The organism is Acutalibacter intestini, from assembly GCF_034334985.1.
In the GTDB taxonomy this organism is placed as follows: Bacteria; Bacillota; Clostridia; order Oscillospirales; family Acutalibacteraceae; genus Acutalibacter; species Acutalibacter intestini.
This window is the reverse complement of the sequence record NZ_JAWXXL010000001.1, coordinates 340,732-398,402: the sequence shown is the minus strand read 5'-3', so window position 1 is coordinate 398,402 and position 57,671 is coordinate 340,732. Positions and strand designations below refer to the sequence as shown.

Genomic DNA, 57,671 nt, shown 5'->3' with positions numbered 1-57,671 from the left:
TGCCCGTTATTTTTCAGCAAAATTTCCGCCCCTCCGGCCGAGTACAGCCGTACCTCGCCCTCTTCCAGGGTGGGGTCCGGGGCGCTGGCCAGCCCCGCGCAGTAGCCATTCAGCATCACCGCCGGGCGGCCGCTCTGGGCGGCGCTGGCAAAACCATAGGGAAACAGCTGCTCTGGGGCCCGGTGCTCGCTGTCGCTCCGCACCGCAAAGCCCCCCTCGCTCTCCACCAGCCCACTGCGCAGCCGCACGTTATCTCCGGGCTTAAGCCTCTCTGTCAGCCACACGCTCATCCTCTCCTTTCTCCAGGGTCAGCCGAGTGCGCACTCCGCTGCCATCCATCCACACCACCGCCTTTTTTACCGGGCATCCCACAAATCGTCCCACCCGGGGCAGGGCCACCCGGGCGGTGCAGTCTCCCTGGGGCCACCAGGCCCCCGCACAGGTTACTGTCAGCAAAAAGCTCGCCTGCCGGGCCTCTTTCAGCAGCTGCCGGGGGTTTTGGCCGCTTTGGGCGCTAATGTACCTACGCCTGGGAACAGCCGCCTCCGGGTCGGTAAACCGGGTATCATAGCCCCCGCGGTATCCCTGCTTGTATAGGGCACTCAGCCGTTTACAGGGCAGGCGGCACAGTTTGGCCTCCATCACTCGGTCCAGCTCCAGTTCCCCGGGCCCGGCCCCCTCGCAGTGCAGGACTCCCTCAAAGTCCACATAGGGCCGGGTGCCCAGGTAGTCCTGGCAGAATTCTGCCAGCACCTGCCAGCAAGACCGCCCCTTCTCCACCAAAAGCTCCCCAGGAAAGCGTCCGTCCTCTCCTGTCACCTGGTCAAAGCCCAGGGGCTCCAGCAGCCTGCGCCGGATAGCGCCCAAAGAAGGGTTCCCAAAAGCTCTGGGCTCCGCCTCGTTGTCCAGCAGCAGGGCTTCCCGGCTTCTGCACACCAACTCCACTAGCAGCCCCTTGGGGCCCATGGCGGTGTTCTGCTCATCTACCATCCCCCGAAACAGCCCCCGGCCGCCTTCGTATACCCGCACCTCTTCCAGGTCCTCCCAGATCCGCTCTGCGGGAAATATCGCTTTCAGCTGGCAGGCCGGGGCCTCCCTGTCATAAGACAGCACCGCCTCCTTGGGGGCGCCCAGCAGCATCTGCCCGCCCCCGGCTAAAGTTCCCCAAAAAGTCATGGGGCATGCACCTCCTCTCCCTCTTTCAGGTCCGCGATGTCCCGTATATGGGGGTTGGCCGCCCGCAGGGCTTCTATGTCCCAGCCAAAGCGCCCGGCATAGTCCCACAGGCTCTCCCCAGCGGCCGCGTAGCGCACCCCCAGGTACCGAGCCCCGGCCTTATACTCGGTAAATGCAAAGCTGTACTTTACCAGCCCCCCGCCTGCCTCTCCCAGCAGCTTTAGGTTGTCCAGCACCGCCAAAAAAGGCGCCTGCCCAGGCAGCTGCAAATATCCCGGCCCGCCTTCGGCCAGCAGCGCTTCCAGGCGCCGCCACTGTCCGGCACAGTCCTCCCCGGTAAAATACCCCACGCCGCTGACCCGCCGCTTTTTGGGCCCCAGGTCCACGGCCTCCCCGCCCTGGAAGGGCAGCAGGGTCTCCTTCAGGTTCCGGGCGCATTCCACATACAGCTGGGTAGGATTTATCCGCCAGGTAAAGTCTTTAAAACGCATGGTCATCAGGTTCACTCTTTCGCCCCCTTTCACAGCTGCGCCGGATAGCGGCGGCTATCCCGTTCCAGCTCCCGGCTCAGTTCCTCAGCCCGTTCCAGCTCCTCCATCCTTCCACCTCCGTCCTTTTTTCCGATACCAGTACCCCGCCCTCAGCAGAGAGGCTCTTCCACCGGCAGCCCTCAAAACGCCAATTCTCCACCTGAAGGGCAACGCTTCCTTCCAGGGCCAGTCCCAGGCCGCCAAGCCCTTTCAGCTCCACGGTATATACGGTTCTGCCCATACAGGCAAAGGGCTCGTCCTCGCCCACGGCCACCAGCTCTTCCACACTGCCCCCCACCGAAACTTTCCACCCAGTTACCGCATACTTCTTCCCGTCCAGCCAGACCGAATAGGTCTTTTTGCCAGCAGCGCTTCCCACCGCTCCAAAGCGAAAGACTACCGCCAGGGCCAGCAGCCCGGTATTCTTGTCCACACAGACCGCCCCTCGTTCCATCCCCGTAGGGGCTGCTTGTCCGGTTTCTGCCGTGGCGGTAATGGCCGCCATAATTTCTTCCGCCCAGTCCGCCTGGGCATTCCTGGGCAGCCATACCGTAAACCCCAGGCTGGCCTCCCAGCCCCCTCCAGCCCGGACCTCCTTTTCCACCTGCCCGGTAACCACCGGCCGGGTGGGCAGCCGTCCGGCCGGCAGCTGCCGCCACCCCAAGCGAAAATCCGCCTCTGGCACAGCCAGGGCAAAGCGTTCCAGCAGATCTATTAATAGCTCATGGGCTCTCATCCGCGCCCACCTCCTTTTCCAGCAGAACCCGCAGGCATATTTTTGTCCCGCCAATGGCCAGCTCCTCTGCCAAAAGCACCCGGTACGTCTGCCCGGCCTGTTCCAGGGCGTCCCCCGGCCGCACCCCTTCCAGCCAGCCTGTAAACACGTACAGCGGACTGCATAAAAGGCCTATCTCCGCCGCCAGCCGGGGGCCAAACATACCAGCCTGTCCTTTCAACCGCGCCACGGCCCCCCGGCCCAGGGTCCGGGAGCCATCTCCTTTTATCAATACCGCTACCGGCGCGCGCCGGTAGATGTTCCGCGATAAGTCCCCCATCCGCGCCTCCTTACACCTGTCCAAAATAGAACCTGTCCCAGCCCAGCAGCCCGGCGCAGGCCCGGTACTTTTCCTCACAAAGCTCCCAGGCGTGCCGGGCCCGGTCTCCCAGTTCCACCTTTAGCTCTGGCGAAGCCACAGCCATAGGCCCCGTGGCCTGGTCCAGCAGGGTCAGCTGATAAAAGGCCCTGGCAGCGGCCCAGCTCTCGGCCTCCCCGGCCCGGCCCTCTTCTGCTCCGGGCAGCAGCCGCCGCCCCACCCAGCCCGCGCACTCCCGGCACAGCTCCCCGCAAAGCTTGTCCCGCCGAGGGTCCTGCCCGTCCATGGGTTCGCCGCTGTACAGTATAAATTTTTCTTGCACGTTCTCCAAGCTGATTTCCATAAAACCCCCTTCGTCCTCCCGCCCGCCCGGCAACTCCTATGGTTAACCCTGCTTACGCCTTTGCGGCTTCCGTAATCTCTAGCCCTATGGCCGCGCCTTCAAAAATTCTGGCAAAGCCGCAGGTCACGCTAATGGCGGCCCGCTCCAGCTGCCGGTCGATCAGCTTGTCGCAGTCTGTAACTACCCCGCCAGACTGCACCATCTCCAGGGCCGCGTTCTTGTCCAGGGCAATGATCTTGTGATTCTCCATGCCCGGCACATGGATGAGCTTCGCGCCCAGGGGTGTACACAGCTTGCCCGTGCCCTGGAAGTTCATGCCAGCCTGGGCGTCCTTAAACTCCTCCACCTGCAAAAGCTTCTGCATGGCGTCGGTCCCTGCCACCACAGTGTTCAGCTTAAAGGGCGCCAGCGCGGCCCACGCGCCAATAAAATCCCCATAATTGGGGGTGGCTCCTGAGAGAAAGGCCACGCCGTCCTTACTCCCATCTCCTCTGATCAGCACCCCCACCGCGTCGTTTAGCTGCTCGGTGGCAATGTACGCCCCAATCTGCCGCAGGGCCACGGTAAACAGGTCCAGCTTTTGAAAACGCAGGGCCTCGTAAGAGCTCACCAGCATCCGTCCATGCTTTTTCATAGGTACCAAACTCTGGTTGGCGCGGATATTGGTAACTGGCAGCGCGGCGCCCTCTAGCTCCAGCGGGGTGGTGCTGGTCTCGGCGGCCTGGGTGCCGGCCTCCTCTTTGGCGGCAATGGTGCGGTAGTCTATCCCGTCAATTTTGGTCACCGTGGCCACCAGGTCGTTAATCTTCGTCACGCTGTCCATGCCCTGGCGCACGGCTCGGGCCACATATTCCGGGAATAGCGCGGCGCTGGCGCCGCTCTGGAAGAACTGTTCCACTGTGCCGGAGTCCGGCCCGCTCACCTTAATGGCAAAGCGCTTCAGCTGGCGCTGGTAGGCGTCTAGGCCCTCCAGGGCTGTGCCCCGGTAATTTTCCGAGCGGTCCAGCTCTTCCAGCACCTGGGTAAAGCTCTTGCCCGGGGTGTGGTACATGCCTTTTTCCAACCCAATATTCTCGTAATAAGCCATAAGTTCATTCTCCTTTAAAAAATTATAATTTTTAGGTGTTCTCATCACGATAAAGCCGTAAAGATTTTCAATTGCCCTGGAACGCCCGCTCTGCGCTGGTATTGCGCCCTATGGAGCGACCAGGCTTCTCACGCTGGTAAATGCGTGGGGCACAGTGTCTCGCCGGCCGGCCTGAGACCCGCGTAACCCCTTTGCGCGTCAGCTCTTTGCCGCTGGCGGCTTTCCCCGCGCCTTCACCTCGTCATGTTCCATTTTTGCCACTTCCTTTCTAAAAGGAAAGGTCCTCACTTATATCCGAAACTCCCCGTTGCCCTCTTCCCGGTCTCCGGGCTCTGGGGCCAGCTGGGGCCGCAGGGGCAGGGCTCTCTCCGCCATCCGGCCATAGGTCTTTTCCATGGCGGCCAGCTCCTCTATGCCCAGCGCCTTTACCGTGGCCTCCATCACCTCCCGGGGCATTTCCGGCTGTACTATGGCGCTGTACTTCAGCACCCCCCTTTCCAGCTCCCGGCGATAGCGCTGGCCCCAGCGGGCCTTTTCCGCCAGGGCCCGGAATCTACGGCCAATCTCCCCGGCCTGGGCTTTTGAAATCACCACTGCCTCCGCCTGGGCCTGGCCTAGCAGCTTGTCCACCGCTTCTTCCCCGGCAAAATGTTTGGTCACCCCCGCGCCCCGCTGGGCAGGCACTGCCACAAAGGAGCACTCATAGGCGTCCGTAGGCTCCAAGAGCAGGTGGTGGGCCACCTGGCCCCCATATTCCCGGCCCGGCACATGCGCGCATTGCTCCTGGCCGCAGACGCTGCATACCCGGCGCTTTACGCTACAGCTAACGCTCACCTCCTTCAAAATTCCCCCGTCAATCAGGGCAATGGTCTCCTCGTTGCCCTTGGTTCTGGGCAGGTATGCCTGGGCGGTAAGCTGCGCCAGGGGTTCGCCGGTTTTGGTCCGCTGGTCCTCACAAATCCGCATCCCTGTGCTGAAAATCCTGGCGGTCTGGTTGGCGCTTTTGCACTCGTGGTCTAAAATGCAGGTCTTGCCTAAAAACAGCTCCTTCAGCCGCTCCAGGCTCTCCTTGGGAAAGCGCTCCAGATCCCGGTCCACCTGGTTGTCGCACAGCACAAGGGAAAACACATATACCTCCTGGGGTTCATAGGCCCGGCGTGTGTAGCGGTTGATCGCCCCCATCTCCTCTTGGCTCAGCTCCTGGGCGGCTTTCACCACTCGTCCCTCTTTCAAATTCATAGGCATCCTCCTTCGTATTCATTCTTTGCGTTATTGGTTCACGCGGTGCAAAAGAGGCAAAATCCTTCAAGCGCATTCACCCTTTTGAACCAGCGGACCAGCCGCTTGCTAAAAAAACCGGTCTTTACCGACTTCCAAGTGCGTTTACAATATATTGGGGCCCTAGGGCTTGTTTGAAAAATCGAAAACGTCGTCTTTTTTGCCAGAAGAGGCCACTTTCTACGTCGAAAATCCTCGTCAATCGCCAGATTGCCGTAGTTAGCGCAGCTAACTACGGCGGTTCTTCTCCTTGAAATTGTCCCCTTCTGGCCCAAAATTCGTCATTTCCTCTATTTTCAAACAAGCCCTAGGCCGTCTGGCGGAAAACTACCCGTCTATTCCTCCAGCTCTCGCTCCAGCTTCCTGGCCCTGGCCAGCAGATACCGGGCGTTGGCGTGGTCCACCTCGTCCTGCATGGTAATCTCTTCCCACTCTATCTCGCACTCTTGGGGGTAGCCCTCCAGGGCCAGCCAGGTTCGGCAGATCTTTCGTATCACTGGGGTCAGTACCCGCCGGTATGCCTCCAGTTCGCTGGTCAGCACGTCCGCCTGCTGGCTGGACATCCTTTCTGTGGAGGACCAGCTAAGCCCCAGCAAAAAGGGCGGCAGGCCCAGCTTGGCCACAATCTGCTCCAGCATCTGCCGCACCGGTACCTGGCTGTCCATCATCTGGTGGTCCGCGCCAATAGCCTTAATACTCACGTTTCCCACTGCCACAAAATCCCTGGGCTCCCGGCTGCTCATGGCAGCTTTCCACTCCTGGGCCATCTGCCTGGCCCGCTCTCCGGCTCCTGTTAGGGGGCCCTCCGGCTGGCAGGTCACCGCAAAGCGTACGTTGCCCATGCGTTCCCAGTTCACCCCCAGGGTGCGGTAGATATTCATCAGCACCCCGCTAACAAAGGGCAGCCCCCGCAGCAGCGACACCCCCCAGGGGGACCCCGCCGCCGGGTTCAGGGCCGAAACCAGCAGCAGTTCTGGGTGGGGGCAGGGGCGCTTTTCCCCCTCCTCCAGTACCGAGACCTTCACCCCCAGGGGCCCGTCCTCTTCCAGCTCCAGGTTTCGCAGCCCCGCATTATACAAGGCCGCCACCTGCCCGCCAGAGAGCACCATCTCGCCCACCGCCGTGCCATAGGTCACCAGCTCTTCCAGGTAAACGCCCAGGAATTCATGAATACCGCTGCCCGCAGCGTTCACCTGTATCCCCTCTAAAAACTCCTTCAGCCTCTTCTCCGCCCGCTCCTGAGGGCAGGACACCTGAAAGCCGCCGATGAGCCGGCGCAGCTTGTAAATAGACGCGTCAATAATGGGCACCCCTTCCCGCAGGCTGCGGTACAGCTCCCGCTCCCCCGCGCCCGCTGGCAGCAGCACGCCCCCTTCCGCTGGCCGGCTCTGTACGCTGGTGGCCAGCGCCCCGCACTCGTCAAAGGCCCCGCCGGCCCGCCGGTTCTTCTTTTTTAGACCCAGCACTTGTTCAAGCTCCTTTCCTGTTGATTGTTTTGATAAATCCGGTCCCTCCTCTTCCTCCGCTTTTTTCGGTCCCGCTAAAACCTCCTTTCATATACCCCTTAAAAAAGCACAAAAGTTGTTCTCTAAAAGACAACTTTTCCCGAAAAAATAAAAATATTTTCGAATTTTTTTCAAAACTCCCGCCAAAAGGCTTTCTACAAATTAAGAATCCCTTACTTTTGCCCCCGCCCTATTGCTTTCCCAAAGGGTTTCGTGCTAAGATAAGGACACAAAGACGGCGCCCCAGGGCCCCCCTCTCACCACCAGCCTGGCAGGCCCGCCGAAAACGCAAAGAGGTGTATCACTATGGCAGACTATAACCACGGAAACTACCAGCCCCAGGGCCAGCCCATGTATAACCCGCCCCAGTACCAGCCTCAGGCAGGCATCGACCCTCCTCCCGGCTATACCCAGCGCAGCCGGGTGGCGGCAGGCATTTTGGCCATCCTGCTGGGGGTGTATGGTGTCCACAGCTTCTACCTGGGCAACACGTCCCGGGGCCTTATGCAGCTGCTCATCTCCCTTTTAACCTGCGGCGTGGGGGCCATTGTGGTGGAGATATGGAGCATCCTGGACGGCGTTAAGCTGCTGGATGGCCGCATTAGCACGGACGCCAACGGCGTATTTCTTAAAGACTAACCCAGGAGGTGCCCTATGAGCGATTTTGAAAATAAGGACCTAAACCAAGAGCCGGCCACCCCGGCGCAGCCCGCGCCCGCCGCCTCTGAACCCCAGCCCCCAGAACCTGCCCCGGCCCCTGCCGCTGTGGAGCCTGCCGCTCCCGCAGGCGAAGGGGACCCCCCTGTGCCCGCTGCCCCTGTGGATGAAAAGCCCGTGCCCCAGCTCACCTTGGAGCCAGATCCCGCTCCGCCCACCATCACCTTCCCAGAGCCTCCCCGCGCTCCGGAGCCCCCCCCCCAGCCAGTGGTGCAGCAGGCTCCCCAGTACAATAACCAGTATAACTATGGCGGCCAGCCCCAGCAGGGCTATCAACCGCCCCAGTACACCCAGTCTCAGGCCTACCACGGCTATCAAGCCCCCAATTACACGGCCCAAAGCTACCAGCAGCCCCAGGCGCCGGTTCAGCCCCAATATACCGAGCCCCCCGCTGGGTACCAGCAGCGCAGCCGTTTGGCCGCTGGGCTTTTGGCCATTATATTTGGATGCTTTGGCATTCACAATTTCTATATGGGCTTCAACACCCGGGGCACCATCCAGCTGGTTTTGTGCCTGGCGGGCGGCCTCATCACCTGCGGGGTTGCCTCTGTGGCGGCCGTCATCTGGGGCTTTATCGAAGGCGTCATGCTTCTTTCCGCCAACGGCCCCAAATTTGATGGAAACAACGTTATCCTTCGTCCCTAACACAAGCGGCAGCCTAACGTCGCCGCTCCTTCGCGGAGCCGGGCGCAGCCCCGCCCTCCCTGGGTGCTGTCCGCCGGCATAGCCAGCGCGCTCTTCGGATGCTCCCAAACACTTTGGGTCCGCCAATACGCTCCCCGCCAGGCGGGCCCCCTCACCTTTGCCGGCCTCCACCTTGCCCCCAAGTTAACGCGTGAACCGGCCTGGTGGAAGCCACTAATAAAGAAGGGCCAACGAGAGTTCGTCTCTTCTTAAAAACCAGGAGATGCCTCAAGGGAGGACACGGACCACCGGCTACTTAGCGTAATCAAATAATACGTCGTCCCCAGCCGGTCCAGTCCAGCCGCTTTCATCCGCAAACAAGATCGATAGAGACCCCCTCTTTCCTCCACACGATCCCCGCAAGGAATCACTACAAATGAAAGCCCGTGGTGCCTAAGAGCTTGTTTCATATCTGGGCGCGCATCCATTGCAATGTTAGATTTTTCGCCAGAGTGCCCAAATGGAGCGCCGCCAATCAGACCATTTCATTTATGGTTAGACCATTTATGGTTAGACCACTTATGGTCTTAGGATCCGGCAAGCGAAAGTTGGGTGCTATGGCGGAAAATATGCTAGGAGTCTATTTGAAAGCCAGAGAAACGCGGAATTTTGGGCCAGGAAACGGGGATTTCAAGGAAGAACCCCAAGAAATGCTGGCCGCCTTTCCAGGATTTTTGGCACTGAAAGCGCCCTTTCTGGTCAAAACAGACTGTTTCGGCGGCTGAAAATAGACTCTAGCTTAGCAAGCCATGCGCGAACCGATGTTAAACAGGCTCTAAGCGCAGAAAAGGATGACCAAGCCCCAAAACACCGGCTCTTATCCACAGAAAAGAAACTGTATACGGGCCTGTATCCGCAAAACAACATTTCCGCTAAAACAAAGAGCCGCCCCTTTGCGTGCGGCTCTTTGCGCTATGCATCACTAAAAAAGGAGCACATTCTATGCAAGAATATACCGCCTACCACGTGGTCACCGAACGCCCCATGTGCCCGGGCCAGCGTCTGCGTTTTGACCGCACCCATCACAACGGCGTATATGCTCGGGTTACTGCCCAGCAGGATATTGTGAAGGAAATTTATGCCAACCCCCAGCGCTATCTCGGGACCCCCCTGGAACACCATACCGCCGTGGCCCTGCGGGAGCTGGCTATGGAGCAAGTCCGCCAGCAAGAATTCCCCCAGTATCCCTCTCGCATGGCCTGCCTGTATGTGTCTGAAACCTTGGAGGAGGCCCAACGCTGGGCCGAGTTCTTCGCCGGTCCTTGTCAGCGCCCCACCTACCACATCGTCCGTCTGCACGTTCTGGGCAGCCTCTTCGCGGGCAATGCCTGCAACTGCTTCGACGGCGTCCCAGACCAGGCCCAAAACCTGGCCCGGGCCCGAAATTACTGGCGTAACGGCCCCAGCCCAGAAGGACCCCCGGTAAAGGAGCTGCTGGCCGCTGGCGACATCCACGTGCTGGAAATTCTCCAGGAGATCAACCAAAATCTGCCCTAAACCACTCCCGCTTTTTCTCTGCCAATGGAAAAACTTTTATTGACTTTGCACACCTGGCACATTATAATAAGCCTTGGCATCCTTGTGATTCTATGATTTCATAACAGTAATAAAAACTATTGTGGAGAAAGCGAAGTGAATGAATTTGGAAAGCATCAAAGCCGCCATCTGTGACGTGTGTCACAAAATGTGGCAGCTGGGCTGGGTGGCCGCAAATGATGGAAACGTTAGCGCCCGCTTGCCGGACGGCCGCGTTCTTGCCACCCCCACAGGCATCAGCAAGTCCTTTATCACCTCGGACAAGCTGGTGCTTTTAGACAGCCAGGGTAATGTTTTAGAGGCCCGCGGAGACTACCGCCCTTCCAGCGAGATCAAAATGCACCTGCGCTGCTATGAAAAGCGCCCGGATGTGCAAAGCGTGATCCACGCCCACCCGCCAGGGGCCACCGGATTTGCGGTGGCGCACAAGGCCATGGACATGTACAATATGATTGAGGACGTAGCGGTGATGGGCTCTGTGCCCCTCACTCCCTATGGTACCCCCTCCACCCAGGAGGTGCCCGATGCCATTGAGCCCTTTCTGGAGGAGCATGACGTAATGTTGCTGGAAAACCACGGGGCCCTGGCTGTGGGCAGCGACGTGCTAACAGCCTTTTACCGTATGGAAAGCCTGGAGCTCTGGGCAAAGATCACCATTAACGCGGTCATTCTGGGCGGCAGCTTTGATATTAGCCGGGAGAACATACAAAAACTCATCGATCTGCGGGGATACTACCGGGTGACCGGGCGTCATCCAGGTTATAAGACCTTTCAGCCAGAGGACCCGCTGCTGCATAAGAAGTAGGGGCCAAAGAGAGGCCGCCCAATCCTTCTGCTTCATTCAGCATTTCGCCGGCTTCCACTTTATGTAAACTATAATCTGTTTCCGTCAACCAACCGCAAAGGAGGTTCTTCATCATGCAATACCCAAAAATCGGCATCCGTCCCGTCATTGACGGCCGCTGGGGCGGCGTCCGCGAGGCCCTGGAAACCCAGACGATGGGCATGGCCACTATGGCGGCGGCCCTGATCAGCTCTACCCTTAAGTACCCCGACGGTACCCCCGTCCAGTGCGTCATCAACCAAGGAACCATCGGCGGCGGCGCCGAGGCCGCCCAGTGCGCCCAGTTCTTCGCTACGCAAAATGTTGTGGCCACCCTTAGCGTTACCCCTTGCTGGTGCTATGGATCTGAGACTTTCGACATGGACCCCAACACCATCAAGGCCGTGTGGGGCTTCAACGGCACCGAGCGCCCCGGGGCCGTGTACTTGGCCGCCGTGATGGCCGCCTACGCCCAAAAGGGCCTGCCCGCTTTCTCTATCTATGGCCATGATGTCCAGGACCTGGGCGACAGCTCTATTCCTGCCGACGTGGCGGAAAAAATCCTCAAGTTTGCCCGGGGCGCGGTGGCCGTGGGCTGGATGAAGAACAAATCTTATGTCAATCTTGGCGGCGTGGCCATGGGCATTGCGGGCAGCTACTGCAATGCGGATATGTTCCAGAAATACTTCGGCATTCGGGCCGAGTGGGTGGACATGACCGAAATTTTGCGCCGCGTCACTCTGGAAATCTACGACAAAGAGGAATACCACAAGGCCCTGGGCTGGATCAAAGCAAACTGTCCCGAAGGCTTTGACCTAAACCGCGGCAAAAACCTGCCGGAAATCATCACCCGGTCTAAGGTCGTTCCCCCGGACCAGGATTGGGAGTTCATTGCCAAAATGTCCATCATTGTCCGGGACATCCTTTTTGGTAACCCCAAACTGGCAGAGCTGGGCTGGCACGAAGAGGCCCTGGGCAAAAACGCGGTGGCCGGGGGCTTCCAGGGCCAGCGCCAGTGGACCGACTGGCTGCCCAACGCGGACTTTACCGAGGCCATTATGGCCTCTACCTTTGACTGGAACGGCCCCAAGACTCCCACACCCTTTGCCACAGAAAATGATACCCTTAACGGCGTGGCCATGATGCTGGGGTCCCTGATCAGCAACACGGCCCCCTGCTTCCATGACGTGCGCACCTACTGGAGCCCAGAGGCCTGCCAGCGGGTCACCGGGCGAAAGCCGGAGGGCGTGGCAAAAAACGGCTTTATTCATCTCATCAACTCCGGCGCTACCGCCCTGGATGGCTCGGGCGCGGCCAAAAACTCCCAGGGACTTGGCTGCATGAAGCCCTTCTGGGACATGACAGAGGAGGATGTGACCGCGTGCCTGGCGGCCACAGACTGGTGCCGGGCCAACTATGAGTACTTCCGGGGAGGCGGGTTCTCCAGCCACTTTAGATGCCACGCGGAAATGCCTGTGACCATGCTGCGGGTCAACGTAGTGGACGGCATCGGCCCGGTCTTGCAGCTGGCCGAGGGCTGGACCGCGGACCTGCCGGACGAAATTCACGCGGTCATTGACAAGCGCACAGACCCCAGCTGGCCCACCACCTGGTTTGTGCCCCGGCTTACGGGCCAGGGGGCTTTTGCCGATGTGTACAGCGTTATGGCCAATTGGGGCGCTAACCACGGGGTTACGGTGTACGGCCACGTGGGGGCCGAGCTAATTACATTGGCTTCCATGCTGCGCATTCCGGTAAATATGCATAATGTGGAGGCGGAAAAGCTGTTCCGGCCCCATGCCTGGGCCGCCTTTGGCACAGAGGACGCCCAAAGCGCCGACTACCGGGCCTGCCAGATCTACGGCCCGCTGTACCAGTAAAACAGAATCCTGCCGCGCCGCCTTTTTAGGTCAAGACCGTGGGACGTCGTCCCACCCCCCGCCGGGGGCAGCAAGTTTCCCCCAGGCCCCCTCTTCCGCTTGGCATTTTCTCTTTTCTATCATCTTCTCGTTCTATTATCTTTTTAAGGAGGTCCTGCCCTATGAAAATAGCCGCCATTGGTGCTTGGCACGTACATACTATGGAGTATGCCCAGGCCATCCAGAAAAACCCCAAAGCTCAACTCTGCTGCCTTTGGGACGACGACCCCGCCCGGGGCCAGGAAACCGCCCAAAAACTGGGCATTCCCTTTCAGCCCGACCTGGAAGCCATCTGGGCCGATCCCAGTATTGAGGGCATCCAGGTTACCACAGCCACCAGCCAGCATACCTCTGTGCTGCTGGCCGCCGCCAAAGCCAAAAAGCACATTTTCACCGAGAAGGTTCTGGCTTTCTCCAACGAGGAGGCCGAAGAAATCGCCGCTGCCGTTCGGGCCAGCGGGGTAAAATTTACCATTTCCTATCCTCACAAGACCTGGCCCGCCCTAAAAGCCGCCAAAACCCTGGCCCAAAGCGGCCAGCTGGGGCAGATCACCTATGCCCGGGTGCGCAATGTCCACAACGGAAGCAGCGCCGACTGGCTGCCCCCCCACTTCTACGACGCGGCCCAAACCGGCGGCGGGGCTATGATGGATCTGGGTGCCCACCCCATGTACACCCTGCACTGGCTAATGGGCGAGCCCAAATCCATCGTTTCCATGTTCACCCAGGTCACCGGCAAGCCCGTAGAGGACAACGCCGTCTCCGTGCTGGAGTTTGCCAGCGGGGCCATCGGCGTGTCCGAAACCGGCTTTGTCTCCGAGGGCAATAACTACGTGCTGGAGGTCAGCGGCACCCAGGGTTCGCTGATGGTACACAATGGCGCGTTGGAATACAGCAGCCGGGAAACCAAGGGCCAGGTGGTGGAGCAAAAGGACCTGCCCGCCCCGGATCCCATGCCCATTGACGCGTGGATAGACGCGGTCACAGAGGGCGGCGAGGCCCCCAATGGCTTGGACGACGCCCTAGCTCTAACCCGGCTGATGGTGGGCGCGTACCAGTCCTGCCGCACGGGCGAAAAGTACCAGTTCTAAGAAAAAAAGAACAGCGTCCCGGGGGGCCAGGCCCTTCGGGACGCTTCTATGTAAAGCAGAGCCAAAAATATGCGGGAGCAGGCAGCGTCGCATTCCGCAGCTTCGTACTCCTCTTCCCTGCCTCATCTTTTGTGAAAGAAGGTATTTTCATGAACGACCAGCTGGCCTACGAAATCCTCTCCATTGTCGCCGAAATCCCTTCCGGCCAAGTGGCCACCTACGGCCAGGTCGCCGCTCTCTCCGGCCACCCTCGGGGGGGCCGGCTGGTGGGCCGGGTGCTGCGCCACGCTATGCTCTACGGCGACTTCCCCTGCCACCGGGTAGTGGACCACAGCGGCCGCCTGGCCCCCGGCTGGACAGAGCAGGCCGCGCTTTTAGCAGCAGAGGGTGTTCCCATGAAGGATTCCGCCCACGTGAACCTAAAGCTCTGCCGCTGGGCGCCCTAACGCTTCCCCATCCCGCCGCAAAAACCACAGCAGCCCGGTGTACCGCCGGGTCTTTTTATTATTGGCAATCATCTCGTCCAGCACTGCCGGCTCACCGGTAAGAATCAGCAGCTTTTTGGCCCTGGTCACCCCAGTATACAGCAGGTTTCGGTACCGCAGCTGCCCTGGTACCTTCAAAAGGGGCATCACCACTGCCGTAAACTCATTGCCCTGGCTCTTGTGCACCGTCACCGCATAGGCGGGCTCCAGCTCCTGGGCGGCGTGTTCCAGGTCATAAAGGACATTTTTGTCGTCAATGCGCACTGTCAGCGCCCCGCCCGGCTTGTCAATGGAGGTAACCACCCCCATATCCCCGTTAAAAACCCCCTGGCCCTCTGTCTCGTCATCCCGGGACCAGGGCAGGTTATAGTCATTGCGCACCTGCATCACCTTGTCTCCCAGCCGGAACAGCTGCCCCCCCACCTTCACCTGGGGCTTGTCCGGGGCCGGGGGATTAATCGCCTCCCGCAGCAGCTTGTTCAGCTCCACGGTGCCCAGTTCCCCTTTCCGGCTGGGACACAGGACCTGGATGTCCTCCACCGGAGAGTATCCATAGCTTTTGGGCAGCCGCCTGCTGCATAGGTCTGTTACCAATTCCTGGGCGGCCGTGGGCTCCGCGCCCCGCAAGAAGAAAAAGTCGCTGTTGTGCCGGTTCAGCTCAGGCCGCCGGCCCTCCACAATCCTGTGGGCGCTGGTAACAATTAGACTTTCCATCGACTGGCGGAAAATCTCCCGCAGCTGCACTGTGGGGAACATCCCGGAGGCAATCAGGTCCCCCAGCACATTGCCCGCCCCCACCGAGGGCAGCTGGTCGCTGTCTCCCACCAAAATCAGCCGGCAGCCCAGGGGCAGGGCCCGCAGCACACTCTCGAATAGGTAGGCGTCCACCATGGACATTTCGTCAATCACCAGGCATTCGCACTCCAGGGGATTGCGCTCATTACGGTTGAACACCGGGTTATCCAGCTCGTCCCACTCCACTTGCAGCATCCTGTGAATGGTCTTTGCCTCCTGGCCGGTCAGTTCGCTCATGCGCTTGGCGGCACGGCCCGTGGGCGCAGCCAAAAGCACCCGCTCCCCCGCCAGCTTTAGAATGTGAATCATCGCGTTCAGGGTAGTGGTCTTGCCTGTGCCCGGGCCCCCGGTAAGGATGAGAATCCCCTGTTCCATGGCTGCCTGAATGGCCGCCCGCTGCTTGTCCGCGTAGCGGATTCCCTGGCGCTCCTCAATCAGGCCGATCTGCACGCTGGCCCCAGGCAGACGCACCGCCGGCGAGGCCAGCATAGCCCGCATCCGCCCGGCAATGTACTCTTCGCAAATATGCTGCTGCTGAAGAAAGCAGGTCCGCTTGCCCCCCATTTCCTCTTCCATCAGCTGAAAATTGCCCAAAAGGTTGTCCACCGCCTCTTCCACCAGCTCCTGGTGTACCCCCAGCATCTTAGCCGCAGTAACAAAAAGCCGGTCTTTGGGCAGGCAGGTGTGGCCGTTGTCCAGGTTGTGCCTTAGCACATAGAGAACCCCGGCCATTACCCGGCCTATGTCGTCCGGGGGGCACTCCATAGACTGGGCCACCGAGTCCGCTATCCCAAAGCTTAGGCCAATCTCCGGGGCGCACAGCAGGTAGGGCTCTTCCTGCACACAGCCAATGGACTCCTCTCCATACTGCTTCCAAACCAGCAGGGCGCTTTCTGGGGCCACGCCAAACTCCCCCAGGTACGCCATCAGCTCCCGCACCCCGTTGACCCGCCGGAGCTCTTCGCTAATTTCCAGGGCCTTTTGCTGGGTAATGCCTTTTACCTGGGCCAGGCGCTCCGGGTCCTCCTCAATAACCTCCAAAGCGTTTACCCCAAAGGCCTCCACAATACGGGCGGCCAGCGCCGGGCCCACCCCCCGAATAGCCCCGGAGGCCAGGTACTTCAGCATGGCCCCAGTGGTGGCGGGCCGGTCCCGCTGAAATGCCTCGGCCCGGAACTGAGGCCCGTATGCCGCGTGGGACTCCCACCTTCCATACACCCGCAGTTCTTCCCCGGCGCCCACCATGGGAAAAGAGCCCACCACAGTGACCATATCGTCCCCACTAAGCATTTGCAGCACAGTATATTGATTATTCTCATTGCGGTACACCACCTGCTCCACTTCGCCGTACAGCTCCAAAAGGCCTTCCACAGTGTCTCCCTCCCCTCCCAAAAAAACCGTGTGCGCAGTATGGGTTCACACACTATACTTACTTCTCCGGGTCCAGCAGGACCTCTGCCAAACGGTCTGGGGTGCAGCGCTCCAGGCCGGGCATATCCCAGCTAAGCCGGTCCAGCACTTCCCTGGTCTGCGGAAACTCCAGGCAAACCAGGCGGCAGGGGGGCCGCAGGGACATCCAGTTCACCCGCTCCGCGGCCACCCGCACCATGGCCTCGCAGTCCTCCTCGCCATCCGGCAATACCAGCAGGACCAGCCGCCCCTCCTTTTTGCTTCCCCCGGGCCCGCCGGGCCTGTGCCACCAAAAAACCAAAGTGCGAATTAGCTCCACCGCACCCAGTACCATCAGTGCCATACCCGCCACATAAAACACTACATTCACGTACACCACCTCGCTCTTTCCATGCTATGCGGCAAAAGCGTGTAAGGTGAATGGCTGTGGGGGTTTGGGGCTGGCGCTTAGTTCTCGCTTAAAATTACTGTCACATCCCGGTGCAGCTGCAAAACCGAGGCGGGCACTTCCGGGGCTACCGGCCCATAAAAGGCCTTTTCCACAATCTCCTTCTTGTCCGCCCCGGCAATAAGCAGCACCCGCTTAGCTTTCATAATGGTGCCAATGCCCATGGTCACCGCCTGGGTGGGCACATCCTCTTTCCGGTCAAACAGCCGGGAATTGGCCGCTATGGTGCTCTCTGTCAGCTGGACGGTGTGCACCCGGGGGGCAAAGGCGCTGTCCGGCTCATTAAAGCCAATGTGCCCGTTGTGCCCAATGCCCAGCAGCTGCAAGTCCGGCCAGCCCAGGCCCTCTACCAGGGCCTCGTACCGGGCGCACTCCGCCTCCATATCCGCCGCCGTACCGTTTGGCAAAAAAGTGTTCTCTGGGTTCACATTCACCTGGCCAAAGAGATTGCTATCCATAAAATACCGGTAACTCTGGGGGTTGACAGCGTCCAAGCCGCAGTACTCGTCCAGGTTTACAGTGCGCACCTGGGAAAAATCCAGCCGTCCCTCCCGGCAGGCCGCAGCCAGCCTCTGGTAGGTCCCAATAGGCGAAGAGCCTGTGGCAAGGCCTAGCACGCAGCGGGGCTTTAGCAGCACCTGCGCGCCGATGATGTCTGCCGCCAGGGCGCTCATTTTGTCGTAGCTGTCCACCTTGATGATTCTCATGATCTTTTCCTTTCTATTAGGAGATATTTATTTTGCAGGCGCGAAACAGCCGCGCCCCACATAGCAAAAAAGCGTAAGCATACGGGGCTCCGCCAGGGGGCCCTTTCACCCGCCGCCCGGTCGGTTCAGAACATCCGCCAGCAGCGGCCTTTATCCTTCCCTCTCACTGGCCTTCTTTAGGGCCCAGCTCACTTTTGGGTTCCCTCTGTCCGCCTATCTGGGCCAGAACTACTCCCGCAAATACCAGCCCACAGCCCAGCAGTTCCCGGCCTGAAAGGGGCTGGCCCAGCACCAGCCACCCGGAAACCGCCGCGAACACGGACTCCAGGCTCATAATGAGGGAGGCCACCGTGGGCTCCACCCGCTTCTGCCCCACAATCTGCAAGGTGTACGCCACCCCGCTGGACAGCACGCCTGTATACAGCAGGGGCCCCCAGCTGGCCAACAGATCTTGCCAATAGAAGCTGCCGCTCTCCAGCGCTATGGCCAGCACAGCAGAGAGCAGCCCCGCCACAAAAAACTGGATGCAAGAGAGCTTTACACAGTCCACCCGGGGGGAAAAGCGGTCAATCACCAAAATATGGAAGGAGAAGAACACCGCACTGGCCAGCACCAGGGCGTCTCCCAGGCCCATTCCCCAGGCCCCTTCGTTTCCGGCCACACTAAGAAAGTACGCTCCTGCCAAGGCCAGAGCCACCGCCAGCCAGACCTTTCCCCCAGCCCTGCGGCCCAAGAAGATGCCCAGCACCGGCACCAGCACAATGTACAGAGAGGTCAAAAATCCAGCTTTCCCCGCCCCGGTAGACTGCAAGCCCGCCTGCTGCAAAAGACTGGCCACTCCCAAAAACAGCCCACACAGCACACCCCCTGTCAACAGCACCGGATTTCTCCAGGCAAAGGAGGCGGCCGAAGGGGCCTTTGCCCCGCTTTTTTCCAGGGCTCCGGTCCTGCGGCGGCCGCTCACAAAAATCACTGGCAGCAGGGCAGCGCAGCCAATAAAGTTTCGGGCAGCGTTAAAGGCGCAGGGGCCCACATGGTCCATGCCCATGCTCTGGGCCACAAAAGCCGTACCCCAAATCAGCGCCGTCAGAACCAGCAGCCCGGCTCCCAGACCCTTAGCCCTGCTCATGGGCAGGCTCCGTTTCCCGGGTCAGGTTCTTCATCCAATTGTAGCGGTTAATCTTTACCACAGCCACAAAACACTTCAATATCTGGTCACACTTTAGGCACGCGAACACTATCCATGGGGCTGCACCCAGCCACCAGGCCACTAGGGCCGAGGGAATTACCACCAGGAACACGAAGATGGTATCGTTTTTGAACACAAAGGAGATGTCTCCCCCGGACTTCACCAGACCAAACAGACATGCCGCCTGGTAGCAGGTGCCCACAATCGTGACGGAGATTACGTTGATAAACTGGTACGAGTAGCCTCTGGCCTCTGGGGTAGCGTTGTACAGGCCAATAAAGCCGTCCCGGAACAGCAGTATCAGCCCCCCGGAAACCAGCCCCACCACCAGGAAGATGGCCTGCACGGTCTTGGCATACTCCTTCATTTTTTCATACTGGCCAGCCCCCACCGTTTTTCCTGTGATAATCCCCACCGCAGAGGACAGGCCGTTCATCCATACATAAATCAGGTTGTGCAGCATTCCGGTAATGCTTACGGCGGCCATAACCCCGGCGCTGTAAAAGCCCATAATCTTGGTATTTGCCAGCATATTAAACGACCACACCACCTGCCCGCCAATCACCGGCAGGCCATAGCGCAAAAAGTCCTTTAGCAGCTGGCGGTCTGTGCCCAACAGGTCCCGAAAGGAGAAGCGCAGCTTCTTATCTACCCACAGCACATACCCCAGGCTGACGGACATTTCCAGTATCCGGGAGATCAGCGTGGCCACCGCCGCACCCCGCACCCCCAGGGCGGGCAGGCCCAGCTTACCAAAAATTAGCACATAGTTCAGGCCCACATTTACCACCAGGGCCATAATGGAGATGTACAGGCCGATTTTAGCGGTCTCCACACTGCGCATAGCGGCAATCATCACCTGGGAGACGCTGAAAAACAGATAAGTAAAGCCCACAATTTGTAGGTAGGCCGCGCCTTCTTGCAGCACGCCGGGGTCTTTGGTAAAAATGCCGATAATGGCCCCGGGAAACAGCCCCCCCGCCAGGGTAAAGGCCAGGCCCACCACAAAGGCCGCCCGCACCCCAATAGAGACTACTTTGCGGATACTGTCACTGTCCTTTTTGCCCCAGTACTGGGCCGAAAGGATGAGAATGGCCCCCTCAATGCCGCCAATGAACATTTGCACCACAGTCTGAAGCTGGTTGCCCACATACACGCCGGAAATAGCGTCGTCTCCCAGCCGTCCGATCATCAGATTATCGGCAAACCCCACCGCGAAGGTAATGAGATTTTGTAAAGAAATCGGGATGGCCAAAGCCACAAGGGTCCTGTAAAAGGACTTGTCCTTGGTAAAAATTGCCATAATATGTCTCCTCATAGATATACCGTGTCTCAAGGCCGGTACATTGCCCGGGGAAAGAGCGATAAAAGGGGCGGTAAAGTACAGGTCCGCGCCGTCTTATCCCAGCGCTTTCCAGCCAAACTAGAGCAGGGGCCGCTTCCCCTGAACGTCTTTTGCCCCGCCGTCCTACTCGCCCTCATCCTCCGAGCTACCGCTATCTTGGCTTCCGTCTTCCTCACTGCTCCCGCTGGCGTCCCCGCTGGGCTTGGCCTTGGCCGAGTCGGCAAACAGCGCCCGCTGGGTGGCAGGGTCCGCCACACCGGTGGCTTCCAGACCGTTTTCCCGCTGAAAGTCCCGTAGGCAGCTGGCAGTATACTCTCCAAAATGTCCGTCATAGTCTGTGTCCAGATACCCCAGCCGGTCCAGGCGGCTCTGCATAGCCAGCACCTGGTCCCCCTGATCTCCCTCTTCCAGGGTCTCATATTGAGGGTCATCCTCTGGCTGCGGGCTGGCCAAGGCCGAGCTCACCGCCGAATCAATGCTCTCCGTGGGGTCTGTCACCTTCATAGAATTCTCCTCCAGCAGCTCTGGAAAGGCTTTGCCGCATATCTCCAGGGCGCACTCCACAATCGTACGGCCCTGCCACTCCATCAGCCTGGGCTCCAGCTCCACCACGTTGCCCTCCCGCACGGCCTGAAAAGCGGAAAAGCGGCTGTCACTCTCCAGCTCGGCCTTAATCCCTGGGGCGCAGAAAATGAAGTCTGGGTTGGAGACCCGCAGGGAGTCGTAGTCATACTGGCCGCCGGTCAGGCTCTTAAAGGCGTTGGTCACGCCAGAATAGGTCATAATGGTGCTCCCCAGCATATCACCGGTAACGCCCTGGCCGTTTAGGTCGTATAAATAACAGGCCGTGGTCACCCGGTCCCCGGGCACCAGGCGGTTAATGTCGTCCAGGGTGGTAAAAACATTTTGTGCCGCCGCAATCCCCTGGTCATAGCCAGGTCCACCGCCGTTCAGGGCTGTAGAGACCTGGGCGAACAGCCGCTCGTAGTCTCTGCGGTCCACCGCGGGGGCCACATTCAGCACCACGCAGCCCGCGTCCCGCAGGGCCTGTTCCGCTCCGGCGCTGGAAGGGTCCAGCAGCACCAGGTCCGGGTTTAGACCCGCGACCGCCTGGGCGTCGGCAGGGTCCACCTTTTGCATGTCCCGAAGCTCCTGCTGGGTGCAGTCCTGGGCCCCGCCGGCCAGCTGGGTCTCACAGCCCAAGGCCAGCACCACGTCCGCCAAGCTGGGGGAGAGCACTGCCACCCGCTGAGGCTTGGCATGAATGGTCACCCCGTCCACCTCCACGGGAAACTCTCCGGCGGCCACGCCGGAAACCAGGTCGTTCACCTGGGAGCAGGCCCCCAGGGACCCGCAGACCAGGCACAGCGCCAGGGCCGCTGCCAGGGCACGAAGGATTAGCACATATTTTCTCATAAAATAAATCGCTCGCTTTCTGTAGTTCTCGCCAAAAACCGCCCCATAAGGGCGCGTTCGCAAATACTTTTTTATTATAACAAACCCATGGATAGAATGCAAGGGATTTGGCGAAAAAGGGCGGGCCCGCCAGGATGGCCCGGCTGTTTATCCCACCATTTCAAGAAGCTAATTATTTTCTGAAAAAACCAGCGCCCACCCGCAAAATGCAGATAGGCGCAAAAAACTGATGCACGGTACTTCAGCCCGTATTATGACAGGGCCGGGCCACAGCCCCAGACGCTCCCTTATAGTAAACGCACTTAAAAATCAGTACATGCCGATTTTTAAGCTGGGCAGCAAAGCTGCCCGGTTCAAAAGAGGTGAAATACCTCTTTTGAACCGGGTTAGGGCTTGTTTGAAAAATCGAAAACACTGTCTTTTTGCCCAGAAGGGGTCATCTTCTGGGTCGAAAATCCTCGTAATACGCAAGGATTCCTTGCGGTTTTTTCCTTGAAGCTGGCCGATTCTGGACAAAAATCCGTCATTTCCTCTATTTTCAAACAAGCCCTAGCTATACAGCAGTTTTTCCCCGTCAAAAGCCAGCACGCCCAGGGCACTGCCGGTTTTTCCCCCGGCCAGCACGTGGGACCGGAACGCCCGCTGCATCCGGGTTTCTTGGGGCCAGTGTTCTGCGGGCCCCTCCCCGGACGCACCAAACACCCGCCACGCGTCATCCATCGGGCTGTCCTCTACCTTTAGAATGTGGAAATCCTCCATAAAGCTTAGGATATTGGACCCCTCCGGCAGCACATTCCGGTACTCGGGGTATAAAAGCCAGGAATGGCACATGCACACCAATGGCCCGCCCGCCAACTCTTCTTGAAAGAATTGATAGGCTTTCCGGTAAGATTCCAGCCGGGCCCGCTGGTCAAAGGGCTCCCCACTGGAGGGAATATGGATGCTCTTCACCCGGTCCCCAGGCATTAGCGAAAAACCTTTCCCCTGAAAAGCCGGCCCGTTGTACACGCGGGTTTCATATTCCAAGCGGCCCAGCTTTACAATATCGCAGGTGTAGAAAATAGGGTACCAAAAAGCCACAAAATTCCCCCATACCCCCTTCACCCGCTTGCACTCCAGGGCCTTGTAGCGCAGGTCGCAGAAAGTATCGTAGAAGATCTCTTCGCTGGTGCCCCGCTCCAGGTAAGCGGTCCGGGCGGTCTCTGCGGCAAAAATCAGCGCCAGCTCCCATAAGGTGTAGGGGGAAAGGCCAGTGTTTTGGGCCAGATCGTCAATAAGCGGCTGGGTCGTTGCCACAGAGAAACCGTTTTCATAAAAGAATTCCACCACCCCGTCCATGGCCTCCTCCCAGCCGCCCCGGCGCAGCTGGCCCCCGGCCTGCATAAAGACCTCCGCAGCCTCTGGGGGAAAGTCCGTACGCTCCATAAAGCTCTCCAAAAAGTTTAGGTTCATAGTATTTTTCCTTTCTTAAAGGGAATCCCCCTGCCTCCAGGCCCAGCATGCGCCAGCCTATAGCTTGTCCGTATCCAATATTAGGGTCACCGGCCCGTCGTTCTCCACCCGTACCCGCATCTCCGCGCCAAATTCCCCAGTCACCACCGTGGCCCCCAGGGCCTGGGCCCGGGCCACAAAATCTTCATAAAGGGGCTCTGCCTGGTCCGGGGGCGCGGCCTGGTCAAAGGAGGGCCGCCGCCCCTTTTTGCAGTCTGTGCCCAAGGTGAAATTGGAAATCACCATCAGCGAACCCCCTGTCTGATCCACAGAGAGGTTCATCTTGCCCTCCTCATCGGAAAACACCCGCAGGCTCCAGATCTTTTCCGCCATGCGCCGGACCTCTTCCAGGCCGTCGCCCTTCATCACACCCAAAAACACCACCAGACCCGGGCCCATCTGCCGGGGCTGGCCTCCGTTAATACTTACCGCCGCCCAGGCGGCCCGCTGCACCACCGCGCGCATGGGAAGCCTCCTTATGCTTGGGGAACCAGCCTCTGCCGGCACTCCAGGTACTTTTCCCGGGTCTTCGCCGCCACTTCGGCAGGAATTTCGGGCCCAGGGTCCTGGCCCGCAAAGCCCTTTTCGGTCAGCCAGTCCCGCAAGAACTGCTTGTCGAAGCTTTTAGGGGATGTACCCACCTGATAGGCCTCCCGGCTCCAGAAGCGGCTGGAGTCCGGGGTAAACACCTCGTCGGCCAGCACCAGCCGGCCCTCTTGGTCCAGGCCGAACTCTACTTTCGTGTCCGCGATGATAATGCCCCGCTCATAGGCGTAGTCAAAGCAGCGCTGGTAAAGAGCCATAGCGGTCTCCTCCAGCTTTTTGGCCATTTCGGCCCCCAGCTTTTCGGCCATGTACTCCACCGAAACATTCACGTCATGACCTTCGGCCGCCTTGATAGAGGGGGTTAAGATGGGCTTTTCCAACTGCTGGGCCTGCTGCATCCCGTCGGGCAGGGGCGTGCCGCAGAAAGCCCCCTCCTTCTGGTAGGCCTTCCACATAGAGCCGAACAGGTATCCCCGCACAATGAACTCAAAGGGCAGCATCTTCAGCTTTTTCACCAGGATAGTGCGCCCCTGGAACTCCTCCCCCCGCAGCTGGGGGGGCATGTCCTCCGGGTTTTCGGAGATTATATGGTTGGGCACAATGTCCTGGGTGTAGCGGAACCAGAAGGAGGACAGGTCGTTGAGGACCCGGCCCTTGTCCGTAATGGGGGTGGGAAGAATCACGTCAAAGGCCGAGACCCGGTCGGTAGTAACAATAGCCAGCTGGTCTGGTGCCACCTGGTAGACCTCCCGAACCTTGCCGCTGATAAGCTTTTCCATAAAAATAGCCGCCCTTTCTGTATGTGGGATTTTTTAACTAGTATAACGTATCCCGCCATTTTTTGCAAGGGGGCTTTCGCCCGGGGAGTGCCCAAAACGAGGAGATAAAAAACAAGCTCCCGGCGAGCGCCATGAAAAGTTTCGTCGTCTCCGCTGCCGCTTCGGTCGGCTCAGGACGAGAGTTGATGCAAAGCATCCACTCTTTGCCACATGGCGACCCTCGCCCTTTTCAAAGGTTGCGGGGTTTGGAGACTTGGATTTATTTGCCAACTCTCCACCGCCGGAGGGGAAAGCTCCCCACTGGGGAGCGCCCTGACCCCACCGAACCCAGCCGATTTCATCGGCAGGTGCGACTCCACTCTTTTGTCATAAACTCTTCTTTTCGGACACTCCCTTCGCCCGGAAAGCGCCCGAACACGTTGTTTTACGCACGCTGTTCTGGCAGCGGCAAAGCAAACGTTTTGTCCACTTTTTCAAAAGTGGTGGCTCCTTAGGGGCAACGCCCCTGAGCCGCCGGAGGCCAAAATATCGTCATAAAATACTTGATTATGCCGCTTCCTTTCACCCCATCCCCCCTGCCCCCAGGGCAAAAAATCCTATGGAAACCATATTGACTTTTCCCCCCAAACGAGTTATAATATACATAGATAAATTACCCATAAACCGCCCTGTACGCAACAGATTACTATACTTTATGAACATAAAAGGAGGATACCATCATGCTGCCAGTCATTACAATCTCCCGCCAGTTTGGAAGCGGAGGCCACGAGGTAGGCGAGCGGCTGGCCCGCCAGCTGAACGTGCCCTTTTATGACAAAGCCCTCATCGCCATGGCCGCCAAGCAGAGCGGCCTTTCTGAAGAAGTGTTCGCCCACGCGGATGAAAAGGCCACCAGCAGCCTTTTGTACTCCATGGTCATGGGCAATTACTCCTTTGGGGCCCGGGTGCCCGGCATCAACGAAATGCCTATTAACGACAAGCTCTTTATCATCCAGTCCGATATTATCAAAAAAGCCGCCGCCGAAGGGCCCTGCGTGGTTATTGGCCGCTGCGCGGACTATATTCTGCGGGAACACCCCAACTGCCTGAACGTGTTTATTCATGCCAACAAGGAGACCCGTGTCCGGCGCTCCATTGAAAAAAAGGACTGCGAAGAAAGAAAAGCGACCGATTTTGTCACTAAAAAGGATAAACAGCGGGCCAATTACTATAACTTCTATTCCAACAAGCGCTGGGACGACCTGCAAAACTACGACATCTCCATCGACACCTCCCGATTCAGCATTGACGACACGGTAGAACTGCTGCTGGACGCCGCCCGAAAGCTGGACCGATGAAAGAGAAGTTTACGGCCCGCCGGATTTTGGCGGGCCTCCTATTTTTCGGGCTGGTGGGCGGCGCGGCGGCCCTATACTGGCACAAAGATCCCGAGCCCATGCGGCTGGAGACCTTTGCCATGGGCTCCTATATGCAGCAAAGCCTATGGGGCGGGGAAGAAACTGCCGCCCAAGAGGCCAGCGGGGCTGTGGCTGCCCTGGAAAACGAAATTTCTTGGCGGCGGCAGGGCTCCATCGCCCAGCTGAACCAGGCGGCGGGCGGCGGCGAGGTGGTGCTCTCCCCCCAGGCGGCGGCTGTGCTGGAGCAGACCCTTCTCATCAGTGAAAAAAGCGGCGGGGCCCTGGACCCCACCCTGGGTCCCCTAACCCGCCTGTGGGATTTTGACGGAAGCCCCCGCCTGCCCAACGAAAAAGAGCTGGCCGGGGCCCTGGCCCTGGTGGACTACCGGGCCCTGGACCTGTCGGAAGAGGGCCGCGCCAGCCTACAGCAGGCCAGAATGCAGGTAGACCTGGGCGCCGTGGGCAAAGGCGCGGCCTGCGACGCCGCTGTGGCCTGCTACCGGGAAAAGGGCGTACAGGCCGCCGTGGTGGCTGTGGGCGGCAGCGTGGGGCTATGGGGCCAAAAACCCGGAGGCTCCCCCTGGCAGGTGAGCGTCCGGGACCCAGAGGGCGTAGGTTCCTTGGGGATATTGCGCCTGGAGGGCGGCTTTGTTTCCACCTCCGGCAGCTATGAAAAGTTTTTCGAACAAGAGGGCAAAACCTACTGCCACCTGCTGGACCCTGCCACCGGATATCCTGCCCAGAGCGGGCTGGTGTCTGTCACTGTCTGGCACATGGAGAGCGGGGCTCTCAGCGATGGCCTGGCCACAGCCTGCTTTGTGCTGGGGCAAGAAAAAGGCACACAACTTCTGGAGGCGTTCGGCGCGGGGGGCGTGTTCGTAACCGAAAAGGGCGTTATAACCGCCACCGGCCCCCTAAAGGAGACGTTTACCCTTACCAGCCCCTTATAATCCATACTTTTTTCATCAAACCCGCCACATTCTGGATAAAACGAAAGCTCCCCGCTTAAAATCCCGCGGGGAGCTTTTATGCTGGCCAAAAGCGTTCAGAATCATTCCGTGGGCCGGACTTTTTTGCCGGGCCAAACGGTTGGGCTCTATGTACAGCCGTCTACTTTCCAGCCGAGGGGTCATAGGCAAAAAACTGGAACTCCTTCACATCCTCCAAAGTCAGGTCCATGTCCCCCAAAAGCACAGAACTTACCGCAAAGCGGGCGCTTTCTCCCGCCTTTACCTCCTGCAACATAGCGCCGCACACGGCCAAGGGCTTGCTTTCCTCATCAAAAATCAAGCAGTCCACTTGCAGGGTTTCCAAAAGCTCCTGGCTGTCGTTTTTCACCCATCCGTCCAGGTGCCAGGGGGCAAACAGGTCTCCCGACACCTTTTCCACCCCGGCCACTGGGTAGCTGTGGGGGTCTTGGCTGGTCTCTTCCAGGGTCAGCTGCGGGGTCATCACATAGGGGGTGTTCTCGTCCATATCCTTCAGCGCCCCCATGTTACAGTAGAAATAGCCCTTTTCCCCCGGAGCAATAATACTGGGGAAAGAGGAGACCCCGTGGTAGGTGGTAATCTTCTCCCCCTGGGGGCTCCGGAATTGGAACTGTCCCCGGCCCAGCCGCAGGTTTACATTGCCTGTGTTTTCCACCTCCACCAGGGCGTAGCAACAAACATCGTCCAGCACATCCCGGTAGACCCAGTCCCGCTGGTAGGTAACTTCATAGTCCGGGTTTGGGTCCACCTGAAGGGAGGGCAGCGAGGCCCCGGTGTCCTGGGGCAGGGCCTGGGCGGAAACCGCCATATGAATGCCAATACCGGCGGCAATGCCCACAAGCAGCACCCCGGCCAGCACCAGGGCGTACCACCACTGGAACACTGGGGCGGGGGACTGCTGGGAAGCGTTGCAGAAGGGGCACACCTCTGCGTTTGCGTCAATAATTTCCTCACAGTTGCGGCAGTATTTGGCCCGCAGAAACTTGGTCCCACAGTTAGGGCAGAAGTTACCTTTGCGCACCGTATATCCGCATTGGGGACATTTCATGGATGGATCACATTCCTTTACAAGATAGTATCCTTATTATACCACAAATAGCCAAAATGTAAAAGGTCTTTTTTCCAGCGCAAGCGCTGAACCTCCTTCGCGGAGCCGGGCGCGGCCCCGCCCTACCTGGGTGGTAACCGGCCAGCATAGCCAGCGCGTTTTTCTGTGGCAGCGTCCCCTCCCTAGCGGCCCACAGCATCCAAAAAAGAGAGCAGGGAATCCGCAAAATCGTTATCAACGAAAGTCCGCATAATCCCCGCCCCTCCGTACAAACTAGAAAAAAGCGCAAAGGGCTTGCGCATGGATTTCTTTTGGAAAGGCTGGGCAGGGTTTATGAAACGAGTTGGCAAAAGCAGTTTTCAGTTTGACCGGCGGCCAGGCATTTTGGGCCGGGCCGCCGTGGGCGGGCGCAAGGAGGCCCAGGGCCCCCTGGGGGCAGAGTTCCACCAAACCTTTGACGACACTAAGCTGGGTATGGACAGCTGGGAAAAAGCGGAGGCGCAGCTGCAAAAAGAGGCGGTTTCCTTGGCGCTAGAAGCCGCTGGGCAGGGCCAGGTGGACATGATCTTTGCCGGGGACCTGCTAAACCAGTGCATCTCCTCCACCTTCGGCCTGCGGGAGTTCGGCCTGCCCTTTTTGGGCCAGTATGGGGCCTGCTCCACCATGGCCCAGGCCCTTCTGCTGGCCTCTATTATGGTAGAATCTGGGACAGCCAGCCGGGCAGCGGCCGTGACCAGCTCCCACTTCTGCACTGCCGAACGGCAGTTCCGCACCCCCCTGGAATATGGCGCCCAGCGCACCCCCACAGCCCAGTGGACCGCCACGGCCGCGGGCTGTGTCATTATGGGCGAAGGGGGCAGGGTTCAGGTGGCCCGGGGACTTTTTGGAAAGATTGTGGACCTGGGCGTGAAGGACCCGGCCAATATGGGTGCGGCTATGGCCCCGGCAGCGGCAGACAGCATTTTTCAATTTTTAGAGGATACTGGCACCTCCCCCGGCGACTACGACTGCGTTGTTACCGGCGACCTGGGACTGGTGGGATCTAACCTGCTGATTGAGATGCTTTTGGAAAACGGCGTAGACCTGCGGCGGGTACACAAAGACTGCGGCCTGCTGCTTTATGACCGAGAGAAGCAGGACACGCACGCCGGGGGCTCGGGCTGTGGATGCTGCGCCAGCGTACTGTGCGGACACCTGCTGAACCAGATGGAGCGGGGCCAGCTGAAAAACATCCTCTTCTGCCCCACCGGGGCGCTGATGTCCACCACCTCCCAGCAGCAGGGAGAAAGCACCCCTGGCGTCTGCCACGTGGTACAGCTGGTGGCCGGGGAATAACACAAAGAAAGACAGCGAGGGAGCACCCCTGCTGTCTTTCTTTATAGTGCCAAGTCTCAAAAAAGCCCCGCGCCCGGGCAGGGAAAGCTTTTACTTTCTGGCCGCATGTCAGCGGTTGCGCTCTTTTATGGTGCGTTCTATGTCCCGCTTGGCCGCTTTCTCCGCCATATCAGCCCGCTTGTCATACAGCTTTTTACCCTTGCACAGACCCACCTGCACCTTGACCCGGCTCCCTTTAAAGTACAGAGACAGGGGAATCAAGGAATATCCCTGCTGCTTTACCAGGCCGTACAGCCGCATAATCTCCCGCTTGTGCAGCAGCAGGCGGCGCACCCGCATGGGGTCCTTATTAAAAATATTTCCAAAGTCGTACTGGCTGATGTGGCAGCCGTTCATCAGCATTTCGCCCTCTACCACCGAGCACCAGGCGTCCTTTAGATTGGCCCGGCCCTGGCGCAGGGACTTTACCTCTGTGCCCACCAGCTCAATGCCGGCCTCCAGGGACTCTTCCACAAAGTAGTCGTGGTAGGCCTTTTTATTTTGCGCAATGGTCTTTGTGGCAGCCTTCGTCTGCATTTTGCCACACCTCCTTACAGTTCTCTGCGGCCCTCCATGGCCCGCTGCAGGGTCACCTCGTCCGCGTATTCCAGGTCGCCTCCCACCGGAATACCATAGGCCAGCCTAGTCACCCGTACCCCCAGAGGCTTTAACAGCCGGGATAAATACATGGCCGTGGCCTCGCCCTCTACTGTGGGGTTGGTGGCCATAATGACCTCCCGCACCTCCGGCGTTACCCGGGCCAATAACTCCTTAATTTTCAGCTCCTCCGGCCCCACCCCCGAAAGAGGAGAGATGGCCCCATGCAGCACGTGGTAGCTTCCCGCGTAGTCTCCGGCCCGCTCCAGGGCAAACACATCCTTGGGATCCTCCACCACACAGATGGTGGACCGCTCCCGGGCGCTATTGCCGCAAATGGGGCACAGTTCCCCATCGGTCAGGTTACAGCATACCGAGCAGTAGTGAATCTTCTCATGGGCCTCTACAATGGCCCCGGCAAAGGCCTTGGCGTCTCCGCTGTCCATGTCCAGCACATAATAGGCCAGCCTTTGGGCCGTTTTAGGGCCAATGCCGGGCAGGGCCTCAAACTTGTCAATCAGCGCCTCCAAAGGGGCTACATGATAGCCTGCCATCAGAACATCCCCGGCACACTCATGCCGCCAGATACTGCCGAAAGGGCCTCGTCTTTTTCCTTAGCCGCAGCCCGTAAGGCCTCGTTAACCGCAGCGGTAACCAGGTCGCCCAGCATCTCGGCGTCGTCGGGGTCAATCACCTCGGGCTGTATCTCCACCTGCTTCACTTCCAGCTTGCCGGTAACCACCGCCTTCACCGCGTCGCCGCCAGCTGTGGCGGTATATTCCTTTTGTTCCAGCTCCGCGGTCACAGCCTCCATCTGCTCCTGCATTTTCTGGGCCTGCCGGGCTAGCTGCTGTAAATTCGCCGCGCCGGGTGTCTGGTAGCCTTGGGGTAATCTTGCTTTCATAGGGGTACTTCCTTTCTCAATTGCTATTTTATGTTATAAGAGTGCATCAAAGTTCCCAAAATGGGATGTGTAGAAAATGCTTATTCATAGGTGCTGGCTTCTCCTTTTTCCCCTTCCTTCACCGCCCAATGGGGTCATCCTTTGGGGCCATCCGCATCATCCTGCCCCGCCTCCTCCACCGGTACGCCCGCCTCCCTAGCCCGTTGCAGCAGATCCTCCAGGGGGTCGGCCTGTCCTTTTTGTCCCTGGCGGTAGGGGCCCAGCTTATACACACGGCCAGTCACCTGCCGCACCGCCTGGCGCAGCCGGTCCCGCTGCTCGTGCTTTTTTAGCAGCTCAAAGGCAATCTCTGGGGCGTCAATAAGCATATACTCCCCGTTTACATAGGCCGAGCTGCCCTCAAAAGCCATCGCCGTGCTTTTGACCGCTGTAAACCGCGCCAAAATTTCCGGCCACTCCCGCAGGCGTTTGGCCTCTGCGGACAAAGCCTCAATATCGGGCTCCTCCCGGGGCTCCTTGGGGGGCAAGGGCCCGGGCAAAGGTTCTGGGTCTGTCGGGGGCTCTTGCCGGGGCGTGGGGGCTGGGGCCGCCGGCCGTGGAGGCTCCGGGTCGTCCAGCGCTGCCAAAGCGTCTGCCAAGGCTTTCTCCTCATCCAAAGGCTCCTTTTGGGGCCGGGGCTGCTCCTTTTTGGGTAAATCCGCCTGCCGGTTCATTACCGGCGCGCCGCTTTCCAGGGCCTCCAGCCGGCGCAGCAGGGCCTCGGGGGTGCTGTCCAGCTGGGGCGAGCACAGCCTTACCAGGGCCATCTCCAAAATCGTGCGCTGGCTGCCATAGCGCATTTTATTCAAGGCCTCTTCCAGCACGTCCATACCGTGGAGGATGTCCGCCAGGCTCATAGTTTTGGCTTGGTCAAGAAGGGTCTCCCGCTCCTTGCCCACAGCGTGCAGCAGGTCTCCAGGGTCTTTCATGGTCTTGCACAGCATAAGGCTGCGGAAATGCTCCGCCAGCTCCTGGCACAGGCGGCTTAGGTCCTTGGATTCCTTGTAAAGCCGGTCAATAATTTCCAGCGCCCCGGCAGCATTTCGGTCCTTTACATAGCCCGCCAGATGTTCCAGGTAGTCCCGCGCAGCCACCCCCGCGGCGGCGTAGACCACCTCTAGCGTCACGTGGCGCCCCCGGCCTAGACACTGGTCCAGCAAAGAGAGAGCGTCCCGCAGGGCCCCGTCCGCTATGCGCGCAATAAGGGCGGCGGCATCCTGGTCCAGCTGGGCCTCCTCCTTTTCGGCCACCTCCAGCAGGCGGCCCGCCATGGCCTGGGGGTCAATACGGTGGAAGTCGAAGCGCTGGCATCGGGAAAGAATGGTGGGCAGCAGCTTGTGCACCTCTGTAGTGGCTAAAATAAAGACCACATGGGGCGGGGGCTCCTCCAGGGTTTTAAGGAGCGCGTTAAAGGCCTGCACACTTAGCATGTGCACCTCGTCAATAATATAAACCCGGTACTTGGCCCCAGCGGGGGTAAAGGCCGCCTCCTCAATCAAGGAGCGGATATTTTCAATTCCATTGTTACTGGCTGCGTCAATCTCCACCACGTCCATCAGAGAGCCTTCCTCCAGCCCCCGGCAGATATCGCACTTGCCGCAGGGGTCGCCATCCACGGGAGCAAGGCAATTCACCGCCCGGGCCAGTATTTTGGCACACGTAGTCTTACCTGTTCCCCGAGAGCCGGTGAACAGGTAAGCATGGGCAATTCTGCCCCGGGTCAGCTGGTTTTTCAGGGTCATGGTCACCTGGGGCTGGCCCACCACGTCGGCAAAAAACCGGGGGCGGTATTTTCGGTAGAGCACCTTGTACATGGCTGCGTCCCTTTTCCTGGAAAAATGATGGGATATGTGAACGGACAGGCGACCTGCATCGCCCGGGAAAATCCGCTTAATGCTGCTCGGTTCCCCGCCTGACATGGTTCACGGCATCCCGCCGCGCAGACCTGTCCGTCCACATATCCCATCTCTTGGTTTTATTTATTGATAGTATACCACAGTCCTAGCGGATTTGCAATACTTTTTATGGGAGACCTGTGATACTTCGTTACGCGGAAAGCCAAGTTTTACAAAACGAAGCTCTTGGCCGGCAGCGGTTCGGCAGGCCGCCGCAAGAGAAAACCTCCTGGCGCAGCAGTTCCATAATTCCGTGTAGCGCCCTCCTCCTTGCCAAAAAGCCGGCCCCCAAGGGAGCCGGCTTTTTCATTTATATTTACGCTGATCAGGGCCTTTGCCCCTCCTCAACCATTGGGTCATTATCTATATGTCAATACCCCATATCGACACTGCCCGCTTCTTCGGGCATCACCTCATGAATGAAATTAATCAATACCGTGCAGGCGGTGGCCCGGTTGGCCGTACCCATGGGCTCAAATTTATTGCCGCCCATGCCGTTGACAACCCCATGCGCCCGCAGCCTGTACACCGCGTCCCGGGCGTAAGCGCTAATATCCTGGTGGTCGGCAAAAAGCTCGTGTTCTCCGGTGGGCTCGTCCATACCCAGAGAATCCATATAGCGGGAGAGCATCACGCACATTTGCTCTCGGGTAATGGGATCGTTGGGATTGAACTTGGCCCCGCCGCCCCCAGAAATAATTCCTTTGCTGGTTGCCCAGGCCACTGGGTGGTAGTAGTATCCTCCGGTCACATCAGTAAAGCCACCGTCTGTAAATTCAAAACTGTTTACATCCTCGCCGGAAATATTGGACAAGGCTGTGATAAACTGCGCCCGGGTCATCACCTTGTTGGGAGAGAACATGTTGTCCCCTGTTCCCTTGAAAATCCCCCTGGCCACTGCCTCGTCTACTGTCTCGGCGTACCAGTTGGCATAGGTAAAGTCTGTGAAAAGGGCGCCGTTACTCAGCACCGTCGCTACGCTTACCGGCCCGGGTACTGTACCCTTTACGGCCATCGCTTTATAGGTAACCCCCAGCTGATAAATGGGCACTGCATAAAGGTCGCTGTCTAAGGTAGGCTCGCTGCCATCGGTAGTATAATAAATGTTGGCGTTGCCCGCCGACATACTCACCGCCTCACCACTGCTGGTAATGGACACAGTGGGCAGCTGCACCTCTATCAAAAGGGAAGAAATGTAGCCGCTAATCCCGCTGGAGGTAGTCACTTTATACCAGGTGGTGGAGGTCTGCCCCCCCACCGAAGCCTGTCCACCCTCTACGGTCTCCTCCAACTGAAGCTGGGCGCCCTTGTGGAGCACAGCTACTACCGAGGAAGCTGTAGTGGCCTCGGACCGCAGGATTACCGAAGTGGCGCTTACCTGGGCGTCATAACTGAAGAGATTGCCTGGATCGTCGGATCCCGGGTCGCTGGGCTCCTCTGGGTAATAATTATCGGTACCGCTCCAGCCCATGGAGGAAAGCCAATCCCGTACCTCGCTGGCCGGGGCCCAGTCATTAGATAGCAACAAGGGCTCTATTGGAGCGTACTGGCCGTTCATCAGGGCAAATCCGTCCTCACCGATGTCGTAGCCCTCTACATTGGTATTTACGTCATACTCGTAGTTGGTATAGTGCACCATTTTGCCGTCAAACTCAAACCAGCCGTTCCGGGGATACATCACACCATTGTCGAAAAGATGCCAGGAACCCCAGTCACGGGTGTAAACAGAGCCGCGCACCATATTGGTGCCATAGTCAGAGTTATCCACTGCCTCATTATTGCCTATGTAGATACCAATGTGACCATAAATGCCGCTTTCCGGGTCATAGCGGTCGAACACTGTAACCGCCAGGCCGTGGATGCGGGGCACTCCTTCGTCAATGCTGCCGGAAAAGATGCAGTTCTGGTTTACCTGGGATGTAGCTCCCCCGGCACAGCCCCCCACGCCCAGGTCTGAAAAATAGGCGTAGAGCAGGCCGGCGCAGTCGGAATAGCGTACTCCATTTATAGTCTCTCCTTTGGAGCCAAAGGAGTACTGCCAGCCGTCGTTATAGGCGTTCAGCCCATGCTGGGCCAGCCCCAGCGAGGTAGGCGTGCCCGCCGCCCGGGCCGAAAGCCCCAGCACAGGCAAACCGCCAACGAGCAGAAGAACCGCCAAAAACAGGCAGAGCCGCTTTTTCATAGGGTTGCATTTGGTCATATAGAGTACCTCTCAATCTCAGTAATTGCCGCTGAAAAAGCCCGAAAACACAGGACTTTTTTGAGTGGCTAAAAACAGCAAGTGTTACAAATTGGTTACATTTTACCACAGTTTTTCGGATTTTGCAACCCCCCTTTTTGGCTTTTCTCCGCCTGGTTACGGGTTTTTGGCACTATAAACTGTGGTGGATGCGTTCCCACCCCCCTAGAGAGCGAGGTTTTCCTAAAAAGTCGGGGACATCAGAAATTTGTAAGAAACCCTCTGCCCGCGCGGGATGATTCCCATAGAAAAAAGCCTCCAAACGGAGGCTTTTCTTCGTTTTACAAGCTTATGGTACATCCTTTCGGCTATATCCTTTATAGATATTTTCCAGCCGCTGTTCTTTATCTGTGGAGAGGATTTGGCTCTCTCCTGTCACCGCCAGAGCCTTGCAGCCCGAAAGGGCCGCCAGGTCCAGGTCTTGGGCAATAAACACCGGCTCCGCGGCCAGCATCAGCTGCGCACAAGAGCCCTTCGGGGCATACACTGCCAACGAACGGGCCGCGGCGCGGCACCTGCCGTCCGCAATGTCCACGTAGGGGTGGCGAAACACTCCCTCTTCCACTGGTTGATACCACCCCTGGTCCCTCTCCCCCACCGGGAAACTGCGCATATACACCAAGGCCACCGGCTGGTCAAAGGGAGCCTGTGCCGCTGCCACGGCCTGGTCCTGACGCCAGTCCAGCAGGTTGAAAACCGTACCGGCACTGGTCCCCGGCAGGCAGCGAACACATCCGTCGGCACTGGAAAGCACCCCCTCCTGAAACCCTGCCTTTGCCAGCTCTTCTACAAAATAATCCAGGATAAAGGCGTTTTTTTGCCGGTAAAAATCCACATATTTTGTGGCGCCGTTCTCTTCCACAAAACGCCTGTATTCTTCTGAAACACGCAAACATAGACGGTTTTCCCCTAAGAGCTCTACGTTCACCTGGTTTGGGCTTTGGGCATAGTCAGCCGCCTCCTGGCAAAAGCGGCCCATATCCGGGTCCTGCCAGGGGTCCAGCAGAGCAGCCTCGTGGGCGTCCTGAGCAAAAAACAGGTCGGTATACAGCTCATACACAGGGCCCAAGTATACCCCACGATTTCCTGCCTCTTCCAACATGGAAAAAGCCTGGTAGAGAAGAGGGTCCACCTCTATCTCCTCGTTGGGGTGGCTGTTAATATACCACATATTGTGTACGTCTGGCTCTTTTAGCTGGACATCCGCGCTAAACAGCATATGCGCGTTGGCTAAAAGCTGGGTGTACAGCCCGCGCACCTGCCGCAGCTCATCGCTGCCGGAAAGTCCGCCCTGGGACACCAGATATTCAAAAGTAAAGTCCTCTTCCGTGCTGAAGCCACTGCCCCCGCTCTCAATCCGGGTCCAGCCAGGCTCTGCACTAAGCAGCATATAGACCCCATATCCCAGGCTGGTTAGGGCCACTGTTAGGCACACAAAAAACAGCACGGTTCTTCGGCCAATATGCCGCTCGTTTACCTCCACCTTTTCCACTGGCCAGGGGGCCGGGCTTCTCCGTTCCTTCGCGTTTCGGCCCATGCTACAGCACAACAGCCAAAAGCAGCAGAATGAGGAACAGCGCTATAATGGCACCTATAATAATGAATCCTGCCTTTGCGCCCTTCACACAGGCCCGGTAGTTTTTGATATAATTCTTCTTCCGGAACAGTACTGCCGCAATGATACCGATAATGGGCAGAAGCAGGGAAAAGAACGTGTACCAAATATTGCCCGTATCATGGATGGGCGCACTAAGGATGGCGCTGGTATCCACCGGCTCCTCTACCGGTTCTTCTTCCGGAGCATCCGCGTCGCGGATGGTTATGGACTTAATGGGCACGCCCTTTTCACGAATGGCCTTATACTCCTCGATCTCCTTGGCGCTGCCATAGACAAAGTGGTTGTGGCCAATATCCGTCATCACTGGCTTGTCCACCGAATAGTCATGTACGCTGGGGTCATAGGTAAACAGCACCTTGTTCTTTTCCAGCTGGGGGTCTGGGATGGGAATGGCGGAAATCAGCGAACGGGTGTAAGGATGCAGCGGGTAATTGAACAGTTCCTCCGCTGCGGCAATCTCTACGATATTGCCCTTATAGATAACGCCAATGCGGTCTGAGATAAACCGCACAATGGAAAGGTCGTGGGCAATGAACAGGTAGGTGACGTCCCGCTCCTGCTGGAACTTCTTTAGCAGGTTCAGCACCTGGGCCCGAATGGATACGTCCAAAGCGGAGATGGGCTCGTCGGCCACCACCAGCTCGGGCTCCATGACCATGGCCCGGGCCAGGCCAATGCGCTGGCGCTGCCCACCGGAGAACTCGTGGGGGTAGCGGGTCAGGTGTTCCGGCAACAGCCCCACCTCGGTGATCATATTGCGCACCTTTTCCACCCGGTCGGCTTCATTTTTAAACAGGTGGAAGTTATAGAGCCCTTCGCTAACAATGTAGTCCACGGTGGCGCGCTCGTTAAGAGAAGCCGCCGGGTCCTGGAACACCATCTGAATGTTGCGGATGACCTCCCGGTCCAAAGAGTGGGGAATCTTGCCGGTAATGGGCACGCCCTTATAGAGGATCTCACCAGCGGCACAGGGATTAACCCGAATCACCGCCCGGCCAATGGTGGTTTTGCCCGAGCCGGACTCCCCCACCAGAGAGAAGGTCTCTCCCTTATAAATGTCGAAGGACGCGTCCTTCACCGCCCGTACGGCGCTGTCTCCTTTGCCAAAAGTGATGTCCACATTGCGGATGGACAAAAGCACCTCCCGGCCGTTTTCGTCAATCGGGCCGTGCGGGGGAAGATGGCGCACTTTCGCGCCTGTTTCTGTTTTTGTCTTTGTGTTATTCACGCCAGGCCCTCCTCTATATATTGAAAGCTTTCATCAGCTTTTCGTGAATATCCTGTATTGCCTCCGGCTTTTCAATCTTGGGCGCCCGGGGGTCCAGCAGCCAGGTTTTGGCAGAGTGGGTCTCTGTTACCGGGAACATGGGGGGCTCCATCAGGGTGTCCAGCTTGAGGCAATAGGGATTCCGCGGGGCGAAGGGGTCGCCCACAATCTGGTTATACAGCGAAGGGGGCGTGCCGGTGATAGAATATAGCTTGGTGTTCCGCTGGGCCAGCTGGGGCAGGCTGGAAAGCAGCGCCCAGGTATAGGGGTGGCGGGGATCATAGAATACCTCCTCCACCTGGCCCAGCTCCACCACCTGGCCAGCGTACAGCACCGCCACCCGGTCGGCCACGTTGGCCACCACGCCCAGGTCGTGGGTGATGAACACAATGGTATAGTTGAACTCCTTTTGCAGATCCTTCAAAAGCTTGATGATCTGGGCCTGTATGGTCACGTCCAGGGCCGTGGTGGGCTCGTCACAGATCAGAATTTTCGGCTGGCAGGAAAGGGCAATGGCAATTACAATGCGCTGGCGCATACCGCCGGAGTACTGGAAGGGGTAGTCGTCAAACCGGGCTTCGGGGTTGGGAATCCCCACCTTGTGCATCAGCTCAATGGCACGGGCGCGGGCCTCTACCTCGGAGCAATTCTGGTGCTTTAAAATGATACTGGTAATCTGCTTGCCAATGGTGATAATGGGGTTCAGGGAGGTCATGGGGTCCTGGAACACTGTGGCAATACGCCGGCCGCGAATCTGCCCCCAGTCCTTGCTAAACTTAACATTGGCCAGGTCCAGGGTGCAGGTGCCATGCAGGGTATCGGCGGTTTCATCCAGGTATCGTACCCGGAACACCACTTTGGCAAACACTTCGTCGCTCATAGGGTCCACGCCCAGCTCCATGGCCTTTTTGATCTCTCCTAAAAGTCCGTGAATCAGCTGCATCCGCTTGTGGAAAGGATAGCGGCCCACAGAAAGGTAGACCTCCTTGGCCAGCACTTCGTTGCGCTTTTGGGCAGCGGCGCTGGGCCCGGCGGCGGTCTCTTTGACATACTGGGCTTTCAGCTCTTCCATGCGTTTGTTGTATGCGGCATTATACGCGGCGTTGTTTTTCACAGCGGCGGCGCTGGCCTTTATCTTTCCCTGATACTCCTCCTCCAGGCGCTTTAGCTCGTTATCCATTCCCTTAATCTCCATGCCCAGTTCTTTATAGCGGGCCTGGTCCTCTTTGGCATTCAGGGTCTGGCGCAGGTTAAAGGCCTCGGCGCGCCGGTAGCGCAGGTCTTCCAGGCGCTCCTGGTGGGCCTGCTCTTCCTGGGGGGGAAGAGCCATTTTCTGCCGGCGCTCACTTTCCAGCTCCACAATCTTCCGGAAAGTGGCTGCGCCGGGCTCCAGCTTGGAATACTCATCCAGCTTTTTCTTCACTTTAACAAGGATACTCCTGGCCGCGCCCGCCAGCTTTACGTGGGTATCCGCCAGCTCCTCGTCGTTAAAAATAATACTGCCCCGGTCAATAAGGCCGTTGGAATCCAGCATACCGGCAAAGGTCTTGGTAAACACCGACTTGCCGGAGCCAGACTCGCCCACAATGGCAATGGACTCGTTTTCGTAAATATCCAGGGAAATTCCCCGAATGGCGGTAAGGATGCGTCCGCGCACCCGGAACTTGACCTCTAGGTCCTTAATCGAAAGCAATACTTTTTTCTGTTCCATGGGGGCGCCTCCTTACATATGGGTCCTGGGGTCGGAAGCGTCGCCCAGGTTTTGGCCAGCCACGTACAGCACCACGGTAATGATAGAGGCCAGCACCACGGGGCTCCAGAACTCAAACTGCCAGCCGCTGGTGAGCATGGCGGGCTCCGCCTCAAAGATCAGCTTGCCCAGTGACATATCCGAGAGGCCGATGCCGATATAGCTAAGGAACACCTCGTAGGAAATGTAAGAGGGGATCTCCGTGGCGGCCATGGTCACGATAATGGAAGTCATAAAAGGCAGAATATTCTTAATAGCAATGCGGAATAGAGAGGTGCCCAGGCAGCGTGAGGCCAGGTTATATTCCCGGTCTCGAATAATAATTACCTGGATGCGTATGGCGTAGGCAATGCCCAGCCAGCCGGTGACCGTCATGGCGAAGACCATGGTCCAAAAACTGGCGGAAAGGGTCATTACCAGCACGGCAATCAGCAGGATATAGGGTACATTGGCCACGATGTTGTAGACCTCCATCATGATCATGTCCACCTTTTTGGAGAAGCCCCACAGGGCCCCCAGCACCACGCCGATGGACATGTTGATCAAAGCGCAGATCAGCGCCAGGGAGATGGAGATCTTGGAGCCCACCCACATGGCGTCAAAGGTGGGTTCGCCCTGGGCGCCGGCGCCCAGAATCCAGTGGAGGTTATACCCGAACTTCTCCATAGCTTTCAAAGGCGTCAGGTGCTTGGCGCTGGAGTCTGTCAGGTTTGCGAAACGGTCGTATTCAATCATTGACGGATATACATAGGCGAAAATAATGATAACCACTAAAAGCGCCAAAATAATGAGATTCAGTTTATTCTTAAAGAATACCCGAAATACCGAGTGCCAGTAAGAGTATCGGGGCGCGGTGATTTTCTCCGCTTCTGTGTCATTATGTGTCACAAAGGAGAACAGCTCCTCTTCGGGCAGGCCCAGCTCCTTTAGGTTTTTCAATTCTTTTGTCATCTATAAATTCCCCTTCCTTACCTGCTCTCGTTGGAGAACGAAATTCTCGGGTCCACCATAGCCATCAGCACATCTCCCAGAATAATAGACAGTACGGATAACAGCGCATAGAATAGGGTCACGCCCACTATCACGCCATTGTCGTACTGATTAATGGCATAGGTGAGCAGGTTGCCGGTGCCAGGCACCACATAAACCCGCTCTGTGATAATCGCGCCGGTCAGCGCAAAGAGCACGCTGCCCGGAATGCCGTGGACAATGGGAATGGCGGCGTTTTTAAAGATGTGCTTAAAGAAGATTTCATTCTCAGAGAGGCCGCCAGACCGGGCAAATTTCACATAGTCCGAGTTCATCTGGTCCACCATGTAGCGCCGCAGCCACTTCATCAGGTTGGCCACAGAGGGCAGGGCCAAAGAGACAATGGGCAGCACATACATCAGCTTACTGTTAATGGTTACGTCAAAGGTGGTGGGCAGGCCAAAGGAGCCGCCAATGGCCTTGAACATAAAGATATAGGCCAGGGAAGGCACCGCGATAATAAAAACAATATACACGGTACCCAGCTTGTCTACTATGCCATCCTTATGCCGGGCCATAAAGATGCCTAAGGGTACGCCCAGCACATAGGCCATTAAGGTGGCCAAAATGCCTATGGAGAAGGAGTATCCCATCTTCGATTTACCGCTGCGCTCGTTCACCACCACGGTATAGTCATCGGTATACCGGGCTTCTGTTACAGGCGTAGCGTCTCGAGAGTTCTCCATATAGGTCGCGGTGTGCAGGTCATCGGCGCTGTCCTCCCGCAAACCCGTGGGGTAGATGGTGGGGCTCATTACATAAGCGCCCTGGGTAACGGTCATGGTCTGCAAAACATCCACACCGTAGTTTACCGCGTAGGACTTACCCAGGGTGATGGTCAAAAGATTCTGGTGCACAAAGGGGAAGTGGTTGTCAAAATAGAGCAGGTACTTGTGCTGGGTGCCGTTGCCAATAATGGCCGGCGAGAACTTCTCGCTCCCGTACACCGGGTCGTGCCAGGTAAAGGTCAGGCCCCGGGGCCCAATGTCAATATCCTCGTCCACATAGTGGATATTGTCCACTGTAAGGATGCTGGCAAAGTAAGAGATCAGCCGGTAAATAAGGGGCCGGTCCCGGTGGGCAAACAGCTGCTGGCCGCCGCCGCTGGCCACCTTCCGCCGGGAGACCTTGGCGTTTAGCCGCTGCACGGTAAAGCCCTTTTTCTCGTACTCTTCGGTAAACTGCTTTACGTACTTGGCCACTACCTCGCTGTCGTCCTCGGGCTTGCGGCCAAAGCCTATGGCCTCTTCCCGCTCTTCGGGGGTCATTTTGCCCTGGTGAACCTGGTCCGTCAGGTAATCGGCGTAGGTGACGTAGTCCAAATAGCCGTATTCCTGCCATTTTCGGTAGGTATACACCGTCTGGGCGTTATTTTGCAGTTTTGTGTAGTTCTGGTCCGCGGCAAAAATTAACTGCCGGTTCAGCGCCGTATAGACCAGCACCATCACAATGCCCACTACCACCACAATGGACAGCAGGCCATGAATGAGGCGTTTCAATATATATTTTGTCATAATATCATCTACTTCTCTATAGTTTCATGCAACATGCGCTTCACTTTCTGCCAAAAATGAACCAAGAAAGGATAAAATGGAAAAAACCAACATATAGAGATTGGGCATGGAACCCACCGGCCCCAGCCCATCTCTATTTTGACAGCTACCCGCCAGGATAACTGTTATGCTCCGCCGCGGTATGCGGCTTCTTTTTGCAGACAATCTCTATCATGAAACAGTGTCTGTTTCATGAGGACTGTTTTCAGACTGAAAACTCGTCTTAGTAGATGCCCAAGGTCCTGGTCATGAAGCCGTTGTAGTTGGGCCGCATGGTATCCAGGTAAGAGCAGGGATCCAGATAGTCGGGGCCCCAGCCAGAGAAGTCATTCAGGTCATAGTTCATGTCAGAACCGACCTTCGGGAGGTACACAGCGTCGTACCACTCACTTAGCTGCTCGGCAGCTGTGATATTAATCGTTACCTTACCGCCCAGACTGGCCTCCACGCTCTGCTTATAGGCGTTGGCGCGGTTCAGATACACGGTGCCGCCCACAAAAGCGGGCAGGTCCAGCTGAATGGGGTTGTTCTCGTCAATGGTCACGCCTGCGGTCTCCAGCTCGGCAATGGCCAGTTCCAGCTCGGCGGCCGCCTCAGTGGGATTGTACCAGCCGTCAAAGCCGTCGCCGGTGCCCTTGCCGTTCTCGGCGTTGGGATCCTTCTTATAAACGGTAATCTTCATGCCGTCGGCGTCCAGCTGAGCCTGGACGATCTCGCCGTAATCCGTGCCAGCCGGGAAGGTGGTGGGTGTTCCGTTAATATCAACGGTCACTTCCTCCTCCAGCTCACAGAAGGTGGCGGGGGTATAGCTGTTGCGCACAGACACAGCGGCCAGGTCATCGCCTACGCTCTGGGCGTTCCAGGCAATCCGGTCAGCTGCCATAGCCAGAGCCAAGCGGAAGTGGCGGTTATTGATCGCAAGATGGGTCCGGGCTGCCTCCTCCTCGCTCTGGGAAGAAACCACCTTGGTCTCATCCGTGTAGTTGCCAAAGCGCTGGCGGTTCACGTTGGTAAAGTTCACATAGGTGGTCACCGTGGGGTACGCCACATACCCATAGGTCTCAAAAATAGTGGCCGCGTCACCCTCCAGGGTATCCTGCTTGGCCTGGGCCATAGCGGAAGCGTTAAGGCCAGCGCCAGTCTGGGTGCCCGCCAGGGTATCATTGTAGGACTTCAGCACATCGCTGCCATCATTATACATATACTTAAACTCTTTGATGGTAACATTCTCAGCGTCCCAGTAGGTAGGATTCAGCTTATAGTCAATGGAGTTGCCCTCAGTGGCGTTGGTAATCAGGAAAGCGCCGCAGTACAGAATATGGTCGGGGTCAGAAGCGTACTGATAGCTGTCCGGCTCGGGATCGAAGTCGACGCCAAACTTGCCGCCCTGAGACTCATAATAGGACCGGCACATGGGCAGGGCATTGCTGTAGTGCAGCATGGTGGTAAAGAAGGGGGCCTTTTTCTCCAGCGTATACACCAGCGTGTAGTCGTCCGGAGCGGAAATGCCCACAGTAGAGAAGTCATTGGTTTTGCCGTTGATGTAGTCCTCAATGCCGGGCAGAATGCCAATGAACAGGTCGGCCAGGCCCTGGCCACAGTCGGCGGCGTGCTGCAAGCCGGCTACCCAGTCGTCAGCCTTCACTTCGGCCACCTCGCGGCCCTGAGAGTCCACCCACTTCACGCCCTTGCGGATGTGGAAGGTGTAGGTCAGGCCGTCCTCGCTGACCTCATAGCTCTCGGCCAGGGCGGGCAGCTCCCGGTCCTCGCAGTCAAAGAACAGCAGGCCGTCAATGGTCTTGACCAGAGGCTCTGTGTCAGAGGCAGAGCTGGAGTTATGGACGTCCCAGGTGGAGGGCAGCTCACTGAAGGTGGTCACGTACTTGTCCATCAGCTGATAGCCCGCGCCGGTGAGGTAATCCTGAATCTTCTGGCGGGCAGTACCAGTGCCCTTGTTCTCGTTCAGGATTTTCTTAACCTCGTCGCGGTCTTCCTTCTTCACCAGCTTGTCCGCCACAATGGCGTACTGAAAACGATGCTGGTCGCTGCCAAAAGCATGAGTGGTCAAAGAGCCAGGCACCGCGCGGCTAATGGCGTAGTTGCCGCCGTAACCGGTGGTGGGCATCATAATGCCGCTCTCCAGCAGCTTGGCCTCGGCAATGGCCTCCTGGGCATAGCGCAGGCTCATGTTGTCCACCTCGGCGGTGGCGTTCTGATAGATAGCCCAGAAATCGCCCAGGGTATAATCGTAGTAGTAATCAGAAATTGCGTCATAGTCGTCTCCCTCGGGAGGCTGGGGAGCTTCCCAGGCAGTGTCGCTGGGCTCTTCGCCGCTTACCTCGCTGCTCTCGTCGGCGGGCTCGCTAGAGCTGCTTTCGGGCGCGGAAGATTCCGGGGTGCTGCTGGTAGAAGAGTTTCCGCTGTCGTTGCCGCAGGCCGCGAACACGGAGACCATCATCATAAGAGCCAGCACCAGCGCCAAAACGCGCTTTGCAGTCTTGTTCATGGTTTTCATTCGTCCTTTCTGCTGAGTTTAATCTATGCTGTAAAGCAGGGGCTCCACCCCTTGCCAACAACCCAAATAAGCTCATAAAGCCCGCGCCAGCGGGCCTTTTCGCGGGGTTCTTAAAGCCAGCTGCAACTTTCTGCCAGTAAAATTGCATTTTTTTCAAATCAGGCTGAACGCCGCCCTAAATGTTGTATAATATTATACCCGCAAACCAACGCCCTGTCAAGACCCTTGGCGGCAAAAGGGGCATTTTGATTGATACCATCGTAAAAAGCGTGGCACGGTGAGGATTTTTGTGCATTTTTCCGGGATGCAGGAATTATTTTTTTTATTTCAAATTAACCGAAACCACCCGCTTTCTTTATCTATTATATAGGAATCTCTCCAGGGTCTGCCGCCCCCTCTAAGGCCCTGGACCCAGCCAAGCGTTTGCTCCGCCTATTCCCCGGCCAGGGCCTGCCGCGCCGCCAGGATAAACCTGGGCCGGTCTAGGGGGTCCACTCCCATCCGCTCCCGGTCCACGCCCATGCCATCCGGGCAGTCGGCATAATGAGAAAAGCGCGAGCCGTACACCCCCCGGCCCCCGGTGGCCGCCGCAAACCCCACGGGCAGGTCCATGGCCTCTGCGGCGGGTATCTCCGCTTCAAAGCGAAAACGCCCCGCCTCCACCTGGGGGGCCGAAAAGCTGGCCCGCCGGTTGGAGATTAGCCCCAGGGCCTTGCCCAGGCAGTCCTCCGGCCCGGAAAATTCCGCCCGCAAAACAGGCTCCAGCAGCTTGGTGCCGCAGCTTTGCAGGGCATTCATCACCCCCATGGGCGTGGCCACAAAAAAGTCCAGGGGGTGGGTATGCACATGATGATGGGTGCCGTCCACCAGGGTCACCTTCAGGTCCGTCACCTGCCAGCCCTTCAGGCCCTGCTCCAGGGCCCTGGGCACCGCTGTCTCCACATGGGCCTGATACCGGTAGGGCAGCCGGCCTGGTCTCACCCGGCACTCATACTGAAACCCGCTGCCCCTGGGGAGCGGCTCCACTAAAAACCGCACCTCCGCCCAGCAGGGCTTGGGCCAGGTGTAAGACTCAAACCCCTCTCCCACCCCCGCCGGGGTCTCTTTATAAATCACCGAGGGTTCACTAAAGCTTGCGTCCACGCCCCAGCGCTCCCGCAGCAGAGCTTCCAGCACTTCCACCTGCAAGCGCCCGGTCAGCCGGGCCCATACCTCTCGCTTTTCCTGGTTCCAGCTGCATTGCAGCAGGGGGTCCTCGTCCTCCAGCTGGCGCAGGGCCTCGTTTAATAGCGGCTGCTGGGCCGGGTCCAGGGCTGTTACCTTAGAGAGCATCAGGGGCTCGGTCAAATGATAAGCCCGCATGCCGGGCAAAGGCCGCCCCAGCAGGTCCCCTGCCCGAACGGACCCCAAGCCGTACACCACGCCAATTTGGTTTTCGCCAATGCGTTCCGCGTCCTCCAGCCGCCGTCCCTCCACCCGGCGCACCCGGGTGGTTTTTTCCCGGGACACCTGGCGCATTCCATAGTTTTTCAGCTGGGCTTTCTGGCTATTTTCACTACAATCATCCTCCGGCCCGGTCCTTTCCAGGGAATTCTCCTCTTTCTTTTGTATAAGTTCACCGCTCTCTGTTTCCTGGCGGCATACTGTCACCTCTTGGCGGTTGCCCAGCTTCCCGGCAAACAGCCGCACATAGGCGGCCTTACCCAGGGCGGGGTCCTGCTCTACCTTGTAGACTTGGGCGCACAGCTCCCCGCCCAGGGGCGCGGGCTGTGGCAGCAGCTCTGCCAAAGCATCCAGCAGCAAGTCTACTCCCAGGCCAAACTTGGTGGCCCCGCACAGGACCGGGTACAGCTCTCCCTGGGCAATCCTTGCTTTTAACGCCCCGCCCAGGCCGCTGGGCGCACCCTTATCCAAAAAATTCTCTAAAAGCTGGTCATCGCCGCAGGCCAGTACCGCCTGCTCCACCCAGGCAGGAGAAACGCCGTCCACAAAAGAGGCCGCCACGCCCGCCTCCCCTTCTCCCGATACCTGGCACAGGGGCAGGCAGGCTCCGCCCGCCTCCTTCTCCGCCTGGGCCAGGGCCTGGCGCCAATGGCTACCAGCCCGGTCCAGCTTGTTGAAGAACAGAAAGCAGGGCAGCCGCGCCCGGTGGACGGCCTCCAGCAGCAGGCGGGTCTGGGGCTGGACGCCTTCTACCGCCGAAACCACCAGCACCGCCGCGTCCAGCACGGCCAGACTGCGCTGGACCTCGCTAAGGAAGTCGGCGTGGCCGGGGGCATCGATCAGGTTCAGCCGGACGCCCCGCCACAGCACAGAGGCGCAGGCCGTGCGCACCGAAATGCCCCGCTGGCGCTCAATGGCCATCCCATCCGTCGAGGCCGTTCCCTGGTCCACGCTGCCCGCCGCGCGGATGGCCCCAGCGCGGTACAATATCTGCTCGGTCAGGGTGGTCTTGCCCGCGTCGGCGTGGGCCACAATGCCCAGGTTCAGAATTTTCTCCGTCATGCTGTCCCTACTTTCCCTGTTGGTTCTGCCTGCCAGCGCCTTTAAAAATTGATCTTTCTCCAAGCACCGGCGCCAATTTGCCCCTCTAGGGCGTGTTCACATAAGCGTTCGTACGCGTCTTTTTGGCAAATCTTTGTCATCTTCTTCGTTGAAAATTCTTGAAGTACGCGAGTACGTCTGCGAATTTTCGCCTTGAATCTGACAAAAATTTATTCCAAAATCCGCATACTCTGCTTATGGGAACACGCCCTAGGATTTTTTGCGAGCGCGTCAAACCGCGCATGTTCTGGTTTTCTTTATTTTTTAGAGGATTTATCATATTCTTTTTTGACTTAATCATTTACTTCTCTTGACAAACAAAAATCGTCGTGTTATGATAAAACCATGGAAGCTTTAGCCATTTCTGCCAATTTCAATTTTTTTCAGAAAGGCGGTATGTTTAAAATGTTAAAAAAGCTCCTTGCAACCACTGCCGTACTGGCTATGGCCTTGGCCTTTTCCCTCTCTGCCCAGGCCATGGAAAACGACGCCCCCGCCGCCCAGCGCGATGAAATCTCCCAAAATATCACTCTGCGCGTCAATGATTTGCTGCTGGGCTCCCGCCAGCAGCGGGCCGCGGGCATAGCGCCCCAGGGCGAAGCCCTGTCTCCCAGTGCCAAGCGGGAGTATGTGGATCAGATCATCCGGGACGAGTACCAGAAAAACGGCTGGCGGGAAGTATCTACCATGCCCCACACCGCCGCCCAGGTTTGGGAAACCGTAAACCGGGAGATGGACCAAAAAGCAGTGCGCCTGGCCTACATGGACCTGGACCAGACCCCCGAAGATCTAAAGGACTATATCCTCTCTGCCCGGCGGGCCGTGATCTACCAGTTCGCCTGGACAGCGGACCCCGCCGACAAGACCATGTGCTACAGCATTGAGCCTAGGGAGGACCATACCTTTGAGATCACCCCGCGCTTTAGCGACCTGTTCCCCGGCTGGTATGAGCCCCAGATAGACCTGGAGCTGCCGGACTGGAAAGACGCGCCCGAAGAGGCTTTGGCCAGCCTCCAGGACGCTTCCGCCAGCTTCCTGCAAACTAGCTCCGCCGCCACAGCGGACAAGGCCGGGCTGCGCAGCGCGGCGATATTTGCGGGGACTCGCATGGGCGGAACACCCTGATGTATACAACAAAATTGTTTATTTGGATAATCCAAAGACCAGGATGTATACCGCTCCCTTCATGACTTTTCCCGCGCTTTCGTACGAAACATACGAATATGCGGTAAAAGTCTCTTATCTTCCCCTCTACAACCAGCTGCAATTTTTGTATCACAAATACCACTTGGAATGAATCTTATGCCTATTGGCCAAGGCTAACAACCGCTAGCCCTACGCAAACGTGTCGCATAACAAACAAAGATGCGCAATGTACCATTGGGCTACGTGCAAGTACTTATAGCGTTCCCAATAATGGAAACTTCAATATTAAATTGTCTAAGTATCTTGCGTAACAGCTAGCAATTCTAAAAAATTGGCAGGCGGCTAAAACGTTCCATTTCAGGAGTCAAGCGGGTACCCCGGGTTCGGGGTCCGCCTGACTCCTGTTTTTGTCTATTCCATGCCTGGCCGGGCGGCTTACCGCCTCTTCCCCACCAGCATAAACCGGTGGCAGGGCGGCTCTTCTCCATAAAACTGATGGGCATAGTTCAGCCGAAACCCAGCCGCCTCCAGTCTGGGGGCCACATTCTCCAGGTTATAGTCTTCCCCCAGCCAAGGGGCCTCCTGGCCGCCGGTCTGCTGGGCCACCAGAAAGCCCCCCGGTCCCAGCACCCGGGCAGCCTCCGCTGGGTCTAACGGGGCCCGGTCGTTCAGCAGCAGGTCAAAGGACCCGTCTCCAAAAGGCAGAGGGCCTTCCCTCCACCAGCAAACCTCTGCCCCCGGCGGCCCCAGCCGCTTTTGGCACAGCAGAAATTCCGCCTCGTCCTGTACCAAAGCTGCCGTTAGGGCCGGTGGATGCCCCAATCCTAAAAGGAACTCCCCGGCTCCGGCGCTCATATCCAGCAGGCGCACCCCCGGCCGCAGGAAATCCCGGACCTTTCGCTCATAGCTCCAGGGAAGCTTTTCCTTGAGCCCCGCCATCAGCTGTTCCTGTCCACCTGGTGAAAGGTTTTCAGGTTGCCGGTTTTCCCGCCGCGCTTCGAGAGCTCCTGTTCCACCTGCTCCAGGGTAATGCCCTGCTGAACCATCAGCACAGTCAGGTGGTACAGCAGGTCGCTGATTTCCAGCACAGTCTCCTCATTTTTGCCGTTTTTTGCGGCAATAATCACCTCGCCGCACTCCTCCGCGCATTTTTTCAGGATCTTGTCCAGCCCCTGGGCAAACAGATATCCTGTGTACGAGCCCTCCTGGGCGCTGGCCTGCCGGCTTTGCACCGTGGCGTAAAGCTCTTTAAGTTCTTCCATCATGACACCTCTCGTCTGCAAAAAATTTTATATAAAGGGCCTCCTTTGCGGGTCTTGGCTTTAGCCAAATCTCTCGGCCCCCCGCTGTTTTTCCTTTCAGCTCTCGCCCGCAATCCACTTATAAAAGCAGCTCTCTTTCCCTGTATGGCAGGCCGGGCCCTTGGGCTTTACCCGTACCAGCAGTGTATCGTCATCGCAGTCCGCCGCAACGCTTACCACCCGCTGGGTGTTTCCTGAGGTCTCCCCCTTATTCCACAGGGACTTCCGGCTGCGGCTATAGAACCAGGTATACCCGGTCTCCAGGGTCTTTCGCAGGGCCGCCCGGTTCATATAGGCCAGCATTAAAACCTGATGGGTATCCGCGTCCTGCACAATGGCGGGAATCAGCTCCGACTTAGAAAAGTACCGGTCCAGTTCGTCTGCTATGGCCCCCTCTGTCTTGGGCTTTTTTCCAGAGATCTTGTGGCACACTGCCACCGCCTCCATTAAGTCCAGGGCGCCGGCATACACAGCCTTGCCCGCAATGGCCCCGTACAGGCCCAGGTCGTACAGCTCAATCAAATCCAGTAGGCTGCTGACCCCCCCGCTGGCCACGATATTACAGCCCACCGCCTGATTCAGCCGGTCCAGCATCTCCAGGTTTGGGCCCTGTTGGGTGCCGTCCTGGCGGATGTCCGTACAGATAATATACTGCACGCCCATCTCCTCCACCCGGCGGGCCAGCTCAATATAGTCCGTGCCGCTTTGCTTCGTCCAGCCCTGGGCCGCGGCCCGGCCGTCCAGGGCGTCAATGCCCACCGCAACCTGCTTGCCAAAAGCCTTTACCGCCTGCCGCACAAAGTCTGGGTCCTCCAGGGCGGCAGATCCCAGTATTACCCGAGAAATCCCCTTTTCCAAGTACCCGGACACGGTCTCCATGCTGCGGATGCCGCCGCCCACCTCTATATTCATATTAACCGTTTCCGCCACCCGCAGAATCAGCTCCATATTCTCGGGCCGGCCGCTTTTGGCTCCGTCCAGGTCCACCATGTGCAGCCAGTGGGCCCCCTGCTCCTTAAAATGCAAAGCGGTCTCCACCGGGTCTGGGGCCACCACCTGGGCAGTGGCATAGTCTCCCCGCAGCAGGCGCACACACCGGCCCTGATGCAGGTCAATGGCTGGTAAAACAATCATCGGTATCATCCCTTTCCATATCGCATAAAATCATTTCGGCCCATCTGGCAGGAGCGGCAAACCCGAGGCTTAATTCCCCTGACGCGCTGTCCGCTCCAAATAGCGCCCCAGCAAATAATCAATATAGTCGCCCTTGCAAAAAAGCCGCCGGCTCTTTCTGTCTCCGCAGCACCGGGCCAGCTCCCCCACTGGTACCGTAGCCCGGGCGTGCTGGCCAGGGCTGCGGTTTTCGGCGTAGAATTCCAGGGCGGCCCCCGCGTTCTCTTCCGGAGAACGGCCCGGGGCTTTCAGGTTTCCCAGCAGCCAGTGGGGAGAGGGCGCGGTAAAATTGGGATAAACAGAAAAAGAACTGTCAATATACAGCACTGGCTCTGTCTGGGCCATTTTCTGTGTGGTGGGGTCCTCCAGCAGCTCCTCAACCAGCTCCCCCTCCGGCCGGCCAAACACCTCCCACAGGTCCGCCGCGCCCCAGTGCTTTAGGGAATACGCCGCCAGCCGGGGCGGAATCTTCTCCAGGTCCTCCGGGGTCAGCCACTGGGGGTAGAAGTCCCGGTTTTTCCCGTCGCAGCTGCCCTGATGCAGGAAAAAGACAAACTCTTTGCCCATCGCCTGGCAGCGGGCAGGCAGTGCTAAACGGTCTATCAGCTGGTCTAAAAAGGGCAGCTGGTCCAGGTTGCTTTTGTTGACAAACACCTGTATCCGGGGTGCCAAACCATTTTCCAGCAGCCGCTCTATGGCGGTTAAAAGGTCCTGGTAGGCCCCAGGACGGCCGCTCATGCGGTCGGTAACCTCTTCTCCCCCAAAAAAGGTGAGCTGCACTACATCCACTCCCAGGGACCGCAGCCACTGGGGGTAGTCCCTATCCCGGGCCAGACGGGGCACGCTGGCCAGCTCAAAATGATCCCGCTTCTCCCCAGGAGTAGAGAGCGCGCCGCACAGCTGCCAAAGCTCCCGGTAGTCGCCGGTCATGTCCGGCTCCCGGTACCAGTCGTATACAATCAGCCGCTGGGTGTGTGGGCGAAAAGCCTCTGCCACAAAGCGCAGGTCCTCTGGCCCCAGGCCCGCGTTGGGCCCCCAGCCCAGCCAGCAGTGGCGGCAGCGGTTGGGGCAGCCGTGCATATCCAGGGCAATGGTGAGACGTTCATATTTCATTACAGGCTTCCTCCTGTTTCACGATCTCCGGGGATCATTATAGCACAAACCCCGGCAAAATAAAAGGGCATTTCGCTTTTATTCACAGGCCCTGTCGCCCCATGGAAAAGCCGCCTGTAATCCCTGGGGCTTTTCTTTGGAGATCACCTGTTTCCATGGAAAAACCAACCCCACTTTATCCCCTCTCCCGACCAGAAACTATTGACACTAAAACCGGGCATATAGTATAATATAATGCGGTATCATAAATGCAATATCAAGCCGGACTCACCCAGGACCGGAAACACGGAAAAGACAGCGCTGCCCTAAGTTAAAAGCGTAAATCGGTTTTCCAAAAGACTTTGTCCCCGGTGCGGCCCTTCGAAGCGTTGGAATGGAGACTGTCTATGAAAACGAAGCCGAGCAGAAAAGGAATGAATTGGAAGGGCCAGATCCTTCTCGTATCCATTGTGTTGGTCTTTTGCGTTTTGGGAACCGTGGTATACACCATTTCTCAAAAGATTTCCCAGGAAATGTCTTCCTCCGCTATTCAGAACCTGCGTGAAAGCTTGGACCTGATTCAATATACCATCGAGGCTATTTTGCGCAGCGAGGCGGACTTTCAGACCCTAATCGCCCAGGAGATCGCAAGGGCGGAGGACCCCGAGGCTTATATCCGTGCTTATGAAAAAAACCAGACCATGTCAAAGATGTCTCTCATCCTCTCTGGAAAAAACCAGGGCGTTTCCAACACCGGCGAGCCCTTTACGGAAGAGGGGCTGGACTTCTCCGCGGGAGGAACGGTGGGAGGATTCGCCGTTTCGCAAGCCTATATCAATTATATGGGCACCTGGTCTTATACCATAAAATCTCCTGTTCAGCGGGACGGCCGGGAAATTGGAACCCTTTACGCTGAATACGTGTTCGATGCCATTGACCGCTCCCTTCCCAACGGCTTCTATAACCAGCAGGCTACCCTCTACATCATGGACGCAGAAAGCCAGCGCTTTGTTCTAAAGCCCAAGGGAATGGGCCAGCGAAGCGCCGGCCATTTGAACCTAAGCGATTTCTACCGGGCAAACAATATTCTGGATTTGGACATTCAGTCAGAGGTGGAAGCATGCCTAAGGCAGGGAGAGCCTATTCTGTTTTACCATGACATCCGGGAAGTACAGGCCCTTAACTATATGTGGCCTGTAAACGACGGCACCCTCTTTTTGGTGGGTTATGTGCCTGTAGAGGCTATCCAGCAAGAGGGCCGGACGGTCAACCAGAATATTTACTTTGTGGTGGCGTTCATGCTGGCCGCGTTTTTCCTGTGTATTGGTCTATATTATCTTAGCAGAAGACAGCAGAACAAACTGCAGCAGGAACGGGAGGCCGAACGGCGGCTTCATAACCAGCAGCTGTCCGAGGCGCTACAGGCCGCCCAGATCGCCAGCCAGTCCAAGACCACCTTCCTTTCCAATATGTCCCATGACATCCGCACGCCAATGAACGCGGTTCTTGGTTTTGCGACGCTGCTCTCCACAGACGCGGAAAATCCGGTAAAGGTACGGGAATACACCAAAAAGATTATGGCTTCCGGCCAGCACCTTCTCAGCCTAATTAACGATATTTTGGATGTTTCCAAAATTGAAAGCGGGAAAGTGGTCCTAAGCTTTGAAAGTTTTGCCCTCAGCGACGTACTCTCCTCTGTAGACGCCATTATCCAGCCCATGGCCAAAGCCAAAGGGCAGGAATTCCACGTAGATGTGTCTGGGGTCCGGCATGAGTATCTGGTGGGGGACGAGACGCGCATCAACCAAATTTTAATTAATCTCCTTTCCAACGCCGTAAAATATACGCCGGACAAAGGCCATATTTGGCTGCGGGTTGTTGGCCTCAAGCAGCATTCCAGCCAGTATGAGCATATCCGTATTGAGGTGGAGGACACCGGCTATGGCATGACGCCGGAATATCTTACCCATATTTTTGACGCCTTTACCCGGGCGGAAAACAGCACTACCAACAAAATTCAAGGCACTGGGCTGGGTATGGCCATTACCAAAAGCATTGTGGAGCTGATGGGAGGCACCATTGAGGTATTCAGTGAAGTAGACAAGGGCTCCCTCTTCCGGGTGGAACTGGAGCTGGGGATTCAGGAAGAGCACCGGGACCGGCAGTTCTGGGAACGGCAGGGAATCACCCGGGTTTTGGCAATCGATGGGGACCAAAAGAGCCTAGAAAATATCCGTACACTGATGGAGGACACCAGCCTTTCCTTTTCCGAAGCCGCCAGTACCAAGGAAGCCATCCACTGGCTGAACAGCGGCGAAACCTGCCAGCTGGTTCTGCTGGACTGGGAGAGCAGCGGAGCGCAGCAGGCCAAAGCCCTGCGCGACGCCCTGCCTGACGCCACCTCTCTGGTGGTTTTGGCAGACCCCAGAGACCTGGACGTGGAAGAGGCGCTTCCAGCAGGCCATACGGGCCTGCTTACAAAGCCCTTTTTTGTCTCGGCGCTTCGAGAAAAGGTGGCTGAGATGTGGGGGGACAACGAGGAAACAGGCCAGGAAAATCCAGCGGACAACAGCCTACAGGGGCTTCACTTCTTGGCGGCAGAGGACAATGCCATTAACGCGGAAATTCTTACCGATCTGCTGGAGCTGGAGGGCGCCACCTGCGAACTAACAGAAAATGGGCAGCTGGCGGTGGAACGTTTCCAGCAGGCAGCACCAGGAGAGTTCGACGCCATTTTGCTGGATGTACAAATGCCTGTGATGAACGGCCACCAGGCTGCCAGGGCCATCCGTGCCCTACAGCGGGCGGATGCGGCGGAAATCCCCATTATAGCCATGACGGCCAACGCCTTTGCCGAGGACGAGAAAGAGGCGCTAAGCGCCGGCATGGACGCCCATGTACCAAAGCCCCTTAGTATGGAGCTTTTGAAGAAGGTTATCAGCCAATGCAGCAAACGAAAGGAAGATCGGTGAAATCAGCATGAAGAAGAAACTGCACCGCATAGGGCTTGCCCTCTGTATGGCGGCACTGATTCTTATGCCGGCCTGCGCGGAACCTTCCCCGCCGACAAACCTTATTTCCAAAAGGAATGAACCAGAAAGAATCGTTGAGCTATTCAGCCCCATGGAGAAAACCGATCCCGACGCGGAAAACCTTGCCAGGACCGCCTCGGACCTGACCATCGCCATGGCGGAGGACGCTTTGGGCGTTACCGTGACTTACCACACCTATACTGCGGAGGATCACCAGGATAAGACATACGACCAAGTGGCCCTGGACCGTGCCCGTAATAATATGGACGACATTTACCTACTAAACCCAGATACCGTGCTGGCCCTGGGAGCGGAAGACCTGCTTATGGACCTTTCAGGGCTGGAAAGCGCCAAAAATCTGCGGGATATTGTGCGAACCGCCAATACGGTAAACGGCAAGCTGGTAGCCATTCCCCAAGAGGTGGTGGCCTATGGTCTGTTTATCAATAAAACCATGTTTGACCAATACCACCTGGAACTGCCAGAAACCCCGGAGGATTTTTTAGAGTGCTGCCGGGTGTTTAAAGAAAACGGCGTTGAAACACCTGTGGGCGCCAACCGCTGGTGGCTGGAAAACTTTGTCTTTGCGCAAGCCTATGCGGACCTGTACAACGGCGGAAATACCCAGGGGGAGATTGAGGCCCTGAACAGCGGCAAGGCCAGGTACAGCGACTATATGCGCCCAGGTTTTGCGTTTTTACAGACGCTTATTGACCAAGGGTATATTGACGCGGAGAAAGCTCGGGTTAGCGAGGCCATTGAGGGAGAGGGGCAGGATTTTTTAGACCAAAAGACCCCCATTGTAATGGCCTACTGGGGCGCGGCAAACACAAAAACCGCCTATGGGAAAACAGATTTTGAAATGATGGTTATCGGCTTTCCCAGCAGCCGGGGGCAGATGCCGGTGATGTCCATGACGGGTTTTGGCGTGGGAGCCAACGCGGAACACGCCCAGGACGCGGCCCAGGTGCTGGACGTCATCACCTCTGACGAAGCGCTGCAGCTTTACGCGGAGACCAACCAGGTGATCTCTCCCTCCCGGAACGTGAAGGTAGACTGCGTTCCCGCCCTGAAGCCCCTAAACGACCGATTTGATGAGGGCGTTTATGTACTGGGTTCTAACGCGGGCATGAAGGTAGAGCAGTGGGGAAACACCTGCCGTATTGTGCGGGATCTGCTAAATGGAGCTAGCGTGGAAGAGTGCATGGCGTCCTTTGACCAGCTGCAAGACGCCTCTTTGCAGTAAAAGGCACATCTAGAATATACAGGGAGCCGCTCCAACATATAGGGGCTGCTCCCATATTTTATAGTTAACGCAGTTCAAAAGAAGTATTTCACCTCTTTTGAGCTGGGCCGCAAAGCTGCCCAACTCAAAAATCGATATGTACCGATTTTTAAGTGCGTTTACTATATGTGCCCCGGTTTTGTGCAAAACAGAGCGGGCGCAGGGACTGGCCACCAGGGAGCCTATCCCAATAAACATATAAAAAACATGCCGGCATTTTTCTTACATAAATCCATAGGAAAAAAGGAGCGTACCCCTGGGGCGCTCCTTTGCTTCTTTTTCACCATCTATTCCAGTGCCAGCAGTGCCCTGGCATTTTCGCCCAATACGGGCCCGGCCTCCTCTGGCTTTAGCTCCCGCCGCAGCCATTCCAGGGTCTCCGCCTGGCCGCTCCAGGGGCTGTCACTGCCAAACAGCACCCGCTTGGCTCCAAAAGCCTCCACCAGCCGCCGGAACCCCGGGCCGTCCAGCAAGGGCAGGTCCTCCGGCCCGTAGTAGCCGTCCTTTAGGGGAACCATTTTCCCCACAGAAAAAGCTGTATCAATGTATACCGGCAGCTCCGGCAGCAGCTCCAGCACCTGGTCCCAGCAGCGCCAGCCGCCCATGTGGGCCAGCACCAGCCTTACCGGGCCCACCTGTGCCAGTGCCCGGCGCACCATCTGGGGCGAACACCGCTCCACCCCCGGAAATCCCACGTCCAGCCCCGCGTGGGTCACCACGATCAGGCCCAGCTCCCCGGCCCGGTCCAGAATCCGCAGAATGCGCGGGTCGTCAAAATTCACCCCCTGGTACACAGGGTGCAGCTTCACGCCTTTCAGGCCCAGGTCCTTTATCCGGGCCAACTCCGCGCGCCACCCCTCAAAGTCTGGGTGCATGCACCCAAAGGAGTGCAGCCCCGGCGAGCCGGCATTAATCCGCGCGGCGGAATCGTTAATGTGTTCCACCTGGCGGGGCGCTGTGGCCACAGGCAACACCACTGAAAGATCCACCCCGGCCCTCTCCATGGAATTTAAAAGCCCCTGGCAGGTACCGTTCGTAAAGGGCTGGGTGTGGCTGGCGGCACTAAGCTTTTCCAGGGTAGACGCGGCAATCTTTTCCGGGAAAGTGTGGGTGTGAAAGTCAATGGTCATGAGCTTCCCTCCTAGTTTCAGTCCAGCCGGAAAACAGGCTCCAGCTTTGGCTGGGCTCCGGTAGCGGGGTCCATTTCCAGCTCCAAAATATCCTCCATATACTGGTTCCAGCGGTCCACCACCGGGCTTTGGGCCTGGGTCTTTTCAGCAAAGGCCACGCCCTTTTCACATTCATAGTAGCCAAATAGCAGGTCCCCGTCAGCAAAAATGGTGTAGTTGCAAATACCGGCAGCCTTGAGCAGCGCCACCATTTCGGGCCAAATTTCCCGGTGGCGGCGCACATACTCTTCTTTTTTTCCGGGCTTGATACGGCCTCTCCAAGCCATACGTTCCATATAAAGTATACCCTCTTTCTGTAAA

51 protein-coding genes and 1 other RNA gene (1 of these 52 running past the window's edge) are annotated in these 57,671 nt (G+C 57.8%); 14 read left to right on the top strand and 38 right to left on the bottom strand.

Annotation, left to right across the window (positions count from 1 at the left end; all coding sequences use genetic code 11):
• The 9 genes from U8U68_RS01785 to U8U68_RS01745 form a co-directional block, all read right to left on the bottom strand.
• Positions 1-284, bottom strand: the 5' portion of a protein-coding gene (locus U8U68_RS01785; protein ID WP_322199144.1) for a hypothetical protein. The gene continues 46 nt to the left of window position 1, outside the view; 284 of the gene's 330 nt are visible here — the first part of the coding sequence; its start codon is at positions 282-284; its stop codon lies off the left edge, out of view.
• On the bottom strand, positions 262-1,176 hold the full coding sequence (locus U8U68_RS01780; RefSeq protein ID WP_322199143.1) for a hypothetical protein: 915 nt from the start codon (positions 1,174-1,176) through the stop codon (positions 262-264). The genes U8U68_RS01785 and U8U68_RS01780 overlap by 23 nt, the downstream gene beginning before the upstream one ends.
• Positions 1,173-1,682, bottom strand: coding sequence for a LysM peptidoglycan-binding domain-containing protein (locus tag U8U68_RS01775; RefSeq protein ID WP_331679101.1), 510 nt, complete (start codon positions 1,680-1,682; stop codon positions 1,173-1,175). The genes U8U68_RS01780 and U8U68_RS01775 overlap by 4 nt, the downstream gene beginning before the upstream one ends.
• 61 nt (positions 1,683-1,743) lie before the next feature.
• The gene (locus U8U68_RS01770) at positions 1,744-2,442 is read right to left on the bottom strand and encodes a hypothetical protein (protein ID WP_322199142.1); all 699 of its coding nucleotides are present in this window, start codon (positions 2,440-2,442) and stop codon (positions 1,744-1,746) included.
• Positions 2,429-2,761 (bottom strand): hypothetical protein, encoded by a 333-nt coding sequence (locus U8U68_RS01765; RefSeq protein WP_322199141.1) that lies wholly within the window; start codon positions 2,759-2,761, stop codon positions 2,429-2,431. The genes U8U68_RS01770 and U8U68_RS01765 overlap by 14 nt, the downstream gene beginning before the upstream one ends.
• A gap of 10 nt (positions 2,762-2,771) precedes the next feature.
• Positions 2,772-3,143, bottom strand: coding sequence for a hypothetical protein (locus tag U8U68_RS01760; protein ID WP_322199139.1), 372 nt, complete (start codon positions 3,141-3,143; stop codon positions 2,772-2,774).
• Between the two features lie 52 nt (positions 3,144-3,195).
• Positions 3,196-4,230, bottom strand: a complete 1,035-nt coding sequence (locus U8U68_RS01755; RefSeq protein ID WP_322199138.1) for a phage major capsid protein — start codon at positions 4,228-4,230, stop codon at positions 3,196-3,198.
• 288 nt (positions 4,231-4,518) lie between these two features.
• Positions 4,519-5,469, bottom strand: coding sequence for a hypothetical protein (locus tag U8U68_RS01750; RefSeq protein ID WP_322199137.1), 951 nt, complete (start codon positions 5,467-5,469; stop codon positions 4,519-4,521).
• 374 nt (positions 5,470-5,843) lie between these two features.
• Positions 5,844-6,974: a serine/threonine protein phosphatase gene (locus U8U68_RS01745; protein WP_322199136.1), complete on the bottom strand. Its 1,131-nt coding sequence runs from the start codon at positions 6,972-6,974 to the stop codon at positions 5,844-5,846.
• Positions 6,975-7,319: 345 nt separating this feature from the next.
• Here U8U68_RS01745 and U8U68_RS01740 point away from each other — a divergent pair, with 345 nt between their 5' ends.
• The 8 genes from U8U68_RS01740 (at position 7,320) to U8U68_RS01705 (ending at position 14,229) form a co-directional block, all read left to right on the top strand.
• Positions 7,320-7,652 carry a TM2 domain-containing protein gene (locus U8U68_RS01740; RefSeq protein WP_322199135.1) on the top strand — a complete coding sequence of 111 codons (333 nt, stop codon included), beginning with the start codon at positions 7,320-7,322 and terminating at the stop codon, positions 7,650-7,652.
• Positions 7,653-7,667: 15 nt separating this feature from the next.
• On the top strand, positions 7,668-8,375 hold the full coding sequence (locus U8U68_RS01735) for a TM2 domain-containing protein (RefSeq protein ID WP_322199134.1): 708 nt from the start codon (positions 7,668-7,670) through the stop codon (positions 8,373-8,375).
• A gap of 440 nt (positions 8,376-8,815) precedes the next feature.
• Positions 8,816-9,139 (top strand): hypothetical protein, encoded by a 324-nt coding sequence (locus U8U68_RS01730; RefSeq protein WP_322199133.1) that lies wholly within the window; start codon positions 8,816-8,818, stop codon positions 9,137-9,139.
• Positions 9,140-9,356: 217 nt separating this feature from the next.
• On the top strand, positions 9,357-9,911 hold the full coding sequence (locus tag U8U68_RS01725; protein WP_322199132.1) for a DUF2441 domain-containing protein: 555 nt from the start codon (positions 9,357-9,359) through the stop codon (positions 9,909-9,911).
• Between the two features lie 139 nt (positions 9,912-10,050).
• Positions 10,051-10,755 (top strand): class II aldolase/adducin family protein, encoded by a 705-nt coding sequence (locus U8U68_RS01720; RefSeq protein WP_322199131.1) that lies wholly within the window; start codon positions 10,051-10,053, stop codon positions 10,753-10,755.
• A gap of 113 nt (positions 10,756-10,868) precedes the next feature.
• Entirely contained in the window at positions 10,869-12,653 is a 1,785-nt protein-coding gene (locus tag U8U68_RS01715) for an L-fucose isomerase (RefSeq protein ID WP_322199130.1), read from the top strand.
• Between the two features lie 161 nt (positions 12,654-12,814).
• Positions 12,815-13,783 carry a Gfo/Idh/MocA family protein gene (locus U8U68_RS01710; protein ID WP_322199129.1) on the top strand — a complete coding sequence of 323 codons (969 nt, stop codon included), beginning with the start codon at positions 12,815-12,817 and terminating at the stop codon, positions 13,781-13,783.
• 149 nt (positions 13,784-13,932) lie between these two features.
• Positions 13,933-14,229 carry an MGMT family protein gene (locus tag U8U68_RS01705; RefSeq protein WP_322199128.1) on the top strand — a complete coding sequence of 99 codons (297 nt, stop codon included), beginning with the start codon at positions 13,933-13,935 and terminating at the stop codon, positions 14,227-14,229.
• On the opposite strand, the gene recD2 is transcribed toward U8U68_RS01705, so the two are convergent.
• The 9 genes from recD2 to U8U68_RS01660 form a co-directional block, all read right to left on the bottom strand.
• Positions 14,203-16,434 carry an SF1B family DNA helicase RecD2 gene (gene recD2, locus U8U68_RS01700; protein WP_322199127.1) on the bottom strand — a complete coding sequence of 744 codons (2,232 nt, stop codon included), beginning with the start codon at positions 16,432-16,434 and terminating at the stop codon, positions 14,203-14,205. The genes U8U68_RS01705 and recD2 overlap by 27 nt on opposite strands.
• A gap of 58 nt (positions 16,435-16,492) precedes the next feature.
• Complete coding sequence (locus tag U8U68_RS01695) at positions 16,493-16,843, bottom strand: hypothetical protein (RefSeq protein ID WP_322199126.1); 351 nt, start codon at positions 16,841-16,843, stop codon at positions 16,493-16,495.
• A gap of 77 nt (positions 16,844-16,920) precedes the next feature.
• Positions 16,921-17,628 carry a glucosamine-6-phosphate deaminase gene (nagB, locus tag U8U68_RS01690; protein WP_322199125.1) on the bottom strand — a complete coding sequence of 236 codons (708 nt, stop codon included), beginning with the start codon at positions 17,626-17,628 and terminating at the stop codon, positions 16,921-16,923.
• A gap of 163 nt (positions 17,629-17,791) precedes the next feature.
• Positions 17,792-18,757, bottom strand: coding sequence for a DMT family transporter (locus tag U8U68_RS01685; protein ID WP_322199124.1), 966 nt, complete (start codon positions 18,755-18,757; stop codon positions 17,792-17,794).
• Positions 18,744-20,120 carry an MATE family efflux transporter gene (locus tag U8U68_RS01680; RefSeq protein ID WP_322199123.1) on the bottom strand — a complete coding sequence of 459 codons (1,377 nt, stop codon included), beginning with the start codon at positions 20,118-20,120 and terminating at the stop codon, positions 18,744-18,746. The genes U8U68_RS01685 and U8U68_RS01680 overlap by 14 nt, the downstream gene beginning before the upstream one ends.
• A 165-nt stretch (positions 20,121-20,285) precedes the next feature.
• Positions 20,286-21,578 carry a peptidoglycan-binding protein gene (locus U8U68_RS01675; protein WP_322199122.1) on the bottom strand — a complete coding sequence of 431 codons (1,293 nt, stop codon included), beginning with the start codon at positions 21,576-21,578 and terminating at the stop codon, positions 20,286-20,288.
• 549 nt (positions 21,579-22,127) lie between these two features.
• A complete protein-coding gene (locus U8U68_RS01670) occupies positions 22,128-23,030 on the bottom strand; it encodes an acyltransferase domain-containing protein (protein WP_322199121.1) in 903 nt (300 codons plus the stop codon).
• A 57-nt stretch (positions 23,031-23,087) separates the two neighbouring features.
• Positions 23,088-23,534: a D-aminoacyl-tRNA deacylase gene (dtd, locus tag U8U68_RS01665; protein WP_322199120.1), complete on the bottom strand. Its 447-nt coding sequence runs from the start codon at positions 23,532-23,534 to the stop codon at positions 23,088-23,090.
• Positions 23,535-23,545: 11 nt separating this feature from the next.
• Positions 23,546-24,394, bottom strand: coding sequence for a phosphoribosylaminoimidazolesuccinocarboxamide synthase (locus U8U68_RS01660; RefSeq protein ID WP_322199119.1), 849 nt, complete (start codon positions 24,392-24,394; stop codon positions 23,546-23,548).
• Positions 24,395-25,113: 719 nt separating this feature from the next.
• On the opposite strand from U8U68_RS01660, the gene U8U68_RS01655 reads away from it, so the two are divergent.
• Complete coding sequence (locus U8U68_RS01655) at positions 25,114-25,731, top strand: cytidylate kinase-like family protein (RefSeq protein WP_322199118.1); 618 nt, start codon at positions 25,114-25,116, stop codon at positions 25,729-25,731.
• A complete protein-coding gene (locus U8U68_RS01650) occupies positions 25,728-26,741 on the top strand; it encodes an FAD:protein FMN transferase (protein ID WP_322199117.1) in 1,014 nt (337 codons plus the stop codon). Before U8U68_RS01655 ends, U8U68_RS01650 begins: the two co-directional genes overlap by 4 nt.
• A gap of 160 nt (positions 26,742-26,901) precedes the next feature.
• Here the strand turns inward: U8U68_RS01650 and U8U68_RS01645 are convergent, their stop codons facing one another.
• A complete protein-coding gene (locus U8U68_RS01645; RefSeq protein ID WP_322199116.1) occupies positions 26,902-27,828 on the bottom strand; it encodes a double zinc ribbon domain-containing protein in 927 nt (308 codons plus the stop codon).
• A 333-nt stretch (positions 27,829-28,161) separates the two neighbouring features.
• On the opposite strand from U8U68_RS01645, the gene U8U68_RS01640 reads away from it, so the two are divergent.
• Positions 28,162-29,163, top strand: a complete 1,002-nt coding sequence (locus tag U8U68_RS01640) for a stage V sporulation protein AD (protein ID WP_322199115.1) — start codon at positions 28,162-28,164, stop codon at positions 29,161-29,163.
• A 108-nt stretch (positions 29,164-29,271) separates the two neighbouring features.
• Here U8U68_RS01640 and smpB read toward each other — a convergent pair whose 3' ends face one another.
• The 13 genes from smpB to U8U68_RS01570 form a co-directional block, all read right to left on the bottom strand.
• Positions 29,272-29,739 carry an SsrA-binding protein SmpB gene (gene smpB, locus U8U68_RS01635; RefSeq protein WP_322199114.1) on the bottom strand — a complete coding sequence of 156 codons (468 nt, stop codon included), beginning with the start codon at positions 29,737-29,739 and terminating at the stop codon, positions 29,272-29,274.
• Between the two features lie 14 nt (positions 29,740-29,753).
• Entirely contained in the window at positions 29,754-30,353 is a 600-nt protein-coding gene (gene recR, locus U8U68_RS01630) for a recombination mediator RecR (RefSeq protein WP_322199113.1), read from the bottom strand.
• Positions 30,353-30,703 carry a YbaB/EbfC family nucleoid-associated protein gene (locus U8U68_RS01625; protein ID WP_322199112.1) on the bottom strand — a complete coding sequence of 117 codons (351 nt, stop codon included), beginning with the start codon at positions 30,701-30,703 and terminating at the stop codon, positions 30,353-30,355. Before U8U68_RS01625 ends, recR begins: the two co-directional genes overlap by 1 nt.
• Positions 30,704-30,837: 134 nt before the next feature.
• Positions 30,838-32,556 (bottom strand): DNA polymerase III subunit gamma/tau, encoded by a 1,719-nt coding sequence (gene dnaX, locus U8U68_RS01620; protein ID WP_322199111.1) that lies wholly within the window; start codon positions 32,554-32,556, stop codon positions 30,838-30,840.
• Between the two features lie 39 nt (positions 32,557-32,595).
• Positions 32,596-32,693: signal recognition particle sRNA small type (gene ffs / locus U8U68_RS01615), an RNA gene on the bottom strand.
• 314 nt (positions 32,694-33,007) lie between these two features.
• Positions 33,008-34,837 (bottom strand): S-layer homology domain-containing protein, encoded by a 1,830-nt coding sequence (locus tag U8U68_RS01610; RefSeq protein WP_322199110.1) that lies wholly within the window; start codon positions 34,835-34,837, stop codon positions 33,008-33,010.
• Positions 34,838-35,165: 328 nt separating this feature from the next.
• On the bottom strand, positions 35,166-36,413 hold the full coding sequence (locus U8U68_RS01605; protein ID WP_322199109.1) for a hypothetical protein: 1,248 nt from the start codon (positions 36,411-36,413) through the stop codon (positions 35,166-35,168).
• 1 nt (position 36,414) lies between these two features.
• The gene (locus U8U68_RS01600) at positions 36,415-37,722 is read right to left on the bottom strand and encodes an ATP-binding cassette domain-containing protein (protein ID WP_322199108.1); all 1,308 of its coding nucleotides are present in this window, start codon (positions 37,720-37,722) and stop codon (positions 36,415-36,417) included.
• Between the two features lie 13 nt (positions 37,723-37,735).
• Positions 37,736-39,472 carry an oligopeptide/dipeptide ABC transporter ATP-binding protein gene (locus U8U68_RS22210; RefSeq protein WP_331679100.1) on the bottom strand — a complete coding sequence of 579 codons (1,737 nt, stop codon included), beginning with the start codon at positions 39,470-39,472 and terminating at the stop codon, positions 37,736-37,738.
• 12 nt (positions 39,473-39,484) lie between these two features.
• Positions 39,485-40,462 (bottom strand): ABC transporter permease, encoded by a 978-nt coding sequence (locus U8U68_RS01585; protein WP_322199107.1) that lies wholly within the window; start codon positions 40,460-40,462, stop codon positions 39,485-39,487.
• Positions 40,463-40,479: 17 nt separating this feature from the next.
• Positions 40,480-42,054, bottom strand: coding sequence for an ABC transporter permease (locus U8U68_RS01580; RefSeq protein WP_322199106.1), 1,575 nt, complete (start codon positions 42,052-42,054; stop codon positions 40,480-40,482).
• A gap of 262 nt (positions 42,055-42,316) precedes the next feature.
• A complete protein-coding gene (locus U8U68_RS01575) occupies positions 42,317-44,599 on the bottom strand; it encodes an ABC transporter substrate-binding protein (protein ID WP_322199105.1) in 2,283 nt (760 codons plus the stop codon).
• Positions 44,600-45,040: 441 nt separating this feature from the next.
• Positions 45,041-47,113, bottom strand: a complete 2,073-nt coding sequence (locus U8U68_RS01570; RefSeq protein ID WP_322199104.1) for a GTP-binding protein — start codon at positions 47,111-47,113, stop codon at positions 45,041-45,043.
• Positions 47,114-47,557: 444 nt separating this feature from the next.
• Between U8U68_RS01570 and U8U68_RS01565 the strand changes: the two genes are divergently transcribed.
• Positions 47,558-48,277: a hypothetical protein gene (locus tag U8U68_RS01565; RefSeq protein WP_322199103.1), complete on the top strand. Its 720-nt coding sequence runs from the start codon at positions 47,558-47,560 to the stop codon at positions 48,275-48,277.
• A gap of 456 nt (positions 48,278-48,733) precedes the next feature.
• On the opposite strand, the gene U8U68_RS01560 is transcribed toward U8U68_RS01565, so the two are convergent.
• From U8U68_RS01560 to U8U68_RS01545, 4 genes are all read right to left on the bottom strand, one after another.
• Positions 48,734-49,237 carry a class I SAM-dependent methyltransferase gene (locus U8U68_RS01560; RefSeq protein WP_322199102.1) on the bottom strand — a complete coding sequence of 168 codons (504 nt, stop codon included), beginning with the start codon at positions 49,235-49,237 and terminating at the stop codon, positions 48,734-48,736.
• A complete protein-coding gene (hisE, locus tag U8U68_RS01555; protein WP_437124410.1) occupies positions 49,237-49,563 on the bottom strand; it encodes a phosphoribosyl-ATP diphosphatase in 327 nt (108 codons plus the stop codon). The genes U8U68_RS01560 and hisE overlap by 1 nt, the downstream gene beginning before the upstream one ends.
• 93 nt (positions 49,564-49,656) lie before the next feature.
• Positions 49,657-50,733, bottom strand: coding sequence for a 1-(5-phosphoribosyl)-5-[(5-phosphoribosylamino)methylideneamino]imidazole-4-carboxamide isomerase (hisA, locus tag U8U68_RS01550; RefSeq protein ID WP_322199101.1), 1,077 nt, complete (start codon positions 50,731-50,733; stop codon positions 49,657-49,659).
• Positions 50,734-50,802: 69 nt separating this feature from the next.
• Positions 50,803-51,885 carry a radical SAM protein gene (locus tag U8U68_RS01545; protein ID WP_322199100.1) on the bottom strand — a complete coding sequence of 361 codons (1,083 nt, stop codon included), beginning with the start codon at positions 51,883-51,885 and terminating at the stop codon, positions 50,803-50,805.
• Between the two features lie 386 nt (positions 51,886-52,271).
• Here U8U68_RS01545 and U8U68_RS01540 point away from each other — a divergent pair, with 386 nt between their 5' ends.
• Both U8U68_RS01540 and U8U68_RS01535 read left to right on the top strand, forming a co-directional pair.
• The gene (locus U8U68_RS01540; RefSeq protein ID WP_322199099.1) at positions 52,272-54,836 is read left to right on the top strand and encodes a response regulator; all 2,565 of its coding nucleotides are present in this window, start codon (positions 52,272-52,274) and stop codon (positions 54,834-54,836) included.
• A gap of 7 nt (positions 54,837-54,843) precedes the next feature.
• On the top strand, positions 54,844-56,142 hold the full coding sequence (locus U8U68_RS01535) for an ABC transporter substrate-binding protein (protein WP_322199098.1): 1,299 nt from the start codon (positions 54,844-54,846) through the stop codon (positions 56,140-56,142).
• Between the two features lie 326 nt (positions 56,143-56,468).
• Here U8U68_RS01535 and U8U68_RS01530 read toward each other — a convergent pair whose 3' ends face one another.
• Both U8U68_RS01530 and U8U68_RS01525 read right to left on the bottom strand, forming a co-directional pair.
• Positions 56,469-57,311, bottom strand: a complete 843-nt coding sequence (locus U8U68_RS01530; protein WP_322199097.1) for an amidohydrolase family protein — start codon at positions 57,309-57,311, stop codon at positions 56,469-56,471.
• 17 nt (positions 57,312-57,328) lie between these two features.
• A complete protein-coding gene (locus U8U68_RS01525; protein ID WP_322199096.1) occupies positions 57,329-57,646 on the bottom strand; it encodes an L-rhamnose mutarotase in 318 nt (105 codons plus the stop codon).
• Positions 57,647-57,671: the final 25 nt, after the last annotated feature.

Coding starts and splice junctions, on each gene's coding strand:
- U8U68_RS01780 (WP_322199143.1), bottom strand. CDS start 1,176: ATGACTTTTTGGGGAACTTTAGCCGGGGGCGGGCAGATGCTGCTGGGC.
- U8U68_RS01770 (WP_322199142.1), bottom strand. CDS start 2,442: ATGAGAGCCCATGAGCTATTAATAGATCTGCTGGAACGCTTTGCCCTG.
- U8U68_RS01765 (WP_322199141.1), bottom strand. CDS start 2,761: ATGGGGGACTTATCGCGGAACATCTACCGGCGCGCGCCGGTAGCGGTA.
- U8U68_RS01760 (WP_322199139.1), bottom strand. CDS start 3,143: ATGGAAATCAGCTTGGAGAACGTGCAAGAAAAATTTATACTGTACAGC.
- U8U68_RS01755 (WP_322199138.1), bottom strand. CDS start 4,230: ATGGCTTATTACGAGAATATTGGGTTGGAAAAAGGCATGTACCACACC.
- U8U68_RS01750 (WP_322199137.1), bottom strand. CDS start 5,469: ATGAATTTGAAAGAGGGACGAGTGGTGAAAGCCGCCCAGGAGCTGAGC.
- U8U68_RS01740 (WP_322199135.1), top strand. CDS start 7,320: ATGGCAGACTATAACCACGGAAACTACCAGCCCCAGGGCCAGCCCATG.
- U8U68_RS01735 (WP_322199134.1), top strand. CDS start 7,668: ATGAGCGATTTTGAAAATAAGGACCTAAACCAAGAGCCGGCCACCCCG.
- U8U68_RS01725 (WP_322199132.1), top strand. CDS start 9,357: ATGCAAGAATATACCGCCTACCACGTGGTCACCGAACGCCCCATGTGC.
- U8U68_RS01720 (WP_322199131.1), top strand. CDS start 10,051: ATGAATTTGGAAAGCATCAAAGCCGCCATCTGTGACGTGTGTCACAAA.
- U8U68_RS01715 (WP_322199130.1), top strand. CDS start 10,869: ATGCAATACCCAAAAATCGGCATCCGTCCCGTCATTGACGGCCGCTGG.
- U8U68_RS01710 (WP_322199129.1), top strand. CDS start 12,815: ATGAAAATAGCCGCCATTGGTGCTTGGCACGTACATACTATGGAGTAT.
- U8U68_RS01705 (WP_322199128.1), top strand. CDS start 13,933: ATGAACGACCAGCTGGCCTACGAAATCCTCTCCATTGTCGCCGAAATC.
- nagB (WP_322199125.1), bottom strand. CDS start 17,628: ATGAGAATCATCAAGGTGGACAGCTACGACAAAATGAGCGCCCTGGCG.
- U8U68_RS01685 (WP_322199124.1), bottom strand. CDS start 18,757: ATGAGCAGGGCTAAGGGTCTGGGAGCCGGGCTGCTGGTTCTGACGGCG.
- U8U68_RS01680 (WP_322199123.1), bottom strand. CDS start 20,120: ATGGCAATTTTTACCAAGGACAAGTCCTTTTACAGGACCCTTGTGGCT.
- U8U68_RS01675 (WP_322199122.1), bottom strand. CDS start 21,578: ATGAGAAAATATGTGCTAATCCTTCGTGCCCTGGCAGCGGCCCTGGCG.
- U8U68_RS01670 (WP_322199121.1), bottom strand. CDS start 23,030: ATGAACCTAAACTTTTTGGAGAGCTTTATGGAGCGTACGGACTTTCCC.
- dtd (WP_322199120.1), bottom strand. CDS start 23,534: ATGCGCGCGGTGGTGCAGCGGGCCGCCTGGGCGGCGGTAAGTATTAAC.
- U8U68_RS01660 (WP_322199119.1), bottom strand. CDS start 24,394: ATGGAAAAGCTTATCAGCGGCAAGGTTCGGGAGGTCTACCAGGTGGCA.
- U8U68_RS01655 (WP_322199118.1), top strand. CDS start 25,114: ATGCTGCCAGTCATTACAATCTCCCGCCAGTTTGGAAGCGGAGGCCAC.
- U8U68_RS01650 (WP_322199117.1), top strand. CDS start 25,728: ATGAAAGAGAAGTTTACGGCCCGCCGGATTTTGGCGGGCCTCCTATTT.
- U8U68_RS01645 (WP_322199116.1), bottom strand. CDS start 27,828: ATGAAATGTCCCCAATGCGGATATACGGTGCGCAAAGGTAACTTCTGC.
- U8U68_RS01640 (WP_322199115.1), top strand. CDS start 28,162: ATGAAACGAGTTGGCAAAAGCAGTTTTCAGTTTGACCGGCGGCCAGGC.
- smpB (WP_322199114.1), bottom strand. CDS start 29,739: ATGCAGACGAAGGCTGCCACAAAGACCATTGCGCAAAATAAAAAGGCC.
- recR (WP_322199113.1), bottom strand. CDS start 30,353: ATGGCAGGCTATCATGTAGCCCCTTTGGAGGCGCTGATTGACAAGTTT.
- U8U68_RS01625 (WP_322199112.1), bottom strand. CDS start 30,703: ATGAAAGCAAGATTACCCCAAGGCTACCAGACACCCGGCGCGGCGAAT.
- dnaX (WP_322199111.1), bottom strand. CDS start 32,556: ATGTACAAGGTGCTCTACCGAAAATACCGCCCCCGGTTTTTTGCCGAC.
- U8U68_RS01610 (WP_322199110.1), bottom strand. CDS start 34,837: ATGACCAAATGCAACCCTATGAAAAAGCGGCTCTGCCTGTTTTTGGCG.
- U8U68_RS01605 (WP_322199109.1), bottom strand. CDS start 36,413: ATGGGCCGAAACGCGAAGGAACGGAGAAGCCCGGCCCCCTGGCCAGTG.
- U8U68_RS22210 (WP_331679100.1), bottom strand. CDS start 39,472: ATGGAACAGAAAAAAGTATTGCTTTCGATTAAGGACCTAGAGGTCAAG.
- U8U68_RS01585 (WP_322199107.1), bottom strand. CDS start 40,462: ATGACAAAAGAATTGAAAAACCTAAAGGAGCTGGGCCTGCCCGAAGAG.
- U8U68_RS01580 (WP_322199106.1), bottom strand. CDS start 42,054: ATGACAAAATATATATTGAAACGCCTCATTCATGGCCTGCTGTCCATT.
- U8U68_RS01575 (WP_322199105.1), bottom strand. CDS start 44,599: ATGAACAAGACTGCAAAGCGCGTTTTGGCGCTGGTGCTGGCTCTTATG.
- U8U68_RS01570 (WP_322199104.1), bottom strand. CDS start 47,113: ATGACGGAGAAAATTCTGAACCTGGGCATTGTGGCCCACGCCGACGCG.
- U8U68_RS01565 (WP_322199103.1), top strand. CDS start 47,558: ATGTTAAAAAAGCTCCTTGCAACCACTGCCGTACTGGCTATGGCCTTG.
- U8U68_RS01560 (WP_322199102.1), bottom strand. CDS start 49,237: ATGGCGGGGCTCAAGGAAAAGCTTCCCTGGAGCTATGAGCGAAAGGTC.
- hisE (WP_437124410.1), bottom strand. CDS start 49,563: ATGATGGAAGAACTTAAAGAGCTTTACGCCACGGTGCAAAGCCGGCAG.
- hisA (WP_322199101.1), bottom strand. CDS start 50,733: ATGATTGTTTTACCAGCCATTGACCTGCATCAGGGCCGGTGTGTGCGC.
- U8U68_RS01545 (WP_322199100.1), bottom strand. CDS start 51,885: ATGAAATATGAACGTCTCACCATTGCCCTGGATATGCACGGCTGCCCC.
- U8U68_RS01540 (WP_322199099.1), top strand. CDS start 52,272: ATGAAAACGAAGCCGAGCAGAAAAGGAATGAATTGGAAGGGCCAGATC.
- U8U68_RS01535 (WP_322199098.1), top strand. CDS start 54,844: ATGAAGAAGAAACTGCACCGCATAGGGCTTGCCCTCTGTATGGCGGCA.
- U8U68_RS01530 (WP_322199097.1), bottom strand. CDS start 57,311: ATGACCATTGACTTTCACACCCACACTTTCCCGGAAAAGATTGCCGCG.
- U8U68_RS01525 (WP_322199096.1), bottom strand. CDS start 57,646: ATGGAACGTATGGCTTGGAGAGGCCGTATCAAGCCCGGAAAAAAAGAA.